This window comes from Marinobacter sp. 3-2, from assembly GCF_003751355.1.
Classification (GTDB): Bacteria; Pseudomonadota; Gammaproteobacteria; order Pseudomonadales; family Oleiphilaceae; genus Marinobacter; species Marinobacter adhaerens.
The window spans coordinates 170,403-228,073 of sequence record NZ_RJUQ01000016.1; the positions used below are offsets into that span (position 1 = coordinate 170,403).

At 58.2% G+C, this 57,671-nt stretch carries 53 protein-coding genes, 2 tRNA genes and 1 pseudogene (2 of these 56 cut by a window edge); 21 read left to right on the forward strand and 35 right to left on the reverse strand.

The features are described from left to right. The 3 genes from pth to EDB94_RS16250 all read left to right on the forward strand — a co-directional run. Positions 1-137, forward strand: partial view of an aminoacyl-tRNA hydrolase gene (gene pth, locus EDB94_RS16240; protein ID WP_014576222.1) — the final stretch only. 451 nt of this gene lie to the left of the window's left edge; the window shows 137 of its 588 coding nt (coding positions 452-588); its start codon lies beyond the left edge, outside the window; it ends in the stop codon at positions 135-137. A gap of 37 nt (positions 138-174) precedes the next feature. After that, complete coding sequence (gene ychF / locus EDB94_RS16245; protein WP_108018778.1) at positions 175-1,266, forward strand: redox-regulated ATPase YchF; 1,092 nt, start codon at positions 175-177, stop codon at positions 1,264-1,266. Between the two features lie 92 nt (positions 1,267-1,358). Further along, positions 1,359-1,435, forward strand: a tRNA-Met gene (locus tag EDB94_RS16250). Between the two features lie 87 nt (positions 1,436-1,522). On the opposite strand, the gene EDB94_RS16255 is transcribed toward EDB94_RS16250, so the two are convergent. Beyond that, positions 1,523-2,251, reverse strand: a complete 729-nt coding sequence (locus tag EDB94_RS16255; RefSeq protein ID WP_108018777.1) for a transporter substrate-binding domain-containing protein — start codon at positions 2,249-2,251, stop codon at positions 1,523-1,525. Between the two features lie 258 nt (positions 2,252-2,509). Between EDB94_RS16255 and EDB94_RS20630 the strand changes: the two genes are divergently transcribed. Beyond that, entirely contained in the window at positions 2,510-2,698 is a 189-nt protein-coding gene (locus EDB94_RS20630; protein WP_146162211.1) for a hypothetical protein, read from the forward strand. Between the two features lie 31 nt (positions 2,699-2,729). Here EDB94_RS20630 and EDB94_RS16260 read toward each other — a convergent pair. The 3 genes and pseudogenes from EDB94_RS16260 to EDB94_RS16270 all read right to left on the reverse strand — a co-directional run. After that, a pseudogene (locus EDB94_RS16260) lies at positions 2,730-2,873 on the reverse strand (tyrosine-type recombinase/integrase); the annotation flags it as partial. Between the two features lie 117 nt (positions 2,874-2,990). Beyond that, complete coding sequence (locus EDB94_RS16265; RefSeq protein WP_146162210.1) at positions 2,991-3,722, reverse strand: ABC transporter substrate-binding protein; 732 nt, start codon at positions 3,720-3,722, stop codon at positions 2,991-2,993. Positions 3,723-4,039: 317 nt separating this feature from the next. Next, positions 4,040-4,783, reverse strand: a complete 744-nt coding sequence (locus EDB94_RS16270; protein ID WP_108018847.1) for an ABC transporter substrate-binding protein — start codon at positions 4,781-4,783, stop codon at positions 4,040-4,042. Between the two features lie 304 nt (positions 4,784-5,087). Between EDB94_RS16270 and EDB94_RS16275 the strand changes: the two genes are divergently transcribed. From EDB94_RS16275 to EDB94_RS16300, 5 genes are all read left to right on the forward strand, one after another. Next, entirely contained in the window at positions 5,088-5,522 is a 435-nt protein-coding gene (locus EDB94_RS16275) for a PACE efflux transporter (RefSeq protein WP_108018775.1), read from the forward strand. Between the two features lie 342 nt (positions 5,523-5,864). After that, the gene (locus tag EDB94_RS16285) at positions 5,865-7,142 is read left to right on the forward strand and encodes an O-acetylhomoserine aminocarboxypropyltransferase/cysteine synthase family protein (protein WP_008176355.1); all 1,278 of its coding nucleotides are present in this window, start codon (positions 5,865-5,867) and stop codon (positions 7,140-7,142) included. 129 nt (positions 7,143-7,271) lie between these two features. Further along, entirely contained in the window at positions 7,272-8,324 is a 1,053-nt protein-coding gene (gene lipA / locus EDB94_RS16290) for a lipoyl synthase (protein WP_014576159.1), read from the forward strand. A gap of 8 nt (positions 8,325-8,332) precedes the next feature. Further along, entirely contained in the window at positions 8,333-9,553 is a 1,221-nt protein-coding gene (locus EDB94_RS20980; protein WP_108018773.1) for a methyl-accepting chemotaxis protein, read from the forward strand. Positions 9,554-9,601: 48 nt separating this feature from the next. After that, complete coding sequence (locus EDB94_RS16300) at positions 9,602-12,106, forward strand: RND family transporter (protein ID WP_108018772.1); 2,505 nt, start codon at positions 9,602-9,604, stop codon at positions 12,104-12,106. 412 nt (positions 12,107-12,518) lie between these two features. On the opposite strand, the gene EDB94_RS16310 is transcribed toward EDB94_RS16300, so the two are convergent. Next, positions 12,519-12,983: a Spy/CpxP family protein refolding chaperone gene (locus EDB94_RS16310; protein ID WP_227499692.1), complete on the reverse strand. Its 465-nt coding sequence runs from the start codon at positions 12,981-12,983 to the stop codon at positions 12,519-12,521. 242 nt (positions 12,984-13,225) lie between these two features. Between EDB94_RS16310 and ylqF the strand changes: the two genes are divergently transcribed. From ylqF to fnr, 3 genes are all read left to right on the forward strand, one after another. Further along, positions 13,226-14,164, forward strand: coding sequence for a ribosome biogenesis GTPase YlqF (gene ylqF, locus EDB94_RS16315; RefSeq protein WP_108018770.1), 939 nt, complete (start codon positions 13,226-13,228; stop codon positions 14,162-14,164). A gap of 136 nt (positions 14,165-14,300) precedes the next feature. Continuing rightward, entirely contained in the window at positions 14,301-15,509 is a 1,209-nt protein-coding gene (gene fabB / locus EDB94_RS16320; protein WP_041644978.1) for a beta-ketoacyl-ACP synthase I, read from the forward strand. A 139-nt stretch (positions 15,510-15,648) separates the two neighbouring features. Then, positions 15,649-16,398, forward strand: a complete 750-nt coding sequence (fnr, locus tag EDB94_RS16325) for a fumarate/nitrate reduction transcriptional regulator Fnr (protein WP_014576153.1) — start codon at positions 15,649-15,651, stop codon at positions 16,396-16,398. A gap of 27 nt (positions 16,399-16,425) precedes the next feature. On the opposite strand, the gene EDB94_RS16330 is transcribed toward fnr, so the two are convergent. Continuing rightward, complete coding sequence (locus EDB94_RS16330; RefSeq protein WP_008176370.1) at positions 16,426-17,304, reverse strand: sugar nucleotide-binding protein; 879 nt, start codon at positions 17,302-17,304, stop codon at positions 16,426-16,428. Between the two features lie 149 nt (positions 17,305-17,453). Here EDB94_RS16330 and EDB94_RS16335 point away from each other — a divergent pair, with 149 nt between their 5' ends. After that, positions 17,454-17,810 (forward strand): hypothetical protein, encoded by a 357-nt coding sequence (locus EDB94_RS16335; protein ID WP_053114594.1) that lies wholly within the window; start codon positions 17,454-17,456, stop codon positions 17,808-17,810. Positions 17,811-17,827: 17 nt separating this feature from the next. On the opposite strand, the gene alr is transcribed toward EDB94_RS16335, so the two are convergent. From alr to rnr, 8 genes are all read right to left on the reverse strand, one after another. Next, positions 17,828-18,904: an alanine racemase gene (alr, locus tag EDB94_RS16340; protein ID WP_108018769.1), complete on the reverse strand. Its 1,077-nt coding sequence runs from the start codon at positions 18,902-18,904 to the stop codon at positions 17,828-17,830. Then, positions 18,904-20,310 carry a replicative DNA helicase gene (gene dnaB / locus EDB94_RS16345; protein WP_041644976.1) on the reverse strand — a complete coding sequence of 469 codons (1,407 nt, stop codon included), beginning with the start codon at positions 20,308-20,310 and terminating at the stop codon, positions 18,904-18,906. Before dnaB ends, alr begins: the two co-directional genes overlap by 1 nt. A 231-nt stretch (positions 20,311-20,541) precedes the next feature. Beyond that, positions 20,542-20,988: a 50S ribosomal protein L9 gene (gene rplI, locus EDB94_RS16350; protein WP_008176379.1), complete on the reverse strand. Its 447-nt coding sequence runs from the start codon at positions 20,986-20,988 to the stop codon at positions 20,542-20,544. Positions 20,989-21,008: 20 nt separating this feature from the next. Next, complete coding sequence (locus EDB94_RS16355) at positions 21,009-21,875, reverse strand: hypothetical protein (RefSeq protein WP_108018768.1); 867 nt, start codon at positions 21,873-21,875, stop codon at positions 21,009-21,011. A 26-nt stretch (positions 21,876-21,901) separates the two neighbouring features. Continuing rightward, the gene (gene rpsR / locus EDB94_RS16360; RefSeq protein WP_007154918.1) at positions 21,902-22,132 is read right to left on the reverse strand and encodes a 30S ribosomal protein S18; all 231 of its coding nucleotides are present in this window, start codon (positions 22,130-22,132) and stop codon (positions 21,902-21,904) included. A 25-nt stretch (positions 22,133-22,157) separates the two neighbouring features. Further along, a complete protein-coding gene (rpsF, locus tag EDB94_RS16365; RefSeq protein ID WP_008176389.1) occupies positions 22,158-22,574 on the reverse strand; it encodes a 30S ribosomal protein S6 in 417 nt (138 codons plus the stop codon). 245 nt (positions 22,575-22,819) lie between these two features. Next, the gene (gene rlmB / locus EDB94_RS16370; protein ID WP_108018767.1) at positions 22,820-23,557 is read right to left on the reverse strand and encodes a 23S rRNA (guanosine(2251)-2'-O)-methyltransferase RlmB; all 738 of its coding nucleotides are present in this window, start codon (positions 23,555-23,557) and stop codon (positions 22,820-22,822) included. 15 nt (positions 23,558-23,572) lie between these two features. After that, the gene (gene rnr, locus EDB94_RS16375; RefSeq protein WP_108018766.1) at positions 23,573-26,149 is read right to left on the reverse strand and encodes a ribonuclease R; all 2,577 of its coding nucleotides are present in this window, start codon (positions 26,147-26,149) and stop codon (positions 23,573-23,575) included. A gap of 251 nt (positions 26,150-26,400) precedes the next feature. Here rnr and EDB94_RS16380 point away from each other — a divergent pair. After that, positions 26,401-26,487 (forward strand) — tRNA-Leu (locus EDB94_RS16380). 128 nt (positions 26,488-26,615) lie between these two features. Here EDB94_RS16380 and EDB94_RS16385 read toward each other — a convergent pair. The 5 genes from EDB94_RS16385 to mpl all read right to left on the reverse strand — a co-directional run bounded on the left by EDB94_RS16385 (position 26,616) and on the right by mpl (position 33,790). Continuing rightward, on the reverse strand, positions 26,616-28,499 hold the full coding sequence (locus tag EDB94_RS16385; RefSeq protein WP_108018765.1) for a hypothetical protein: 1,884 nt from the start codon (positions 28,497-28,499) through the stop codon (positions 26,616-26,618). 115 nt (positions 28,500-28,614) lie between these two features. Beyond that, positions 28,615-30,357, reverse strand: a complete 1,743-nt coding sequence (locus tag EDB94_RS16390; protein ID WP_108018764.1) for a YdiU family protein — start codon at positions 30,355-30,357, stop codon at positions 28,615-28,617. Positions 30,358-30,439: 82 nt separating this feature from the next. After that, complete coding sequence (locus EDB94_RS16395; protein WP_008176400.1) at positions 30,440-31,579, reverse strand: acyl-CoA dehydrogenase family protein; 1,140 nt, start codon at positions 31,577-31,579, stop codon at positions 30,440-30,442. 122 nt (positions 31,580-31,701) lie between these two features. Continuing rightward, complete coding sequence (locus tag EDB94_RS16400) at positions 31,702-32,349, reverse strand: flavin prenyltransferase UbiX (RefSeq protein WP_014576138.1); 648 nt, start codon at positions 32,347-32,349, stop codon at positions 31,702-31,704. 46 nt (positions 32,350-32,395) lie between these two features. Then, a complete protein-coding gene (gene mpl, locus EDB94_RS16405) occupies positions 32,396-33,790 on the reverse strand; it encodes a UDP-N-acetylmuramate:L-alanyl-gamma-D-glutamyl-meso-diaminopimelate ligase (protein WP_108018763.1) in 1,395 nt (464 codons plus the stop codon). Between the two features lie 155 nt (positions 33,791-33,945). On the opposite strand from mpl, the gene EDB94_RS16410 reads away from it, so the two are divergent. Then, on the forward strand, positions 33,946-35,208 hold the full coding sequence (locus EDB94_RS16410) for a 6-phosphofructokinase (RefSeq protein ID WP_053114586.1): 1,263 nt from the start codon (positions 33,946-33,948) through the stop codon (positions 35,206-35,208). Positions 35,209-35,297: 89 nt separating this feature from the next. On the opposite strand, the gene EDB94_RS16415 is transcribed toward EDB94_RS16410, so the two are convergent. Continuing rightward, the gene (locus EDB94_RS16415; protein WP_108018762.1) at positions 35,298-35,552 is read right to left on the reverse strand and encodes a GrxA family glutaredoxin; all 255 of its coding nucleotides are present in this window, start codon (positions 35,550-35,552) and stop codon (positions 35,298-35,300) included. Between the two features lie 120 nt (positions 35,553-35,672). Continuing rightward, positions 35,673-37,799 (reverse strand): methyl-accepting chemotaxis protein, encoded by a 2,127-nt coding sequence (locus EDB94_RS16420; RefSeq protein WP_108018761.1) that lies wholly within the window; start codon positions 37,797-37,799, stop codon positions 35,673-35,675. 60 nt (positions 37,800-37,859) lie between these two features. On the opposite strand from EDB94_RS16420, the gene EDB94_RS16425 reads away from it, so the two are divergent. Continuing rightward, positions 37,860-38,303, forward strand: coding sequence for a YqaA family protein (locus EDB94_RS16425; RefSeq protein ID WP_041644973.1), 444 nt, complete (start codon positions 37,860-37,862; stop codon positions 38,301-38,303). Here EDB94_RS16425 and EDB94_RS16430 read toward each other — a convergent pair. Continuing rightward, the gene (locus EDB94_RS16430) at positions 38,243-39,688 is read right to left on the reverse strand and encodes an AarF/ABC1/UbiB kinase family protein (protein WP_108018760.1); all 1,446 of its coding nucleotides are present in this window, start codon (positions 39,686-39,688) and stop codon (positions 38,243-38,245) included. The two genes, EDB94_RS16425 and EDB94_RS16430, sit on opposite strands and share 61 nt — an antisense overlap. Positions 39,689-39,940: 252 nt before the next feature. On the opposite strand from EDB94_RS16430, the gene EDB94_RS16435 reads away from it, so the two are divergent. Further along, positions 39,941-41,032 carry a GGDEF domain-containing protein gene (locus EDB94_RS16435; RefSeq protein ID WP_108018759.1) on the forward strand — a complete coding sequence of 364 codons (1,092 nt, stop codon included), beginning with the start codon at positions 39,941-39,943 and terminating at the stop codon, positions 41,030-41,032. 1 nt (position 41,033) lies between these two features. Here EDB94_RS16435 and lipB read toward each other — a convergent pair whose 3' ends face one another. The 10 genes from lipB to EDB94_RS16485 all read right to left on the reverse strand — a co-directional run bounded on the left by lipB (position 41,034) and on the right by EDB94_RS16485 (position 50,065). Further along, positions 41,034-41,672 (reverse strand): lipoyl(octanoyl) transferase LipB, encoded by a 639-nt coding sequence (gene lipB / locus EDB94_RS16440; RefSeq protein WP_014576131.1) that lies wholly within the window; start codon positions 41,670-41,672, stop codon positions 41,034-41,036. A 5-nt stretch (positions 41,673-41,677) separates the two neighbouring features. Next, positions 41,678-41,947 carry a YbeD family protein gene (locus EDB94_RS16445; protein WP_008176421.1) on the reverse strand — a complete coding sequence of 90 codons (270 nt, stop codon included), beginning with the start codon at positions 41,945-41,947 and terminating at the stop codon, positions 41,678-41,680. 30 nt (positions 41,948-41,977) lie between these two features. Next, complete coding sequence (locus tag EDB94_RS16450) at positions 41,978-43,144, reverse strand: D-alanyl-D-alanine carboxypeptidase family protein (protein WP_041644971.1); 1,167 nt, start codon at positions 43,142-43,144, stop codon at positions 41,978-41,980. A gap of 56 nt (positions 43,145-43,200) precedes the next feature. Next, entirely contained in the window at positions 43,201-44,094 is an 894-nt protein-coding gene (locus tag EDB94_RS16455; RefSeq protein WP_062785635.1) for a septal ring lytic transglycosylase RlpA family protein, read from the reverse strand. A 123-nt stretch (positions 44,095-44,217) separates the two neighbouring features. Next, positions 44,218-45,360, reverse strand: a complete 1,143-nt coding sequence (gene rodA, locus EDB94_RS16460) for a rod shape-determining protein RodA (RefSeq protein WP_008176427.1) — start codon at positions 45,358-45,360, stop codon at positions 44,218-44,220. Further along, positions 45,360-47,249, reverse strand: a complete 1,890-nt coding sequence (mrdA, locus tag EDB94_RS16465) for a penicillin-binding protein 2 (RefSeq protein WP_014576128.1) — start codon at positions 47,247-47,249, stop codon at positions 45,360-45,362. Before mrdA ends, rodA begins: the two co-directional genes overlap by 1 nt. Positions 47,250-47,258: 9 nt before the next feature. After that, positions 47,259-47,729: a 23S rRNA (pseudouridine(1915)-N(3))-methyltransferase RlmH gene (gene rlmH, locus EDB94_RS16470; RefSeq protein ID WP_008176432.1), complete on the reverse strand. Its 471-nt coding sequence runs from the start codon at positions 47,727-47,729 to the stop codon at positions 47,259-47,261. A 2-nt stretch (positions 47,730-47,731) separates the two neighbouring features. Further along, entirely contained in the window at positions 47,732-48,082 is a 351-nt protein-coding gene (gene rsfS, locus EDB94_RS16475; RefSeq protein ID WP_008176434.1) for a ribosome silencing factor, read from the reverse strand. 70 nt (positions 48,083-48,152) lie between these two features. Beyond that, a complete protein-coding gene (nadD, locus tag EDB94_RS16480; RefSeq protein WP_108018758.1) occupies positions 48,153-48,803 on the reverse strand; it encodes a nicotinate-nucleotide adenylyltransferase in 651 nt (216 codons plus the stop codon). A gap of 5 nt (positions 48,804-48,808) precedes the next feature. Then, a complete protein-coding gene (locus EDB94_RS16485) occupies positions 48,809-50,065 on the reverse strand; it encodes a glutamate-5-semialdehyde dehydrogenase (RefSeq protein ID WP_008176439.1) in 1,257 nt (418 codons plus the stop codon). Positions 50,066-50,238: 173 nt separating this feature from the next. On the opposite strand from EDB94_RS16485, the gene EDB94_RS16490 reads away from it, so the two are divergent. From EDB94_RS16490 to EDB94_RS16500, 3 genes are read left to right on the forward strand one after another with little or no spacing between them, the layout of a single operon-like run. Beyond that, entirely contained in the window at positions 50,239-51,255 is a 1,017-nt protein-coding gene (locus EDB94_RS16490; protein WP_108018757.1) for a GGDEF domain-containing protein, read from the forward strand. Then, the gene (locus tag EDB94_RS16495) at positions 51,252-52,250 is read left to right on the forward strand and encodes a GGDEF domain-containing protein (protein ID WP_108018756.1); all 999 of its coding nucleotides are present in this window, start codon (positions 51,252-51,254) and stop codon (positions 52,248-52,250) included. Before EDB94_RS16490 ends, EDB94_RS16495 begins: the two co-directional genes overlap by 4 nt. Beyond that, positions 52,247-53,704 carry a bifunctional DedA family/phosphatase PAP2 family protein gene (locus EDB94_RS16500; RefSeq protein WP_108018755.1) on the forward strand — a complete coding sequence of 486 codons (1,458 nt, stop codon included), beginning with the start codon at positions 52,247-52,249 and terminating at the stop codon, positions 53,702-53,704. Before EDB94_RS16495 ends, EDB94_RS16500 begins: the two co-directional genes overlap by 4 nt. Here EDB94_RS16500 and EDB94_RS16505 read toward each other — a convergent pair. Together EDB94_RS16505 and EDB94_RS16510 are read right to left on the reverse strand one after the other, a co-directional pair. After that, positions 53,701-54,279 carry an LON peptidase substrate-binding domain-containing protein gene (locus tag EDB94_RS16505; protein WP_039882136.1) on the reverse strand — a complete coding sequence of 193 codons (579 nt, stop codon included), beginning with the start codon at positions 54,277-54,279 and terminating at the stop codon, positions 53,701-53,703. The genes EDB94_RS16500 and EDB94_RS16505 overlap by 4 nt on opposite strands. A gap of 52 nt (positions 54,280-54,331) precedes the next feature. Next, on the reverse strand, positions 54,332-55,588 hold the full coding sequence (locus EDB94_RS16510; protein WP_008176449.1) for an HDOD domain-containing protein: 1,257 nt from the start codon (positions 55,586-55,588) through the stop codon (positions 54,332-54,334). A 160-nt stretch (positions 55,589-55,748) separates the two neighbouring features. Between EDB94_RS16510 and ilvD the strand changes: the two genes are divergently transcribed. Further along, positions 55,749-57,584 carry a dihydroxy-acid dehydratase gene (gene ilvD, locus EDB94_RS16515; protein WP_008176452.1) on the forward strand — a complete coding sequence of 612 codons (1,836 nt, stop codon included), beginning with the start codon at positions 55,749-55,751 and terminating at the stop codon, positions 57,582-57,584. A gap of 73 nt (positions 57,585-57,657) precedes the next feature. Here the strand turns inward: ilvD and EDB94_RS16520 are convergent, their stop codons facing one another. Further along, on the reverse strand, positions 57,658-57,671 hold the 3' end of the coding sequence (locus EDB94_RS16520; RefSeq protein WP_008176454.1) for a peptidoglycan-binding domain-containing protein. It continues 406 nt past the right edge of the window; 14 of the gene's 420 nt are visible here — the last part of the coding sequence; its start codon lies off the right edge, out of view; it ends in the stop codon at positions 57,658-57,660.

Below are 57,671 nucleotides of genomic sequence, written 5' to 3' on the forward strand. Positions count from 1 at the left end.
TCCTCGGCCGCCTGGGCAAACAGGAAACCGAGGAACTGAACGCAGTGATCGACGAAATCATGCGGGTATTACCGGATGCAGCCAGCGGCAAACTCCCAGCCGCCATGAATCGCCTGCACAGTTTCAAACCGGTATAATCCGCTCAAATTTTTCCAGTACCAGCAGAGGCATTCCATGGGATTTAACTGCGGCATCGTCGGCCTTCCCAACGTCGGCAAATCCACCCTGTTCAACGCACTGACCAAATCCGGCATTGGCGCGGAAAACTTCCCGTTTTGCACCATCGAGCCTAACGCCGGTGTAGTCGCCATGCCGGACCCGCGCCTCAATAAGCTGGCAGAGATCGTAAAGCCGGAACGCGTCGTCCCCACCACCATGGAATTCGTCGACATCGCCGGCCTGGTGGCGGGCGCATCCAAGGGCGAAGGCCTGGGCAACCAGTTCCTGGCCAATATCCGCCAGACCGATGCCATCGCCCACGTGGTGCGCTGCTTTGAAGACGGCAATGTCATTCATGTCGCCAACAAGGTAGACCCGGCCTCCGACATCGAAGTCATCAACACCGAGCTGGCCCTCGCCGATCTGGAAACCGTTGAAAAAGCCATCAAGCGGGTTCAGCGCGTGGCCAAGAGCGGTGACAAGGAAGCCAAGGCCCAGCTGGAGATGTTCGAGAAACTGCTGCCCGTGCTGAACGAGGGCAAACCGGTGCGCAGCATGAACCTCGACAAGGACCAGATGGCCCTGATCCGGGAGCTCTGCCTGCTGACCGTGAAGCCGACCATGTACATTGCCAACGTCAGCGAAGACGGGTTCGAGAACAACCCGCATCTGGACACGGTGCGCGAGATGGCCGAATCGGAAAATGCCGTGGTGGTGCCCATCTGCAACAAGATAGAGGCCGAAATCTCCGAACTCGAAGACGATGAAAAATCCATGTTCCTGGAAGAAATGGGCATGGACGAACCAGGCCTGGATCGCGTCATTCGCGGCGGCTACGGCCTGCTGGGCCTGCAGACCTACTTTACCGCCGGGGTGAAGGAAGTGCGCGCCTGGACCGTCAAAATCGGTGCCACAGCGCCCCAGGCGGCCGGCGTGATCCACACCGACTTCGAACGCGGGTTCATCCGGGCCGAAGTGGTGAGCTACGACGATTACGTGAAGTACAACGGCGAAGCCGGAGCCAAGGATGCCGGCAAATGGCGCCTGGAAGGCAAGGAATACATCGTGAAAGACGGCGACGTTATTCACTTCCGCTTCAACGTGTAATTTTTCAGGAAAAACTGGGCCCCAAGCCTTGACAGAGTGGGCCCAAATACTGAAAATACGCGCCTCGTTTGGGGCGATGCCCAAAGCGAAATGGCAAGGTAGCTCAGTTGGTTAGAGCACAGCACTCATAATGCTGGGGTCGGCGGTTCGACTCCGCCCCTTGCTACCAAGATTCAAAGGGTTGCGACGCAAGTCGTGACCCTTTTTTATTGTTTGACTAAAAGTTGCCTACAGGGGGGTGTCAGCTCCGCAACGGCTATGGTCTCGTAGGAGTATCCCAAGAAACTTGGTTCTGGTGCGCAATGGAACGACACTCTCTGATTGCCTTCCGGAGATCCTCAGTAAAGCGACTGTCATTCACTTTGTGAGAAATGTACATCGAGAGATCTACCCAGGCCGCTGTCCGATTATAATAGGGCTTATCGTATTTGTTCATGTAAGTGTCGATCAGCACCCAAGGCAGAACAACCACATCGACGCGATTATTTTTGAGCAGTTCAACTGCCTGCCCCCAATCAGACACGTCAGTCACTTGTGGATCCTCTCCTCTCAAAAGCTTGCCACCAACAAACTTCCGGACGAACGCGAACCGAAGACCAGTCAGACTATCCAACGGTGGGAGATCTCGCAGGAGCAGATAGACATACTCGGTCTGGAACAATAAGCCGCCAAAGTCCGCGTATTCATCCCTTTCCGGCGTCTGCACCAGGGGCAAGCCGGCAGATATGCCACCTTTCCTCAAGCGGTAAAGCATTTGAGCCAAGGGCATTTCAACGAATTTAAAATCTCCCTCCACGCGATTAAAAACGCATCGATAGTAGGGCGCGAAACGGCCCACAAGCTTTCCGTTCTCAACCGCAATTTCCCGATCGATACCATCAAAGACGCCGATTACGTGGGTGCGTTTGGAATCAGCAAGCAGGGATACTGAGAACAGAGACAACCAAAAGATTTGGAGAAGCCTGAGCAAAAATGCCCGTTCCATGATCCACCTCCAAGGCACGCGGATCCAGTGCGTGTTTTTTACTGCATTTCGCGATTTTCGCTGCCGATAATGTAGGCATATCCGACTGAACCTCGACAGAATGTACTTCTAATAGTAGTAACAAGATCTCCTAATTGCTCAAAAAACGGTCATTGTCACACTGCAGGCAGGTTAAACAATCTTTGACAGTTGCCTACGAGGTATTCGGATAGGCTGGTTGGCTTGTCTCTATGCGCGATTCCGAGGTTGTATCCGACAGTGAGCACAAGAAAGATCATTCCGGTATTCGTGGCGTTGGTTTTGGTACCAGTCGCACTTGCGTTCGCAGGACAGACAGGAAAAACCGCTGCCGCTTCGATCGGGATCTTCTGGTTAGCCCTTGGCATTTTCTTTTTCAATGACATCAAACGTTACATCACGAAGAACGAGGAACGTGACCAGGACTAAGTGAAGCTGCGGAAGACAGCCGAACAGCAGACTATAGGTGATCTGGTGACAGATGGGCATACTTCATGATCATGGTCACGTTGCCGTGCCCAAGAATCCGCTGAAGCGTATGGATGCCACCCCAATTCATCATGTAGTGACTGGCGAAGGTGTGCCGAAGAATCTGGGTGAGCTGTTAAGAAACGGCCCTAAGGGTCAGGGCCGCAGGCTCGAGTACTCCGCCCCTTGCCACCAAGATTTAAAGGGTTGCGACGCAAGTCGCGACCCTTTTTATTGGCTGAATACAAGTTGTCTACATCGAGGACGGGGAGTGCGAGTCAACGCCAACAAACTCCGTATTGATAGCCTCTTCTATTTTGCAGCGCTGGATCGCCAGCATCAGAGCGCGCTGAACGTCGGTGTCCCGCAACTTTTTCGACATGTATAAGGAAACAGGAATCACGCCGACCTCCCAGGCAGAAAGTACCTCCCGCTCGCTGTCGAGAAAACGCTTCGCCATACCTGATGGCATTACAGCAACATCGATTCGCTGCAGTTTGAGCATCTCCACTAACTGCGACCAATCTGATACTTCTTCGACTCTACCCGCAGACTCTGGAATAAACTGTTTGCCGACAAAGCCCAAAACGATCCCATATCGTAGCCTGGGCGTCTCAGCAAACGCCGCATCAAGCTGCAACGATCGTAAGCTTACGATCGAAAACCCGGCGCTGTACATAGGACCAGCGAAATCGGCTTTCTCGTCCCTTTGTGATGTTCTAGCTATCGGTAGCACGATATCGAGCCTGCCTAGCTCAAGCTCAACCAGGCCACGATTCAATGAGACAGAAATCGCTTCGATCTCCAACCCGGAGTGGTCAAATACGCAATGGTAAGGTTTAGATAAATCGCCAGTGAGCTGCCCCTCCTCAACGCCGATCCATCCGACAGTATCATCAATGACACCAACAGACAGACGTTCTGAAGAGTGTGCGTAGGTCATAGAAAAAACATGCAGCACACACGTTAAAATGACGAATCTCACCCTAAAGACCTCCCAATACCTGCACTGGCAACTTTTTCAGGCTGATTCTCCCGGCTTTCACACCAGAACTGAAAACATGCCACGCACCAACAAAGTGCAAGATACATCACATCCGCAATCAATAGGAAGGGTTACTCAATCGATTACACTGTATTTTACGAATGCCTCTAAAGTGTGATTGAGCGGACAACTGGCGAAGGTGTGACTAAGAATGTGGATCAATTGTTGCGGGGGGGGGGCGGAGAAACCACATCGTTTGTAAGCTGCCCCAGAGCGCCGTACTTTTATCGATAGGCGGCGAATTCACTGACGCCAGGTCAGTCTTCTGGATCTCGCTGTCTCCCGGGGATATCCCAGGCCTCATGATTTTTCTCGCCAATCAAGCGGCAGGTTCTGATGGCATCCCTGAAGTCTTCCTTGAGACCGTTATCCTCTACACTGTGAGAAATGTACATGGACAAATCTATCCAGGCTGCGGTTCGGTCATAATAAGCCCCTTGATAGTCCTTGAGATACAGGTCCATCATGATCTTGGGTAGAACCACGACATCTACCCGACCGAGCCTGAGCATTCGGACAGCCTGCTCCCAATCAGAGACATGCGTTACTTGAGGGCTATCACCTTTTAAAAGCTCTAAACCCGCAAACTTCCGGACAAATCCAAACCTGAGCCCCGTCATGCTGTCCAACGGCGGCAAATCCTGAACCATGAGATACACATATTCCAATTGAAACAACGTACCGCCAAAGTCCGCATACTGATCCCTTTCTACCGTTTGAATTAACGGCAACCCAATTGAAATACCGCCTTTTTCCAGTTGGCGAAGTATCTGGGCCAGCGGCATGTTAACAAACCTGAAATCGCCGTCTACGCGGCTAAAGACGCAGTGATAATAGGGCGCAAAACGACCCACGAGTTTTCCGTTTTCTACAGAAATTTCGCGTTCTATATCTGCAAAGACCCCAACAACATGGTGACGATTCGAATCAGCGGACAGGGACAGAGAAAAAAACAGGAACAAAAAGAAAGGAAAAAGCTTCAGCCATACGAGCCTTTGCATGTCCCACCTCCCAAGCATGCGAATACAGTGCATACCTTTTAAGGCATTTAAGCGAAAAAACGTGACATTGACTAACACACAACACCAAGCGCTTTTTTTATAGTAGTTGTCATATCGGCACCGTGCTCATCTTTTCCAGCCCTTTGCTTAGTGGTCTTTATCGGGCGGCGGTTAGACTCCGCCCCTTGCTGCCAGTATTCTGGCAAGCCCGTCGCGAAAGCGCCGGGCTCTTGAGCTTCTGGGGACGACCCCACCCTTCCCGGGCAGTGAACGCGGGACGACCCGCCTCCGTACAAAACGTTCTATGAGATCAACAAGAGACAGAGTTCGACAGGCGATTTCCTTTGAGGTTATCGGCCTCCTGCTTTCCGTTCCCCTCGCTGCCGTAACCTTCGGATTCGATATGGGAAGAACCGGAGTTCTTGGTGTGGTTGGCGCCACCATCGCGACCATCTGGAACTACCTGTTCAACCTGGGATTCGATCACGGCCTGAAGCACTTCAATGGCTCAACCCGAAAATCCCTGCGGATCCGTTTCCTGCATGCGGTGAGTTTCGAGTTGGGCCTGATGCTCATCTTCCTGCCGATCATTGCCTGGTGGATGGGCATTGGCCTGTTGCAAGCGCTGATCGTAGATGTGGCGTTCGTGGTGTTCTATCTGGTGTATGCGTTCGTATTCACCTGGTGTTACGACACAATATTTCCTGACACGGACGCCAAGAAATCCAACGCCACCTAAACAAACTTTGACAGTTCCGTAGGGGAGAGTCGGATAGGATAGAAGCTCCGCCCGAATGCGTTTTAAGGTTGTATCGCATTATGAAATCCCGCCACGCGCTCACAGTGTTCCTGGCCGTTGTTCTGGTCCCCATTGCCCTTGGGTTCGCCGGCGCGAGCGTGAAGGCGGCCATCCTGTCGATCAGTGTTTTCTGGGTCTGCCTGGGGATATTCTTCTACCCATCCATCAGTGACTATCTCAGGTCTGCAAGGAGGGAGCGGGACGATCCTCTAAAGACAAACTCTGTGGCATACTCACGAGCTAAAACCCATACACAACAACTTAGCAGCAAGGACCGTTGACATGAAACCGGAAACCCTCGCCCTGCACGCAGGCTTCAAAAGCGATCCCACTACCCGGGCCGCTACCACCCCGATTTACCAGACCACGTCCTACACCTTCGATGACACCCAGCACGGTGCCGATCTGTTTGACCTGAAGGTTCAGGGCAACATCTACACCCGCATCATGAACCCGACCAACGCGGTTCTCGAAGAGCGGATGGCAGAACTGGAAGGCGGTGTTGGCGCCCTGGCCGTGGCCTCTGGCATGGCGGCCATCACCTATGCGCTGCAGACCATCTGCAAGGTGGGCAACAACATCGTGAGCACCAGCCAGCTGTACGGCGGCACCTACAACCTTTTCGCGCACTCGCTGCCGAACCAGGGCATTGAGTGCAAAATGGTTCGCCATGACGATTTCGATGCCGTGGAAAAGGCTATTGATGAGAACACCCGCGCCCTGTTCTGCGAGTCCATCGGCAACCCGGCGGGCAACGTGGTCGATATCCAGCGCTGGGCCGAAATTGCGCACAAACACGGCATCCCGCTGATGGTGGACAACACGGTTGCCACGCCGTTCCTGTGCCGCCCGATCGAGCACGGCGCCGATATCGTGATTCACTCGCTCACCAAGTACATCGGTGGCCATGGCACCACCGTCGCAGGCGTTGTCGTGGATTCCGGAAAGTTCGACTGGAAAGCCAGTGCTGACAAGTTCCCGATGCTGAACGAACCGGATCCGTCCTACCACGGCGTGGTCTACACAGACGCCCTGGGCCCTGCTGCCTTCATCGGCCGCTGCCGAGTGGTTCCGCTGCGCAACACCGGTGCTGCCCTGGCTCCCTTCAATGCGTTCCTGATTATGCAGGGTCTGGAAACCCTGGCGCTGCGCATGGAACGTCATTGCGAGAACGCCGAGAAAGTCGCGAACTTCCTGCAGGAGCACCCGTCTGTTGAGTGGGTCAACTACGCGACCCTGGCCAACAGCCCGTACAAGGCGACCTGCGAGAAGATTTCCGGCGGGAAAGCGTCCGGCATCCTGAGCTTCGGCATCAAGGGTGGCCGGGAAGCCGGGGCAAAGTTCATCGATGCCCTGGAATTGATCCTGCGTCTGGTGAACATCGGTGACGCCAAGTCCCTGGCCTGCCACCCGGCGACCACCACCCACCGCCAGCTCAACCCGGAAGAGCTGAAGAGCGCCGGTGTGAGCGAGGATCTGGTGCGGCTGTCCATCGGTATCGAGCATGTCGACGACATCATTGCCGACATTACCCAGGCCCTGGACAAAGCCCAGGCCTGATAGCGGTCAACCGGGTACGACCAATGTCGTGCCCGGCACCCTCGTGATTGCCCCTATCTGTCTTGTAACTCCCCCGCCAGGCCATTACTCTTTAGTGTTCCCCATGCCCGAATCGAGAGTCCGGTTGCAATGAGCGAAAGCGCAAAAACCCGCATTACCAGTGGTTCCAAATTCCGCAACGAGCATGGCTTCTCGGCCATCAAGGATGGCGTCAAGCGGTCATCGAAGCAGGAAGCCACAACAGCGGAAAAGCGAGAGCCGAAGCCCAAATGGCTCCGGGCACGCATGCCCGGGGGCGAGCGCTATGAGGCGGTGCGCAAGAACGTCAGTGAGCACCGGTTGAGCACCGTTTGCCAGGAATCTCATTGCCCCAATATCGGTGAGTGCTGGACCGCCGGCACGGCCACCATCATGGTGATGGGGTCTGTGTGTACCCGGGCCTGCAAATTCTGCGCGGTGGACACCGGCAACCCGAAAGGCTGGCTCGATCATGAAGAGCCGGAGAACACGGCCAAGTCCGTAGAGCTGATGGGCCTTCGTTATATCGTGCTTACCTCGGTAGACCGTGATGACCTGGACGACGGCGGCGCTGCCCACTATGCCGCTTGTGTCTCTGCCATCAAACAGCGCACGCCGGAAGTCGCCGTTGAGGCGCTGACGCCGGATTTTGATGCGGTGATGGCGGACGTTGAGAAGGTGGTGGATTCCGGGCTGGATGTCTTTGCCCAGAACGTGGAAACCGTCAAGCGGCTGACCAGTCGGGTTCGTGATCCGCGTGCCGGGTATGAAAAAACCCTCCGGGTCTTGGAGCACGCCAAGAAGCACCGTCCGGACGTGCTTACCAAGACCAGCCTGATGCTGGGGCTCGGCGAAACCGAAGAGGAAATCCTGGAAACCATGGACGATCTGCGCGCCATCGGTGTGGATATCCTGACTCTGGGCCAGTACCTGCGCCCTACTCCGAACCACTTGCCGGTAGAACGCTACGTCACCCCCGAAGAGTTCAACCGTTACCGGGAAATCGGCCTGGAGAAGGGCTTCATGGAAGTGCCATCCGGCCCCATGGTCCGCTCCAGCTACCGGGCTGACAAAGTCTTCGATAAAAACAATCTGGGTCTTGCCGTGCCCGAGGTTCCCCAAGCCTCCAATGCCATGCAGATTCCGGTGAAGGCCATCGACTGAGAACATACATGCTGACACTGCTGCGAAATGCCCGGCTGAAGTACAAATTCTGGTTGCTGAACATTGTCGTTTTTGCAGTTCTCTGCTTGCTCGTTCTCTATGCCATGAACACGATTGCCGGGCAGACCGGCCGGTCGTTCAACGAGGTCTTCGCTGATACAGCACCCGGCTTCGCGCTGGTTGTGGCAATACTCATGGTGCTAGAGATGGCCGGGTCCCAGCTGCTGATCTCGTTTATCGAACGCCACGTGAACCGCCTGAAAAACACCATGGTCGACGTTCAGGCTTCGGGCAATCTTAGCCAGCGGGCGGTGGTGGATTCCACCGACGAAATCGGCGAGATGGCCAGCGCCTTCAATGCCATGCAGGACCGCACCATGGGCGTGGTCCGAAGCATGAAGGAAGCCATCGAACGGCTGCACCAGGAGGTCGAGGAGCTGACCGCGGCCGCCGAAGCCCGTCGGGATGACCTCGGTCGCCAACAACAGGGCGCCGACCGGTCCGCGGAAGTCATCGAAACCATGCTGCAGAGTTTCACCGGCATCGCCGAACAGGCCGGGATTGCCAAGACTCTCTCCCACGAGGCGAGCGATGCCGCTCGCGACGGCAGCAGCCGTGTCGGACAGAGTGCCGACAGCATCCGCAAGCTTGCCGATGTGGTGCGCAATTCCGCCAGCAGCGTCGAAGCCCTGGCCGAAAACAGCCATGAAATCAGCCACGCCATCACCGAAATCCGGGGCATTGCCGAGCAGACCAATTTGCTGGCCCTGAACGCGGCCATCGAGGCGGCCCGAGCTGGCGAACAGGGCAGAGGGTTTGCCGTCGTGGCTGATGAAGTCCGTAAACTGGCCCAACGGGTCCAGGACTCCACCGATCAGATTCAGGGCACGATCGATCGGCTTCTAAGCGCCATCAACACCGCCGTAAATCAGATGACCGGAAGTTCCGAGGATGCCACCCGCTGCGTCGAGGAATCCGAGGAAGGCCGCCGCGCCCTGGAAGCCATCAACGAGGTGGTCAGCCGGATCGATCATACCAACCAGGAAATCGCCAACGTCTCGGCAGACCAGACCGCCGGCACCGACGATGTGCTGGCTAACGTTCAGGGCATTCGCGAGACCACCCAGAACATGGTGACCCAGCTTGCCGAGAGCGCGGATATGAGCCGCCGCCTGAAAAAGCTGATCGATTCCCTGGAAGAAGCCTCGTCAAAGGTCACGGTTCACTAAGGTTTATGGCACACTCTGCACTCGTTTGAACTGGCAGAGTAGTTGTTCATGAATCGTCTTCGCGCCCTGTATGACCGCCTGATTTTTCCGCATCCCGTTATTATCCTTGCGGCTTTTGGCCTCCTTCTAGCCATCGCCGCTATCAAATTCGGCGAATTCCGCCTCGATGCTTCCGCCGAATCCCTGGTACTGGAAAACGACCGTTCCCTCGAACAATACCGCCAGGTAAACCGCCGCTTCACCACCTCGGACGATTTCCTGATCGTCACCTATACCCCCGAAGGTGAACTGTTCTCCGAAGATGGGCTGGCCAGACTGGGCGCGTTGCGGGATGAACTGCAAGGCCTGGAAGCCGTAGGCTCCACCAACAGCATCCTGAACGTACCCCTGCTCCACAGCCCGGATCTGACGCTGGATACCGTGGACAGCGAGATCAAGACCCTGGACGACCACGATGTAACGCCGGACACAGCCCGCCAGGCGCTTCTGAACAATCCGCTCTACCCCAACCTGCTGATCAGCGAAGACGGGCGAACCACTGCCATACAGGTCAACCTGCCCACGCCGGATCGCTATTTTGAGCTACTGAGAAAGCGCAACGATCTTAGAGACAAGGCCGATGCCGGCAAAGCCTCCGAGGCCGAGTTGGCCGAACTGGAACAGGTAAAACAGGATTTCATCGACTTTACCGAAACCCTTGGGGTCGAGCGCGATGCCACCATCCGCACGGTTCGCTCCATTCTCGACACCTACCGCGACGGCGCAGACATCCACTTGGGTGGGGTGCCCATGATTGTGGCGGACATGATCCGCTTCATCGAGAACGACCTGTCTACCTTCGGGCTCGGCGTCCTGGCTTTTCTGCTGCTCACTTTGGCCATCATTTTCCGTCAGTGGCGCTGGGTTCTGGTGCCGCTGTTGTGCTGCAGCTTTACCGTTTGGCTGATGGTCGGCTTTCTGGGCTGGGCCCAGTGGCCGGTGACGGTCATCTCCTCCAACTTTATTTCCCTGCTGCTGATCATGACCCTGTCGCTCACCATCCACCTGATCGTGCGCTACCGGGAATTCCAGCATGACGAGCCCGAGGCAAGCGCCAGAGACACCCTGCGCAACACCGTAATGGCGATGATCAAGCCCTGCTTCTACATGGCCATCACTACCATTGTCGCCTTCGGCTCGCTCACCTTCAGCGGCATTCGCCCGGTCATCGATTTCGGCTGGATGATGACCCTGGGCCTGACCGTGGCTTTTCTCATCACCTTTATTGTTTTCCCGGCCCTGCTCACCCTGCTGCCACCACCACTGGACAGCCGGGTCAGCTCTGACAGGGTTCCCTTCACCGATGCCTTTGCGCGGTTCACGGAACACTTCGGCAAGACAGTGTTGGTCGGCTCCGGCCTGATTGCGGCGCTCTGCGTGGTCGGCCTGAACAAGCTGACGGTGGAAAACAGCTTTATCGACTATTTCAAATCGTCCACCGAAATCCATCAGGGCATGATCACCATCGACAACCGCCTGGGCGGTACCACGCCCCTGGACGTGGTTATCACCGACGATCCGCCACCGGAAGGCGCGAGCGGCGGCGACCCGTTTGCCAGTGACTGCGACCCGTTCGTGGAGGACTGCGGTGCCGGAGAGGAATACCGGGATACCTGGTACACCTACCAGAAAATGGAACAACTGGAGGCGGTTCACGACTACCTGGACGGACTACCGGAGACCGGCAAGGTGCTCTCAATCAACACCACGCTGGATATCCTCGCCCAAATCAACCAGGGCGAGCCTCTGGACGCCCTGGAACTGGCGTTTGTACCCGCTGCGGTTCCGGATGACCTGCAGGATACCCTGCTGACACCCTACATCTCGGAGGAGCACGACCAGGCCCGATTCAGCATCCGGATCCTGGAAACCATGCCGGAACTGCGTCGACAGGAGCTCTTGAACCGCATCCATGAACATCTGACAACGGAACTGGGGTACTCGAAAGATCAGGTACTCTTTGCCGGCATGACGGTGATGTACAACAACATGCTGCAAAGCCTGTTCGATTCCCAGATCAAGACCATCGGCGTAGTCTTCGCCGCCATCATGTTGATGTTCCTGATCCTGTTCCGCTCACTGAAACTGGCCCTGATCGGCATCGCCCCGAACCTCATCGCCGCCGGCTCAGTACTCGGCCTGATGGGCTGGCTGGGCATTCCCCTGGATATGATGACCATCACCGTGGCGGCCATCACCGTCGGCATCGCCGTGGACGACACCATCCACTACATCCACCGCTTCAAAACCGAGTTCCAGAAAGACGGCGACTATATCGCCACCATGCACCGCTGCCACCGAAGCATCGGCCAGGCCATGTTTTTCACCTCGCTGACCATCATCTCCGGGTTCTCGATACTGGTGCTGTCCAACTTCATCCCGACCATCTACTTCGGGTTGTTTACGGGGTTCGCCATGTTCATGGCTCTGGTGGGGGCGCTTACGCTGCTTCCTCGGCTCATTGTTCTCGTCAAACCCTTTGGCTCTGACGGGGCTTCTGGCTTGGGCTCCTAGCCTTCCGGTTTCAGAGAAGGAACAGGGGTGTTGCCCCCTCCCAAAAAACGCTACGAGCACATCCATGTGCGCTTGGCTGTGGCCATCCTTGGCCACAGACATTTTTGGGAGGGGGCAACACCCCTGTTCTTCAAACAGTTCAGTAATCGCAAACCGTCAAAAGGCACGCTGAGATTCGAATCCAAGGTGACTTCCAATAGCTCCGATTTCTGAAGCTTGGCGGGTGTGGGCCTTTGCCAGAATGTCGGCGGCCAAGGATGGCCGACGCCAAGCGCACATGGATGTGCTCGTAGCGGTTCTGGCAAAGACCCACACCCGCCGAGCCCCACCAAAACTCGCAGGCTAGGGGCACAAAAAAGGGCCACATCCAAGGATGCGGCCCTTCTCTAACAAAGTCAGAGGGAAAGCAGAATCACTGCATGCCCTGACCTTGCCCCTGCTGCATCTGTTGTTGCATCTGACGACGCTGCTGCATTTGCTGTTGCATCTGCTGCATACGCTTGTCCAACTCGTCGCGCTGCTCCTGGGTAAACACGCTATCTACCTTCGCCTGCATCAGAGTGGACAGAGCCGCGATCTCGCCGGTCACATCGCCCAGCTCTTTGGCCTGCTCGCGAATAGCGGCTTCATCAAAGTCTGATTTGATCTCACCCTGCATCTGCTGCTGCAGCGCACGGGCTTCCTGACGGAGTTCTCCGATCTCGCCCTGCATCTCGTCGATGATGGCACGGATTTCAGTTTGCTGATCTTCGGTCAGCCCCACCATCTGTGCCAGTTGATCTACCTGATCCGGCTGGCCACCGGATTGCTGGGCCATGGCCGGGACCGACAGGCTGAGGGCTACCAGGGCAGTACCAAACAGTTTTACGAGCTTCATAAATGTCTCCGTTAACAGGGTGGCCACAATCTGAATACCACCGACATACATTGGTTTCATCGTTCAGGGACTACACCCTAAAACATACGGATACGGTTTTTCACCCCGATCAGCCCTCTTTTTGTACATACTTCTCAGTATCCCGCGCCAAAAGCCGCCACACACGGGGATTCAAACAAATGTGAAAGTTTGGTCATTCCCCTTCATAATGGCGCCGTTTAACCACATCCGGAGCAGACAAGATGGCCATTAACTGGTTTCCAGGGCATATGCACAAGGCCCGCAAGGAGATCAAAAAAGTCATGCCGCAGATGGATCTCATCATCGAAGTGGTTGACGCGCGTATTCCTTTCAGTAGCGAAAACCCGCTCGTGCCGGCCCTTCGTGGTGATACGCCACTGATCAAGGTATTGAACAAGCGCGACCTGGCGGATCCAGAAATTACCGAGCAGTGGTTAGCCTGGCTCGAGAAAGAACGTGGGGTACGCGCCATCACGCTTACCCACAACCAGCGCAATGAGGCACTGTCCATCCTCAAGCTGGCGGAAGAGATGACGCCCGGTCACGATCGCCAGAAGAGCGCATTGCGAGTGATGATCCTGGGCATTCCGAACGTCGGCAAGTCCACCCTGATCAACACACTGGCGGGACGACCTGCGGCCAAAACCGGGAACGAACCGGCCGTGACCAGGGCCCAGCAGGCCATCAAGCTGCCTAATAACATTCTGCTCTACGACACCCCCGGCTTTCTCTGGCCTAAGCTGTCCCCCGAAGCCTGCGGTTACCGTCTGGCGGTTACCGGGGCGATTCGAAGCGCGGTTCTGGACTTTGAGGATGTGGCCATGTTCGAGGCCGAGTACCTGCTGGAAGCCTACCCGGACTTGGTCAGGACCCGCTACGGCTTCGCGGAACTACCGAAAGATGCCCTGGCGCTGATGGACGGCATGGCCGAGAAGCGAAGATTCTTCGGCCGCGGTGGCATCCCGGATCTGCACAAGGTGTCGGAGGTGTTGCTCAACGAATTCCGGGCCGGAACTCTGGGACGCATCTCGCTGGAAACCCCTGAGATGGTCGAGCGCGAAGCCCGGGAAGCCGAGGCAGCCGCGGCTGAGAAAGCCGCTCGCGAGGAGGCCAGCGGATCAAAGAAGGGGGCCAGAAAGGGTCGAAGCGGCAAGCGCTAAACACTCTATGGCGCCATATCCGGCCTTCTCCCCTTACCAAGGTCAAATATCGTATCCGGGCCAAAGCGCCTAGACTGTTAAATAACGTTATTGATCGCAAGGTCGGCCATTTCGGCCGGTCGGTAAGGAGGAACTTATGAGACGCGTCGTCGTCACCGGCATGGGCATTGTGTCCTGCCTCGGAAACTCACTGGACGAGGTCACCCAGAGCCTGAAGAATGGAAAATCAGGCATCCGCTTCAACGAAACCTATAAGGAAATGGGCTTCCGGAGCCAGATTGCAGGCTCGGTGGATGTGGACACATCCGTTATCGACCGCAAAATCCGCCGGTTCATGGGCCCATCCGCCATGTACAGTTTTCTGTCCATGGAGCAGGCCATCGCCCAGGCGGGGCTGACCGAAGACCTGATCTCCAACGACCGCACCGGCCTGATCGCCGGCTCCGGCGGCGCTTCCTGCTCGAGCCAAGTAGAAGCCACCGACATCATGCGCGAGAAAGGCGTGAAGCGCATCGGGCCCTATATGGTTCCCCGCATCATGACCAGCACAGTGTCTGCCTGCCTGGCCACCGCCTACAAGATCCGTGGCGTGAACTACTCCATGTCTTCGGCCTGTGCCACCAGCGCCCACTGCATCGGCCACGCCATGGAGCAGATCCAGGCTGGCAAGCAGGACATCGTGTTCGCCGGCGGCGGTGAGGAAGAGGACTGGAGCCTGACCATGATGTTCGATGCCATGGGAGCGCTGTCCACCAAATACAACGACGCCCCTGAAACGGCTTCCCGCCCCTTCGATGCCGGCCGTGACGGTTTCGTGATTGCCGGCGGTGGCGGCATGATGGTGCTGGAAGAACTGGAACACGCGAAGAAACGCGGCGCCAACATCATTGCCGAGCTGACCGGCTACGGCGCCACCTCGGACGGCTATGACATGGTCGCGCCTTCCGGCGAAGGTGCCCAGCGCTGTATGAAGCAGGCGATGGCTACCATCCGGGGCAAGATTGACTACATCAATGCCCACGGCACCAGCACACCGGTTGGCGACGTTGCCGAGATGGGCGCGGTGCGGGCCACCTTCGGTTCCGACATCCCGGCCATTTCCTCAACCAAATCACTCTCTGGTCATTCGCTCGGCGCTGCCGGTGTTCAGGAGGCCATCTACTCGCTGCTGATGCTGCAGAACGGGTTCATTGCCGGCACCAAGAACCTGAACAATCCGGACGAGAAAATCAGCGATATTCCTATTGTAGGCCCTGAAGGTCGGGAAGCCTCGCTGAACACCGTGATGTCCAACAGTTTCGGATTCGGCGGAACCAACGCGTCCCTGGTATTCGAGAAGCTCTGAAACCGCGATGCATAAGGGCCTGCGGGCCCTTATTTTTAAAAAATATATTCTAAGATCATCCAGCTTGATTATTGGCAAAGACGGCCATCCGTATTAAGGTACATAGTTGACATGGATCAAATCGGACGGATTATCACGTATGGCTCAAGCAATTCCGTTTCGTCAGGCATCTCCCCTCAAGGCGTCCTGCCACCAGTGCAGTCTGAGCAACCTGTGCCTGCCCCTGGCAATTGAAGAGAATGACCTCGACCGGTTGGAAGACATTGTCCAGCAGGGGCGGATCTTCAACCGTGGTGAACACATCTTCGACCAGAGCACGCCCTACCGCTCCTGTTTTGCGGTAAAAAGCGGCTCCATAAAGACGTCGATCATTACCGAGAATGGCGAGGAACAGGTGACGGGCTTTTTCATGCCCGGAGAGCTGGTAGGCCTGGACAGTATTGGAAGTGAACATTATGCGTGCACCGCCAAGGCTCTGGAACGGACCAGCGTGTGTGAGTTCCCGATGGAGAAACTGGAGGAGCTGACCGGCAAACTGCCCGAGTTGCAGCACCACATGTATCACCTGATGAGCCAGGAGATCCAGAACAGCCATCAACTGGCCATGCTGCTGAGCAAGAACACCGCTGAAGAGCGCATTGCTGCACTGCTCTTGTCGCTGTCCAGCCGATTCCAGCGCCGCCGTATGTCGCCGACCAACTTCAGTCTGCCCATGGCACGGAACGACATCGCAAACTTCCTGGGCCTCGCCGTTGAAACGGTAAGCCGGGTATTCACGCGCTTTCAGAATCAGGGCATCATCAAGGCCCGGGGCCGGGAAGTCGAACTTCTGGATATCGAAGCCCTGCAAATGGTCAGCCGGGAATTCTCCCGCCAGTGCAATAACTGAGAAACTGCGTTTTGCCCGCCGTTGCCACTAGCCGGCGGGCTCACTCTCCACTTCCCTGCCGTTATTCTTTTTCAGCATCGTCAGCTCATCCACCAGGCCGGAGCGCCAGGGCATCTGCTTGATGCCGAAGGTATTGCGGATCTTGGTGCAGATCAGCGTGGTATTGACCGGCTCAAGATGGCCCCACTCGGGAACCTCGTCCACCACCCGGATCCCTTCGGGAATGCCGGGCAGCCCGGCAATCGCAAGGCCCAGCTCGTACAGATTGATTTCCTCGGCACCGGCGTACTGATAGGTGCCCCAGACCTCGGCCCCGCAATCAAGTTGCAGAACCACCGCCTCGATTACCCGGGCCAGATCACGGACCGACACGGGTTGCCCCCGGCATCGTCCGGGCAGTGACAGTATTTCACCGGCAGCCGTACTGGCCTGCACTTTCCGGATGAACCGTGCCAGGCTCCAGCCGGTCCGCAGGATAATATGCCGAGGCAACAGGGTCCGCAGGGCCTGCTCGCACTCCCATTGCCAGTTACCCAGCTCATTCACCGGCTGCCCCGGATTGGAAGTGATGTAACCGCTTTGCTTCCGGCCATCGAACACGTAGCAGGAGGACAGCTGGAGCAGCGCCATACCACGATCACGTGCAAACTCGGCCATGGCCACGGGTAGCGAGAATGCCGCCATATGGACCCCCTCAGGATCATTCTCGGCGACCTCCGGATCGGCCATCCAGAGTGCATTTACGATCAGGTCGGTATCTTCGGGAATCCAGTTCTCCAGTGCATCAAGATCGGCGTTGGAGGGATCGCTGACAAGCAAAGGGCTGACGTGCAGGTGCGTTGCCCGCAAGCGCTCCAGCAAAACCTTCCCCAAAGGGCCGTAATCGTGAACAACAAGTACATGCACGAGGATTCAATGCCTCCCGATATCACTGATGTGACGTTATTTCGGAACCGGTCTGGCCAATGGCTTCTGGATTCCGGCGCCTAAACTAATGCAGTCTGAATTTAATGCTTTGCTATTTCTTTCAAGAGCATACAACAACAGGAACTGTCATGCTGAAACAACAGAGCCACATTGTGGCGCCGATCCCTGATGAGTTGCGAACCCGGGCCCTGTATACCGTCGGCGAACTGCGCGAACGCGGCAAGGCCGACAAGGAAGCCATCGACAAACTCTTCAACCTGATCGTGGACATGACCGAAGAAGGTCTGGACTTCTTTTTCCTGGAGCCGCTTCGCCGCCTGCATGCCAGCAGCATGATGATGGGCATGGCCAAAATGGGCATCAGCAGCATGCTCAAGGGCAGCAAGATGGTCGTGCACAAGGTGCTCAAAAAGCTGGACGACCGCAGCCTCGCTGCCATTCTCGACTTTATCGAGGAAATCATTCACGAACCGGAACCGGGCTGAAAAAGCGCTCCAAAACGCTACCGGTATTGCCGCGGTACCCGCCCGGTGATGCCGGTCATCAACTCGTAGGAGATGGTGCCGGCACAGGCGGCTACCTCATCGACCCCCACGGTGCGACCCCAGAGTTCAACGCTGTCACCCTCCTTCGCATCGGGTGCATCGGTGAGGTCCACCGCCAGCATGTCCATGGATACCCGGCCAATCAGCCTGATCCGCTGGCCGTTGATCGCCGCAGGCGTATTGGTGCCGGCATGCCTGGGGTAGCCATCACCGTAACCGATCGCGACCATGCCCATCCGGGTGTCCCGATCGGCAACCCAGCTGGCCCCATAGCCAACAGACTCGCCCGCCGGCACCAAGCGGGTGCTGATCAAGGGGGCCTCAAGCGACATTACCGGCTCCAGGCCAAGCTCGGGACCGGTCGTGCCCACCATTGGTGAGCCGCCATACAACATGATTCCGGGGCGGCTCCAGTCAAACATCGGCTGGCCCGGTCGAAAATGGGCGGCCGAATTGGCAACGCTCTTCATTAAATCCGGGAACGAAGACGTGGCCTTTTCGAACACCGCAGTCTGCTGCGCCGTCATTGCGCTGTCGGGATCGTCGGCGCACGCAAAATGCGTGACGAACCCCAGGAGTTCTGTATCAGCGCTCATGGCCTGTAACCGGCTCATCACCCCGGCCAGTTCGTCCGGATGAAAGCCGAGACGATTCATACCGCTGTTCACTTTCAGCCAGAAAGCGGGCCATGTATCCAGACGCTCCAGCCACGCCAGTTGCTGGAAACTATGGAACACCGGCTCAAAGCCACTCAGGGCGCATTCAGCGATATCCGCTTCAGCATGGACGCCCTGAAGCAGGACGACCGGCTGTATCAGACCTGTTTCCCGAATAGCACGCGCTTCTTCCAGGCAAGCCACTGCGTATTTCGGCGCCAGGCTATCCAGCGCCGAAGCCACCGGCCCGATACCGTGGCCATAGCCATCGGCTTTCACCACGGCCATCACCCTGGCCCCGCCTGCCCGCCGCTGGGCAGTCTGGAAGTTCCGGCGCAAGGCGTCCAGATCAATCCGGGCAATCGTACTGCGGGGCATCAATACTCCCCGCCGTAGTCGCTGTAATCGCCGTGGGCCAGATCTTCGAATTTCGTGTACTTGCCGATAAACGCAAGTCGGATAGTGCCGATGGGGCCGTTCCGCTGCTTACCAATAATGATCTCGGCAATGCCCTTGTCCGGGGTGTCCTCGTTGTAGACTTCATCCCGATACACAAACATGATGACGTCGGCGTCCTGCTCGATGGCGCCGGATTCCCGCAAATCCGAGTTCACCGGGCGCTTGTTCGGCCGCTGCTCAAGACTCCGGTTAAGCTGGGACAGGGCCACCACCGGGCAACTCAACTCTTTGGCGATACCCTTCAGTGACCGGGAAATTTCCGAGATCTCAGCGGTCCGACCCTCGGTGTTGCCGGGCACCCGCATAAGCTGCAGGTAGTCGACCATGATCAGGCCAATCTTGCCGTCGTTTTCCCGGGCAATACGGCGCGCCCGGGAACGCATCTCGGTGGGGCTCAGGCCCGGCGTATCGTCGATATAAAGCGGCTTGTCTTTCAGAAGGCTCACCGCCGACGTCAGCCGGGGCCAGTCGTCTTCTTCCAGCTTGCCGCCGCGAACCTTGGTCTGGTCAATGCGACCGAGTGACGAGAGCATACGCATGGCAAGGGCATCCGCCGGCATCTCCATACTGAACACCAGAACCGGCGTGCCGGTGCTGATCAGGGCATTCTCGACAATATTCATCGCAAAGGTCGTCTTACCCATGGAGGGGCGACCCGCCACGATGATCAGGTCCGAGGGCTGCATGCCCGAGGTCTGCTCATCCAGATCCTTGAAACCGGTGGTCAGGCCGGTGGTCTGCTCACCCGACTCAAACAGTTCCTCAATCCGGCTCAGGGTCTTGGCCAGAATGGGGTTGATGGCCTGCGGCCCGGAACCCTCCTTGACCCGCGCTTCGGCAATCTGGAAAACGCTGCGCTCAGCCTCATCCAGAATCTCATTGCTGTTTCGCCCGAGCGGATTAAAGGCCGAATCGGAAATCTTGCCGGACACCTCCACCAGCTGGCGCAGAATGGAGCGTTCCCGGACGATATCGGCGTAAGCACGGATGTTGGCTGCACCCGGGGTTTTCTCGGCCAGCTCGGCCAGATAGGACAAACCACCGGCATCTTCGATATCACCGGCCCGCTCCAGGAATTCGGCGAGGGTGACCACATCCAGAGGCTCACTCTCACTGGCAAGGCGCTCCACAGCGCCAAAGATCAGCCGGTGGTCCTGTCGGTAAAAATCGGCGGCCGAAATCACCTCGGAGATCTCGTCAAACCGGCGATTGTCCAGCATCAGGCCGCCCAGGACTGCCTGCTCTGCTTCGACAGAATGAGGGGGAACCTTGATCCGGCTGGTTTCGAGATCGGTACTCGCGGGCTTCAGATTGGGCTTGGCCATGAACACATCTTCAGTTGCACATCATAACCACGACAGTTTAAGCGACCTGCCGAAGCAATGGGAGGGGGTTACAGGGACTTAACAGCATACCAGAAAGCAACAGGCCCGAAAGCCGCAAGATGCGGTTCGGGCCTGTCAGGTTGGCCGGCACCCGCCTCCAAAGAGGCAGTGAGGCCACCAGCGTATTACCAGAGCCGGGGCAACCCCAGCACCGTTTCCAGAGAAAACGGCTTACTCGGCAACAACCGCCAGCTTGACGCTTACTTCAACGTCGGAGTGCAGCTGAAGCTCGATCTCGTACTCGCCAGTCACCCGGATCGGGCCTTCCGGCAGACGAACTTCGCTCTTCTCTACTTCGGTACCACCGGCAGTGATCGCGTCAGCGATGTCGCGCACACCGATAGAACCGAACAGCTTGCCTTCTTCACCGGCCTTGGAGCTGATGGTGAAAGCGGCACCCTCGAGGGCCTCGGCGCGGGCCTGGGCAGCAGACAGCTTCTCAGCAGCTGCTTTCTCAAGCTCGGCACGACGCTCTTCGAACGCCTTCAGGTTTGCTTCAGTGGCAGGTACAGCCTTGCCATAAGGAAGCAGGAAATTACGACCGTAACCGGCCTTAACCTTTACCTTGTCACCCAGGGAGCCAAGGTTTGCAACTTTCTCGAGCAGAATAACTTCCATCTCGTTAACCTCTTCGTGCTTTATTCAGCCGGCCCGGCAGGGCTTATACGCCTCCGGATATCCAGCCAGCTATCCACAAAAGCCAGAACCACTAACAGAATCATCAGGCTTGGGCCCAAAAGGATCAGCGCTACATAAAACATCGCCAACCAGTTCCCACTGAGCTTTTTCAAACCAACAACGCCGTGCACCAGTGCCAGGCTGGCCAGGAACAACGGTGTTCCCGCAGCCCAGGCAAGCAACATGGAATTCAGCCCGAGGATCGGACCAACCACCATGGTCACTGCACACAACACCGCAATCGGCGCCGACAGCCGCAGGCTATGGAATTCCTTGCGGAACCCACCGGGGTTATAAAGCCCCGCCTGCCAGGACCGCGCCAGCATGGTCATGCCCACACCCGTTGCCAGGTAGGTGCCGGCCATACTCGCGTTCATCGTGTCGCGGATAACCCTGTCGAGGTCATCGCCGAGACTCTGCGCGATTTCGGCATTGTACTGTTGGTAAAAGCTCACCCCGGCCTGGACCAGATCATCCAGCAAGCCCGGGTAGACCACAGGCAACATCAGGCCTGTGACGATTGCGAGAAAACTTCCCGCAAGCAGGGCTTTTTCCCAGGACTGCGTGGTTCTGATCAGCGACGCCATGAGCATCACCTGGAGCAATAGAGCCAGAGCGGTCGGGTCCTGCCCGAAAATGCTCCAGCCAAGCGCCGGAAGTAATGCCCAGAGCCCGATATTGACCCCCTGGCTGATGCCAAGCCTGAGAATAACCAGGCCGACAACGGCTGCGCCAATCCAGAACAACAAGGGCACTGCAGTCGTGACTGCTGCTACCCCGCCGGCCTGGAAGGGACCGCGCATTACATACTGTGCAAGTGCACGCATGGTCCCAAGTCCTGTGTTTCTGTTACTTAGTTATCGTGGCTGTCCGAGTACGGCAGCAGTGCCAGGTAGCGGGCACGCTTGATAGCGGTAGCCAGCTGACGCTGATAACGTGCTTTGGTGCCGGTGATGCGGCTGGGCACGATTTTGCCGGTTTCAGTGATGTAGCCTTTCAGGGTGTCCAGATCTTTGTAATCGATCTCCTTAACACCCTCTGCCGTGAAGCGGCAGAACTTACGACGTCTGAAAAAACGAGCCATAACTTAACTCCTCAACTCCGGTTAATTACTCTTCTTCGTCCTGGGTTTCAGCACGCTGACGTGGCTCGTCAGATTCGGCTGAACGACGCGGGCGATCATCGCCGCCACGACGGTCTTCACGGGACTCGGAAGCTTTCATCGGGGACAGGTCTGTATCCGCACCATCACGGCGCAGGATCATGTCGCGGATGATTGCATCGTTGAAACGGAAGTTGTGAGTCAGCTCGTCCATCGCGGCCTGTGAACATTCAACGTTCATCAGTACGTAGTGAGCCTTGTGAATCTTGTTGATCGGGTATGCCAGGTGACGACGGCCCCAATCTTCCAGGCGATGTACCTTGCCGCCATCTTCAGTGATGACGCCGGTATAACGCTCGATCATCGCGGGCACCTGCTCGCTCTGATCCGGATGTACCATAAAAACGATTTCGTAGTGACGCATGAGTTCTCCCTACGGTTTAAACAGCTTCCTTTTTACCGGTACGGCGTTGAACCCGCGACCGACAAACATGAAAGCAAGGAGTTGACAGCTGCTGCTGCCGGTTTCTTTTTGCTTTATCAATAAGGCTTTACAAGAAAGGCTTGATCAAAAGCTTGGCCCGGTATTGCCTGCAATCAGGCAATACAAAACCACCCCTTAAAAAAGGGGTCACGTATTCTAGGCGGGGAAGGCCCTGTGTGCAAGGGTTAACCAAGCCGCTGGCGCAGTGCTTCGTATAGGCAAACACCCGTAGCCACAGAGACGTTGAGGCTGTCTACGTGGCCGAGCATGGGGATATTGATCAGCTGATCGCAGTGCTCGCGGGTGAGCCGGCGCATACCCTTGCCTTCGGCGCCCATCACCAGCGCTACCGGCCCTTTGAAATCGGCTTGGTAAAGGGTGGCGTCCGCCTCACCGGCGGTGCCAATCAGCCAGACACCCTGATCCTGCAAACTGCGCAGAAAGCGGGCAAGGTTGGTGACTCGCACAAAGGGCACCGTTTCGGCAGCCCCACAGGCGACCTTTCGGGCAACCGGCGTCAGTGACGCAGACTTGTCCTTGGGCACGATAACCGCCTGAACACCAACCGCATCGGCGGTGCGCATGCAGGCACCAAGATTGTGAGGATCGGTTACGCCATCAAGTACTAGGAGGAACGGCGGTTTGTCACTGGCGGCCAACTGGGCCAGCAGATCATCTTCGGTCCATTCCCGGCTTTCACTGACAGCCGCCACAACACCCTGATGGACACCGGACACCCGCTCATCAAGCTCCTTCCGGTGCACGACCCTCCATTTCACCCCAAGGCCGTCCAGGGTATCGGTAATGCTCTTGACCCGCTTATCCTGCCGGCCGGTCTGGATCCAGACCTGCTGAAGACGCTCAGGCTCGCGCTTGAGGACAGCCTCAACCGCGTGCCAGCCAAACACAAACTCTCCGGACACTGGTTCTGATTCCTGTTACTTGCCTGATTTTCGCGGCTTGGCTTTCTTGTCGTCTTTGCCAGCGCCACTGCCCTTCTTGCCTTTTTTCAGGGCAAGTTTCGCAGCCTTTGCAACCAGCTCATCTCTGGCAGATGGCGTTTCATTATCATCGAAGGCCTCAGGCCCCTTTTTCTTCGATGACGCCGACGCCGGGCGTTTCCTCGGGCGCTTCAGGCCAGGCTCGCCGGGTGACGCACTCTTCTGGCCAGGCTTGGTTCTGCCGGGCGGCTTGCCACCTTTGCCGGGGCCGCGCTTGCCCTTTCCTCGCTCGCCTTTATCTGGAACCTTGAGCGCGTCGCGATCTGCCTGTCGATGCACGGGCTCGCTGATCAGCTCCAGGTCGATCTTGCGATCTTCCATCCCAACCCGAACGACCTTCACACGAACCTCATCACCAAGCCGGAAGCTCATTGCCGTGCGCTCACCGATGAGGCGATGCTTGGCTGAATCGTGATGGAAGAAGTCACCGCTGAGCGTCGACACGTGCACCAGCCCCTCTATGTAGACGCCAGAAAGCTCCACAAAGAAACCGAAGGGCACAACGGACGCAATGACACCGTCGTACTCCTCACCGACATGATCACTGAGGTACTCGCACTTCAGCCAGGCCATGACGTCACGGGTGGCATCATCGGCACGGCGCTCTGCCATCGAGGTGTGCTCACCCAACTGCTCCATCCGGGCCATATCGTAAGGATATTCGGCAAGCTCGGGATCCGGCTTCGGTGGCGGAACCACATCCTTGGAAGGCTGCCCGCCGTGAATAACCGACTTGATGGCCCGATGATTAATGAGGTCCGGATAACGCCGGATCGGCGACGTAAAGTGGGCGTAACCCGCGTAGCCAAGGCCAAAATGGCCACCCTCTTCCGGACTGTAGACGGCCTGGCTGAGCGAACGCAGCATAACCGTCTGTATCACATTGGCATCCGAGCGGTCCTTGATACTGCTCAGCAGCTCCTGATAGTCCGCAGACGTGGGGCTATCGCCACCACCCAATTGCAGACCCAGCTCACCCAGGAACAGCCGCACAGCATTAAGTCGCTCTTCTGACGGGCCATCATGGACCCGGTAGAGTGCCGGCAGTTTGTGTTTTTTCAGGAATCGCGCTGTGGCAACGTTCGCACACAGCATGCATTCCTCGATGATCTTGTGGGCGTCGTTGCGCTGCACCGGAACGATCTCTTCTATCTTCCGGTCGGCGTCAAACACAATCTTGGTTTCGGTGGTTTCGAAGTCAATTGCACCACGCTCGGTTCGGGCCTTGCGCAACAACTGGTAGAGGCCATAAAGATTGTGCAACTGCGGGAGCACGTTGGCGTATTGCTCACAAAGCTTGTAGCCCTGTTCGGTGTCCGGGTGCTCCAGCATGGTGCTTACCTTGTTATAGGTAAGCCGGGCATGACTGAACATGACCGCTTGATAGAAACTGTAGCTGCTGATATTGCCCGCGGCGCTGATGGTCATATCGGCCACCATGCAGAGGCGGTCGACCCCCGGGTTCAACGAACACAGGCCGTTGGACAGCTTTTCCGGCAGCATTGGCACAACGTGATCCGGGAAATAAACCGACGTACTGCGATTTACCGCCTCTTCGTCCAGTGGTGTACCAGGCCGGACGTAGTGGGAAACATCGGCAATCGCGACCAGCAGACGATAGCCACCACGGGGCCTTGGCTCGCAATACACGGCATCGTCAAAATCACGTGCCGTCTCGTCGTCGATCGTTACCAGCCTGAGATTGCGGATATCCTTCCGGTTGACCTTGTCTTTTTCAGTGACTTCTTCCGGAATTGCGGCTGTTTGCTCACCCACGGCGGGTGGCCAGCTATGGGGAATGTCGTAGGAACGAATGGCAACGTCAATCTCCATTCCCGGCGCCATATGCTCTCCCAGTACCTCAACAACCTTGCCCAATGGCTGGGTGCGCACGGTAGGCTGACGAACAATATCCACCACCACGTACTGGCCATGACGGGCGTTGCCGCAATTTTCTTGGGGAATGAGCACCTCATGGTTGATCCGCGCATTTTCCGGAACCACGAAGCTGATACCGCTCTCCTGGAAAAAACGCCCTACTGTCTGGCTGGTCCGGTATTCAAGAACCTCGACAATCACACCCTCACGTCGACCGCGGTCATCCACCCGATCTACCCGGGCAGCCACGCGGTCACCGTGAAACACCTGACGCATCTGGCGGGCTGTAAGAAACAGGTCGGAGCCGCCATCGTCCGGCACCAGAAACCCGAAGCCATCCTTGTGTCCGATCACGCGACCGGTAACCAGATCCGCTTCTTCAATGGGCAGGTAGGCGCCACGGCGATTGCAGATCAGCTGTCCATCCCGGCACATGGCGATCAAACGCCGCCGAAGGGCTTCAATACCCTCTTCCGAAGACTGACCAAGCTCGGAACACAATGTTTCATGTGTTGCGGGAGCCCCGCGATCCTTGAGATGCGAGAGGATAAATTCCCGGCTTTGAATAGGATTATCGTATTTTTGGGCCTCACGGCTGGCGTGAGGATCCCGGTCGTTTTTCTTCCTGGAAACCATTCGGATCCTTGTCCTGAGGCTGCACCAACGCGGCACAGTATAGATTCGTTTGCAACGAGTATAACGTTGGGATGGAGGTCCTGCCTATCAACCTGCCCGGAATAGGCATAAATACCTGCCATTCTTTTTGCGAAAAAATGTTTGACAGCCCAGGCCGGAATTATTAAAGTACGCGCCATCGGTTGAGGCACACACCTCAGCGTTGGCAGAAACGTTTAGTTTTCAACAAGCTAAGGTTCTGCAAATCACCTGCCGAGGTGGTGAAATTGGTAGACACGCTAGCTTCAGGTGCTAGTGGGGGCAACCCCGTGGAGGTTCAAGTCCTCTCCTCGGCACCATTTCCTCCCTCAGGAAGTGGTAAATTGGCCAACCGGCCACATGTTGACTCCCTTTGAAGCACAGCCAACTCCTGTAACTCCCGTGCACGCGCTCCCTGCAGCCAGAAAAGAATCCGGTTCAATAGTACCTATTCCAGCAGTTCAACCAGATACTCAGACAAACGCTGGTAGCTATACTCCACCCGCGCATACGCGGAGCTGGGAATGCCCTCGAACTCGCGGCCACAGTCACCGCCCGCACTATATCGCGTCATGTAGGCATCACGAATAAGATTCGGTTGTTCAGCAACGAAGCCCGGCCCGCCTGCTGTCGGGTAATTCATCACCCACTCGAAACTGCCATCCCCGGTTACCCTGTCTAGCCCAAGACGATCGGGATCAAGGAATCCGTATCGCAGCAGTCGAAGATCCGGTTGCTCCGGGCCGGAAAACTCCCTGCGGTCGAATTCCAGGACGGTATCGGTAAAACCCCCGGGCTGAGGGTCGTAGCCCGAAAACTGGTAAGGCTGAACGCCAGTGACAACCTGATTCGCGTCCACGGCATCCTCTTGCGGGGTACAGTTACTGATGCCGACCGCAAACGTCACGGCCTCCACCTCACTGCCCTGCTCTGAAAGCCGATAACCCGGAAATACAGAAGACGAATTCACCATGTCCGGAACCAGCGTGCGTGTCTTGCCGGCGCCATACTCTGCAACCAGCTCGGCCAGCTCACCACTGTCCTTTGTCCAGCTGTAGGTTACCTCGGGGTTACCGCCGAGCTCAGTCGAGCCTGCTGAAATCCCGCGATACTGATGGCAGGTGGTACTGGTTTCGAAATAGGCACGGCGGTTGTCCCAGTCGAAAATCAGACGCTCATCCGTTCCGTCTTCATCGAAATTCAAGCGGCTCTGCTCCGACAGTGCGGCAGAGGGTAGCCACTGGGTGTGCAGGTTCGCCATATAACCATTTACACCAATCAGGCGCGCCAACTCCGGCATGGACGGTGACAGACAGCCATTCGCCGAGACGGATAGCAGACGCCCGCTCTCACTGTAATCGAAGGCCAGCTCGGCGGAGATCTGCAGGCCTGAACGATTGGCAGGCAGGGTGTCCTGGTTGGAAGGCTCGGCGTATACCTTCTGGCCGGTGAGCAGCACGGGATCGCTCAATTCCACATCCACTTCGGGCAGGGCCAGGGCGTCGGCATCGACATTGGCAAAGTCACCCTGAGCAGCAGTATCGACCACCGCAATAACGTCCGCGGCATTCTGAATCAGAGAGACGCCCAGCAGAAACGCCGCTTCCCTGCTCAGGAATCGCTCCGTGCCGTCACTGTTCTCTGCTGCCAGCAGGTCGTTGTAGGCCTCGGGGATCTGACTGGCCATGAATCTTGCCAATGCCCTGGCGTAGGCGTGTGAGCGGTCGTCCTGGGCGAGAATGTAATCCCGCACCAGATTCAGGTCCGCCAGGCTGGCAGCAACGCCAGATGGCGTTTCCAGGAACGAACCCAGCCCGACAACGCCCCGGTAACGGGCCAGTGTTGTCAGTGGCGTGATATTGCGAACACCGGGAGGCGCCGACATCAGATAGGCGCTGGCCACCGGCACCTCGCCGTTGCGTGTTTCCTCGAGGGTTTTACCCGGCAGGGCGACTGCATGTAACGGATAGTCCCTGGGATCCAGGTCCCGGCCCACGGAAGGGGGTAGAACCAACTCCGAGATGTCGATTGTGAAACGGCCACCGGTACCGCTCATTGCCGTGGGCTCACCCGAGGCAAGGGTGACTTCTGCCCCGTTATCCAGTTCGATGACCAGGGGCCCCGGCGTAAACTGGCTGTCGCCATCCATATCCAGCCAGACCCGGGCGTTATTCAGGTATCCGTCGATAACCTTGCCGGTATAGGGCGCCGGCTCACTGTACTCCACACCATCAAAATCCCGCCCGTCCACGGGCAGTTCATCGGATTCCTCGCCGCAACCGGCCAGAGCGAGGGAGAGAACAGACACAGAGAAACCTATCAGGCGTTTCATCGCGGCAACCGTTTATCCTTGTTAGAGGTTGTGCCGCTACTTTAGGGGATGTGGTGATCGGAGACCTTGATAGGTTTGGCAATTTGTAAAGTTTGGTAACCAGACGGGACACTCTTCACGACGAACAGCTGTAATGGGAAAACCCGCCGAGATCGAACAGCTCGAAAGGCTTCAGACGGTTGTAGCGATGCTCAACCCCATCCGATTGCTCGTCATAGGGTTGATTCAATACTTTTTGCAGTTCCCTCAGTGGCAGATAATCACCGTCGGCAGCTTGCTGATAAGCCGGAACCACGAACCACTCGCGCATGGTGTATTTCGGGTTCACGAGTTTCATGTCCCGGGAGAGCTCCTCGCGGAGCCGGGAACCGTTGCCCGCTCCGTCGATTCCAATCTGGCATTTCCACTTGGCAAGCCATTCGGACCACCGCTTGAGCAGCCCTTCCGAATCAGCTCCTCCCGCTTCATCCAGTGACCTGTAAAAGCTCTGCTTTAGTGGCTCAATATCGTCGGGTACCGAGGACAGCTCACGAAAGAAAATGGTGTAATCCACCGGGGTGCGGGTCATCAGCATCATCAGCTCCCGGAAGAGTTCGGCGTCAAAACCTTTCAGCCCCAGTTTCGCTGACCACATCCGTTCCATTTCCGCCTGCATCACCTCCGAAAAACCCTTCTGAATCTCATCGAGCTGAGCCAGTTCCTCTTCATGGCCATTGAGCAGTGGACGGAGGGCCGAGCAGAAACTCTTGAAGTTCTGCTCAGCGGCCGCCGGTTGATTAAGGAAAGCAAAGTGTTGTCCGCCACCGGTCCACGGTTGATAAAACGGCTCAAACACTTCGCAGAAGCCGAAAGGCCCGTAGTCCAGTGTGAAGCCGCCAGCGGCGCAGTTGTCGCTGTTGAAATTGCCCTGGCAATAGCCAACTCGGATCCAGTTTGCGACCAGCGAGGCAAGGCGGCCCCGGAACGCCTGTGCAAGCATGACGACTTTCGTGGGAGTTGCGACCGTCTGGTCAATGACCCCGCTGTACTCCCGATCAATCAGGTGCAGCACCAGCTGTTCGAGCTCTTCGATCGCTCGAGGGTGCTCCTGTTTTCTGGCCCTGCGACCAAAGAGTTCAAGCTGACCAACCCGGATGAAGGAAGGCGCAACGCGGGTGGAAATGGCAACCGGCTCCGAAACGAGCTGGTCGGGATCCCGGGAATGGGAGCCCTCGGAGTACCAGGGACGTCGCACCCGCTCCGTTTTCGAGACATAGAGGCTCAGTGATCGCGAGGTTGGCACACCCAGGGCGTGCATGTGCTCTTGCGCCAGGAATTCACGAACGCTGGAACGCAGAACGGCGCGGCCATCGCCACCGCGACAATACGGAGTCTGCCCGCCACCCTTAAGCTGCATCTCCCAGCGCTGACCATTCAGAACAGCTTCCAGCACCGAAATAGCACGGCCGTCGCCATAGCCGTTGCCGGTCTGGAACGGGCACTGCTGGGTGTATTCGGTGCCGTAGATGGAAAGCGCGTAGCCAGAGGCCCAGCCCAGTTTTCGCATCGGCTCCGGTACAAGCGAGAGGTCGCCGGAGAACATCCGGATAAAGTCGTCGGACTGGGCCAGGCTGTCGGCGAAGCCCAGTTCGCGGAACAAATCCTCACTGTGGGCAACGTATTCAGGGGTTTCGATGGCCGTGGGCCTGACCGGCACATAATGCCCCGAAAAGACCTGCCTTGGCCGATGGTCAACACCATCAGACGTGGCGTCAGGATCAGGGGTAAGATGATCCATCAGGGAATAATCGGCCATCGGTGCAAGTTCCTCGAGGTTGGTCACCTCGAAACCGGTTTCTCGCGACAACGGCTGTTTCATCTGTGCCTCTCCTGATCAAAGGAAACGGGCAGTGCCAGCACTGCCCTCACTTGCCCTTATGACCAGCTCCCGTAGCGAGGGTTCAGAATGAACGGGCAACGATTTCCTTCATGATTTCATTGGTGCCGGCGTAGATCCGCTGCACCCTTGAGTCCGCCCAGGCCCGTGCGATCGGGTATTCCCACATGTAGCCGTAGCCGCCGTGAAGTTGAACACACTCATCCATCACTTTGCACTGCAGGTCTGTGGTGAGCTGCTTCAGCATCGCCGCGGTGGGGATGTCGAGCTTCTTGTCCAGATGCAGCTCCAGGCACCGATCGGTGAACACCCGGGCAGCGGTAATTTCCGCCTTCATTTCCGCCATTTTGAAGCGGGTATTCTGAAACGCAATCACCGGCTTGCCGAAGGCGTTGCGCTCCTTGACGTAATCCAGGGTCCACTGCCAGGCGGCTTCGGCTGCGGCAACAGCACCGAGGGCCACCTGAAGGCGCTCGGCTGCCAGCTCCTGCATCAGCTGGAAAAAGCCCTGGCCTTCGCCCGGGCCGATCAGATTCTTCTCAGGTACTTTCACATCCTGGAAGAACAGCTCGGAGGTGTCCTGGGCCTTCATGCCCACCTTGTTCAGGTTCTGGCCTTTCTCGAAACCTTCCCACGCGGTTTCCACCATGAACAGGCTGATGCCTTTGGCGCCTTCCTTGGGATCGGTCTTGGCAACAACAATAACCACGTCAGCAAGCTGGCCGTTAGTGATGAAGGTCTTGGAACCGTTCAGCACGTAATGATCGCCGTTTTTCACCGCCGTCGTTTTCACGCCCTGCAGGTCCGAGCCGGCACCCGGCTCCGTCATGGCAATGGCGCCAATCATTTCGCCGCTGGCCAGTTTGGGCAGATAATGATTTTTCAGCTCGTCGGAGCCGTAGTTGAGAACGTAAGGTGCAACAATGTCAGAGTGCAGGCCCCAGCCTATGCCCGTCAAGCCGGCCCTGGCTACCTCTTCGATCAACACCGCGCTATACCGGAAATCCGCGCCAACACCGCCAAACTCTTCCGGCAGGCATGGGCAAAGGAAACCCAGCTCACCAGCTTTCTGCCAGAGCTCGCGGCTAACCTGGCCGTCCTTCTCCCACTGATCATGGTAAGGCGTTGCCTCCTGCTCCAGGAACTTGCGGACAGAATCGCGAAAGCCTTCAAGGTCGGCGTCGAAGAGAGTGCGTGGAATCATGGTGAACCTCGGTGAATAACCTGTGTTGTGATTGTCGTTCACCAAGTCTCTGCCCGGAGCCCGGTTTGCTCAATGATGAAAAGCATCAATCGGGCTGGCCAAAACCATCGCTTGGAGCAGCCTCAGCCCTTGCGCTTGTCCTCAGCCCGGGCTTCGCCCCATCGGGGCATCAGGTCCTGCGGCAGGTTCAGATGATCAAGGATCCGGGCAACAATAAAATCCACCAGATCCTCAAGCGACTGGGGCTTGTGGTAGAAGCCGGGACTCGCCGGCATGATGACAGCACCCATCCGGGTCAGTTTCAGCATATTCTCCAGATGCACCTCGGAGAAAGGTGCCTCCCTGGGGACCAGAATGAGCGTACGACGCTCTTTCAGCGCAACATCTCCGGCCCGCTCAATCAGGTTGTTACTGGCACCGGTCGCCAGGGCCGAGAGCGTTCCGGTACTACAGGGGCAGACCACCAGTGGCGCTTTCTCCCCGGATCCGGAAGCCGGCGGTGCAAACCAGTCTTCCCGACCAAACACCAGAACCTGCCCCGGTTCAGCGCCCGAGTAGGCAGACAATGTTTCCTGCATCGCCGGCGGCGTTCCCGGCAGTTTCAGATCGGTTTCCGTGGCGATCACCACCTGCGCAGCCCGGCTGACCATCACATTCACCCGGCAGCCTGCTGAGACCAGGCACTGCAACAGGCGCAGGCCATACTGGGCACCGGACGCGCCAGTGAAGGCCAGGTTAACGGTCGTTGGCCGGTTATGGTCGTTGGTCATGAATATCGCCACTTGTCAGTCAGGGGGAGTCGCCGGTTGCGCCGGATCAGCCACGGATACGCTCAAGCTCGGCAATAAGTTTACCGTGAATACCACCAAAGCCGCCGTTGCTCATGATCACAATGTGGCAGGGGCTGGGAAGATCTTCCAGGGTGCGCGCCAGCAAATCTTCCACTGTAGCCTCCACCCGGTGTCGATTGGAGCCGGCATTAAGCGCCTGCCAACCGGCAATCAGTTCGGGCAGCCACTCCATGTCATTCAGGTTCCCCCACAGAACCCGGTCCGCGATTTCCGCGCTGGGCAGCAGTGTCTGCTGGTGGACGCCCTGCTTCATGGTGTTCGAACGAGGCTCGATCAATGCCAGGATAGGTTCATCACCCACCTGGTTGCGCAAGCCCTCAAGTGTGGTGGCAATAGCCGTGGGATGGTGGGCAAAGTCGTCGTATACGCGCACCCCGTCTATGTCCGCCAGCAACTCCATCCGCCGTTTGACGCCGGAGAACCGGCACAGGGCGGCCACCGCATGGTCTGGGGTGACCCCCACGTGACGGGCGGCAGCAATGGCAGAAAGAGCATTGCGGACATTATGAAGACCGGTCTGATCCCACTTTAGCGTGGCCACCGGCTGTTCGTGGTGAATCACCAGAAACCGGCTGCCATCCTCCGATAGCAGCTCGGCCCGCCAGTCCGACATGCGCGGGGTCTCGCTGCCAATGGCGGTGTCCTGGATCGGGCTCCAACAACCCAGTGCCAGGGCATTGTCCAGGTGGCCATCCACCGCGGGACGGATAATCAGGCCCTGGGAAGGGACGGTCCGGACCAGATGATGAAACTGCCGCTCGATGGCCTCGACGTTTTCGAAGATATCGGCGTGATCAAATTCCAGATTATTCAGGATCAGGGTATGGGGGCGGTAATGGACGAACTTGGAGCGCTTGTCGAAAAAGGCGCTGTCGTACTCGTCTGCTTCGATTACAAAAAAGTCGCTGTTGCCCAGACGCGCCGACACGGGAAAGTCCCGGGGAACACCGCCCACCAGGTAGCCCGGTCCAAACCCGGCCTGATCCAGGATCCAGAGCAGCATGGACGTGGTTGTGGTCTTGCCGTGGGTACCGGCTACCGCCATGACCCAACGGTGCCTGAGCACCTCGCGGCTCAGCCACTCGGGCCCGGACATGTAGTCGATATTGCGGTTGAGCACTGCTTCGACTTCCGGATTGCCGCGGGACATGGCGTTACCGATGAGCACCAGGTCCGGTTTCGGCTCCAGGTGATCCGGGCTATACCCTTCCATCAGACTGATACCCTGAGCCTCCAGCTGGGTGCTCATGGGTGGATAAACACCCTGATCGGAGCCTGTCACCGTATGGCCGAGTTCCCGGGCCAGAACGGCCAGGCTGCCCATGAAAGTGCCACAGATTCCGAGGATATGAATGTGCATTCGGCAACTGCCCTCTGAGTTGAAACCCGACAAGCCTCCCGTATCCGCCCCACCCCGTCAAGAGCCACGCTATCCGCAATCCTGCTCATGAAAATTGCCGTCGATTGGCGTATCATCTGCGCCATTGTCGAACCAGCAGGAGGCTCCAGCCCGAGATGGCCATCAAGAATGCATTCTACGCTCAGTCCGGCGGTGTCACCGCCGTCATCAATGCCAGTGCCTGTGGCGTCATCCAGACCGCCCGCAAGCATCCGGACAAAATCGGCAAAGTGTTTGCCGGACGCAACGGCATTATCGGGGCGCTGAAGGAAGAACTGATTGATACCAGCCTCGAGAGCGACGATGCCATCCAGGCGCTGATTCACACCCCGGGCGGCGCCTTCGGCTCCTGCCGTCACAAGCTCAAGAACATTTCCGAGAACCGGCGCGAGTACGAACGCCTGATTGAGGTGTTCCGGGCCCACGACATTGGCTACTTCTTCTACAACGGCGGTGGGGATTCACAGGACACCGCCTACAAGGTTTCCCAGATCGCCGACAAGATGGGCTACCCAATTACCTGCATCGGCGTGCCCAAGACCGTGGACAACGATCTGCCGTTCACCGACTGCTGCCCCGGCTTTGGCTCTGTAGCCAAGTACATCGCCACATCCACCCTGGAAGCCAGCCTGGACATCAAGTCCATGTGCGAAACGTCCACCAAGGTGTTCATCCTGGAAGTCATGGGGCGCCATGCCGGCTGGATTGCCGCATCCGGCGGCCTGGCAGGACAGGGCGAGGGCGAACCGCCCCACGTCATCCTGTTCCCGGAAATCCCTTTTAATCGCGACGCCTTCCTTGAGCGCGTGGATCATTGTGTGAAGGAATATGGCTACTGTGTAGTGGTGGCCTCCGAAGGTGCCCAGTACGAAGATGGTCGCTTCCTGGCGGACGCCGGAGCCAAGGACGCGTTTGGCCACACCCAGCTGGGCGGTGTTGCTCCGGCCCTGGCCAATATGGTCAAGCAGGCCCTGGGCCACAAATACCACTGGGCCGTTGCCGACTACCTCCAGCGCAGTGCCCGCCACATTGCCTCCGCCACCGACGTGGAGCAGGCCTATGCGGTTGGCAAGGCCGCCGTGGAAATGGCACTTGAGGGAAAGCAGGCTCTGATGCCCACGATCGTCCGCGAACAGGGCAAACCTTACGTCTGGAAGATCGGTGAGGCCCCGCTGAGCGAAGTGGCAAACCAGGAGAAAAAGATGCCGATCCACTTCATCACCGACGATGGCTTTGGTATCACCCAGGACTGCCGGGATTACCTGGAACCTCTGATTGCCGGTGAGAGTTTCCCGCCATTCGATAACGGCCTGCCGCGTGTTGCCAAACTCCAGAATACGCTGACCGAGAAGAAACTGAAGACCGAGTTCCAGCTGTAACCGAACGAACAGCGTACCGGAAAGCAAAAAAAGCCTGACAGAGTAGCTCTGTCAGGCTTTTTCATTGTTCAGACACTACACGCAGATGGTTAGCGGGCCAGCTCTGATTGCTGGTCGCGCATGTAGGCGTAGAACTGATCAAACCCACCCACGTACTGGTTGCCCACCAGAATCTGCGGCACGGTATAAACCGGCCGGCCAATTTTGTCCGCGATATCCTGCTTGCTCATGCCCTTCTCAATCATATCGACCCAGACGTAGGGAATGTTCTTGGCCTCACACAGGCGCTTTGCCTGCACGCAGAAACCACAACTCGAGCGGCCATAAATCGTGACCTGCTCCATAAACACCTCCCTAAAGTCTCTGGCTGTATGTTTCGGGACTCAAATCCTATGGCTGAATGATGGCACGGCGCACGCTAATTTAAAATTGATGCTTTGAATCGCCACCATAGTAGCCGCCCATCATGTCCTCAGGCGACCGAGCTCCCGCTCCAGAACCTGCACTTCATTGTCCAGGGCCTGACCACTGCCTTTGACGCGACCAGCAAGTTCCCGGAGATCGTTGGCGGCGTCACCGATATGAGTGAGGTTGCGATTGATTTCCTCGCTCACCGAGCTTTGCTCTTCCGCTGCGGTCGCCACCTGGGTCACGTGTTCGACAATGGTTCCGATCCGCTCGACAACCGTGGCCAGAGAATGGGCCGCCTCCTGGGTGCCATCCACCGCCGAGGTGGCGCGATCAACACCGCTCTGGATCACCGAAACCGCCCCGTTCACATCCTGCTTGAGACCGTCGATCATGGTGCTGATTTCATCGGTGGATTCCCGCGTCCGGGAGGCAAGGGTTCGGACCTCATCGGCGACAACGGCAAAGCCGCGCCCCTGCTCACCGGCCCTTGCCGCCTCGATGGCGGCGTTAAGCGCCAGCAGGTTGGTCTGTTCTGCGACGCCACGGATGACATCCAGGATCCGGTTGATGTCCTCACTGCGATTGGCCACCTGGCCGATCGCAGTGCTGGCCTCGCCCATATCATTGGCCACCGCGCTCACGCCGTTGACTGCGGACGACAAGGTGTCCTGGGTAAAGCGGATGCCGTCCTGGGCCATCCGGGCGTTGTCCGCCGCCTCGCCGGCAAATCCCGCGACCTCACCGGCAGCGACAGACATTTCGTTCATGGCGGTCACCACGCTGTCGATGTCCTGATGTTGCCTGCCGGTCTGCTCATCGGTCTCAACCGCAATACTTCCGACATCCCCGGCCTGTTCGCGGACCTTGGCGTTTACATCCTTCAGGTCGTTGATCATCTCTCTCAGCCTCGCCAGGAAGGCATTGAATCCGCCAGCCAGCTCGATCAGCTCGGCGTGGGTGTCGATTTCCAGCTCACGGGTGAGGTCCCCCTCGGCACTGGCCAGGTTCTTCATGCGATCCCGGATCTCATCCAGCGGGCGGGTCACCGAGCGGACCAGGAGAACAAGGGCGACAACAGCGAGAACCACGACACCGATGCCTACCAGGGTCTGGCGGGTCGCGGTCGCGGCCACTTCTTCTGACAGCAGGCCCGTGATTTCGGAAACGCTGGCAAGCGCGGCATCTCTTGGCAGTTCAATCAACAACGACCACTCGGCATCGGGCAGGCTGATTTCGACGGGATAGGCCACGGCCAGGGTCTGGCCGTCATCGAAGGTCCCCTCACCCTTATGCAGTCCTGAGAAAGTATCGCCATGCTCCGGCAAAGCTTCCGGGAGGGGCCGACCAAGATGAGCCTCATAATGACTGGATGCCGCGATAAGACCCTGCTCGCTGATCAGCGTGACCCGGGACTTGCCGTCAAACAGTTCCTTGCTGACACCGGAAATGGTTCTTTGCAGTGTCGAGAGATTGATATCGACGCCCACCACGCCGGCGAATGCTCCATCATCCAGAATCGGAACCACCAGGCTGGTCATCAGCTCGGAATAGCCCTCACTGATTTCGTAATCATAGGGCTCCATGATGCAGGGTGCCTTGGTGTCCCGCGAGCACAGATACCACTCGGCTTCCCGAATCCCGAATTCGTTCAGACTATCCAGATACTTCGTAGCCGGGTCCTCGGTGCGGCTGAAGTGAACCCTGCCCTCCGGATCCCGGTAGTAATAGATTTCCAGGGTACCCTCGTCACTGCTGTGCTCCTCAACACCACCGGTGAAATAGCGATCCTGCCCGTCATAGCCATCCGGCTCGAACTGGGCGTATATCGAGCTCAGACTTTTCTGCTCCTCAAGCACGGCGCCAACAGTCTCCTGCAGGGCCGTCCTGCTGATTCGACCGGAACTGTCGGACTGAATATTGCGGGTAATGACATTGCGGACGACTTCCGGGGTCCGAAAGGCAGTTGCAAACTGACCACTGACCAGCTCGCCGAACTTGCCAGCGGTTGCGCTGAGCTGATCCATTACAATGCCCTGCACCGTATCCCGGGTCTCGACACTCAACCTCTTCTCCATGGCTCCGAGAGACAGCTGGGCAGTCACCACGATACTGATACCCATTATCAGAAGCAGGGACACAACGAGGGCGTAGAGCTTGAAGCGGAGCGATAACTGTTTCATGGTGAAGGCGGACCTGCGGGGAGTTGGAGGTTCATTCTATTTTAGAGCACGGAGGGGCCGGTGGCCTACCTGACGCTATTTCTGACCGCGTTCGCCGCTGCCACGCTGCTGCCCGCTTACTCGGAAGTTCTGCTGGGCACGCTGATAACACAGGGTTACTCCTGGTGGTGGCTGTGGTTCTGGGCAACACTGGGTAACACGCTGGGCTCGGTCGTTAATGGAGTTATCGGCCGGCAGGTAGATCGCTTTAAGCATAAACGCTGGTTTCCGATCAGCGAGATGCAATTGCACAAGGCGAGGAACCGCTTTAACCGATATGGCCAATGGTCTCTGCTGATGGGCTGGCTGCCTCTGGGCGGCGACGCGCTGACCCTGGTTGGCGGGATCATGCGCGTGCCGTGGCTCAATTTTGTGATACTGGTAGGAATTGGCAAGGGGGCCCGCTACGCCTTTGTGCTCTGGCTCGTCGCGGAGGCGTCCGGTGCATCGTCACCTTCACCGTAGAGGTATTTCCGAAGCAGCGGCTCGCCGTTAAATTCGGAATTCAGAACCGCAACGAAGGTGTAGACCCCGATCAGTTTACGGTTAAGGAACACGAACTCCTTCGGGGGCACCCGGAAATAGCGACTGATCGCCGACCGGGCCGCCTGACGCGCCACCCGGGACGGCAGTTCACTCTGCTTCCAACGATACTGGCCATGGCTGTTTACTGCATAGTCTGGCCAGGAATCCTTGTCGCTGGAGAGCGGTTCAAGCACCGACATGCAGACCTGGCCAAACTTCTCCAGTACCTCCTCCGGCCACTCGGTGCTCATGAAACGCAGCTTCACGCCACCATCGATTACCGCATCGAGATCGTTCTCGTAGGATGCCTTGATCATCTGGATGACCGGTTTGAGAAACTCGCCCGAGTAGGACTGCACGGCGCCGAAATCGAGGAGGACGATACGGTCGTACCCCGGGTCATCCCCTTCCTCCCCGGCAATCCGGATGCGATAGTTGCCGAAGTTAGGATCGGTCTGTATTTCGCCCCAGATGAACAACTCCCGGAAAAACAGCTCCAGGGCGGCCTTGCCAAGGGCGCTGCGACGCTCCAGCGGGAGGTCCCTGACCGACTGGGAACTGACCGAATGCCCGTGTTCGTAGGTTGAACAAATAACGTGCTCGGTTGAAAACTCCGGCAGGACCCTGGGCACAATGAACCTCGGATCCGATGCCAGCATGTTGCGGAATTTCTCGGTGGTCTTCGCCTCAAGGCGATAGTCCACCTCGCGATGCATCATCTGCCGGACTTCCTCCAGCCAGTCATTGAACTCGGGGCCAAAACTGACCAGCCTGGCCACTCGCAGCAACTGGGCGACAGCATTCAGGTCGCTGTCTACCGCGTCGGCAACGCCCGGGTATTGCACCTTCAACACCAGCTCCAGGCCGTCACTGCGGCGCCAGGCCCGGTGGACCTGCCCCAGCGACGCAGCGCCAATAGGCTCGGGCTCTACATCCAGTTGCGCCAGACGCTCCGCGCCCAGCTCGTCTTTCAGCACACGCTCGATAGCCGGCCATTCCAGAGAAGTGGTCTGATCTTCCAGGGTGTGGAGCGCTTCGGTGACTTCCTCGGGCAAAAAATGCTCGCCGTACAGAGCCATAACCTGGCCGATCTTGACCACGCTGCCCTTTAACTTGCCCAGTTCATCCACCAGGAACCGGGCCTGGCTCGAAAGCATGGCGCGGTGACGCTTTTCCCGATTTTCCCGAGTGCTGAACCAGTTGGTTGCCATGTGTGAGGCCATACGGGTACCGGCAAACAACCCGGCACGGGTCAGACTCAGCCTGCGCTCGAAACTGCCTGTCTTGATGCGGGAAACCGAATTTCCTGAACGTCTGGAAGACATAGTGACCTGTTCGGATCAGAGAATTTCACCACGTTTGGCGGCTTACACCATTATACGGATAGTCAGGGGAGCTGACCTAACCGAGTCGACCGGCCTGCCGCGGCCACGGGGCCAATGCGCCAGCCCCGTTGCCGGTTTACACCTGCACAACCGGATCGTTTACGTTTCGACACAGTTTCCGCCGGGAAACCGGTCTAGTATTTCTAGATACGTAAGGTCCAACAACGACTATCACAACAACAAGATCTGAAAATGCCGCAATCCGCAAGAAAAACGCCGGATACGGAGCTGTCGCAGTTCCGGGTCAAGGGCGAGATTCCTGTCCCGATCCTGATCAACTGGCTGACCGCTGTTGCCGTGCCCCTGCTCTGTTTCTTTGCCTGGCGCTCCAGCCTGCAGAACGACCCGATCACGCCGCCACTACTGGTTGGCTTCGCCGTTCTTCTTGCCGTCAACTCTGTGAGCTACCTGCTCTTCGGTAACAAGACCTTACAGCGTCGCGGCTTCATAACCCTGATTACGGTGCTGTTCACCTACCTGGCTATCAACGCGGTAGAGGACGGTTCCGCCATTATCTGGTTGTTTGCCTACCCGCCCATCATTTTTTACATCAGCGAATCCCGGGTTGGGTTGCTCGCCTGCTGTGGCGGGTTCGCCGCCGTCATCTTCCTGTTCAGCCCACTGGGGGATTTCCTGTTCGAGCCGCCGCACAGCACCAGTTTCAGAATCACCATGATAGCGGTGCTGGGTTTTGAAATGGTCACCTGTTACATCCTTGACCAGAGCCGTCGGCGCAGCAAGCTGGGGTTGCTGAAGCTGGCCGCGGAATTCGAGTATGCCGCCAAGCACGATGCCCTGACCGGCCTGGCCAATCGCCGCGAAGCGCTTGAGCAACTGGACATCGAGTATCAGCGCTATCTTCGCAACGCCCGGCCCTTTTCGGTGCTGCTGATGGACATTGACCTGTTCAAGAGCGTTAACGACAACTACGGGCACCATGTGGGTGACGAGTTGATCATTCTGGTGGCCAGGACCCTTCGGGAACAATGCCGCAAAGTTGATACGCTGGCCCGATGGGGCGGTGAGGAGTACCTGGTTCTGCTGCCCGAAACCAATACCGGGGAGGCGCTGGCATCCGCAAACCGGATCCGTGAAGCTTTTGCCGTCAGATCCGTGAGCACGGAGCAGGGCCCGATTCAGGCAACCATCAGTGTGGGGGTGGCGTCGATCCGTGGCTCGGAATCCATTGATCGCCTGCTGCAGCGGTCAGACGAAGCCCTGTATCGGGCGAAATCCGAGGGACGTAACCGCGCATGCGGTTACGAGAATGAAGCCGCGGCCTGAGCTACCAGCCCTCGCGGAAATCGACATCGTGGTGAGCCAGGCCACTGACCAGCTGCTGCGACAACCGCTGCTGCACGTCAGCCAGTGTCACACCGGGAACAAAGTCGCGAACCTGACACATGGCCATTCCGGCGTAGCCGCAGGGGTTTATGCGCTGAAAAGGCTCCATGTCCATATCCACATTCAGCGCCAGGCCATGAAAGGAACAACCCCGGCGAACCCTCAGTCCGAGCGAGGCAATCTTGGCGTCGCCCACGTAAACGCCCGGGGCGTCCGGTCTCGGAGCGGCCTCAACGCCCAATTCTGCAAGCGTGCGGACGATGGCCTGTTCGATCTCGTCCACCAGAGAACGTACACCAAGTTTTTTGCGAGTCAGATTGATCATCAGGTAAATCACGAGCTGGCCGGGACCGTGGTAGGTCACCTGCCCGCCCCGATCCACCGGGATCACCGGGATGTCGCCCGGGGCAAGAATATGTTCGGCCTTCCCCGCCTGGCCCTGGGTATAAACCCGCGGATGCTGCAAACACCAGAGTTCATCCGCCACACTGTCATCGCGGTCAGCGGTGAAGGCCTTCATGGCCTCCCAGGTTTCCAGATAGGGCTGCTCACCCAGGGATCGGACAATCAGGTCAGGCATCGGGCTCAGAGCACCATGTGTACGCGGCCACTGGCCTTGAGATCCTCGAACAAGGCCTTCAGTTGCGCTTCACCCGTGGCCACAATCTTCAGTTGAACCGAGGAAAAACGGCCTTTGCTGCTGTCGTTAACGGTGATGTCGGTCTCGCTGATTCCGGGGGCATGCTGCTCCACAACCTCGACCACGAACTCGGTGAAATCCGGGGCCGCATTGCCAATCACCTTGATCACATAGTCGCAAGGAAACTCAATTTTTGGTGCTTTCGGCTCACTCATGCCGTTTTACTCCCCGGGATCAACATCACCTTACTGAAATAACTGAACGAAAAAGAGCTTGATGGCGTCCCAGATGCGTTTGAAAAAGCCACCTTCGGGAACCTCGGTCAGGGCCAACACCGGCTGATCAACCAGTACCTCGCCGTTATAGGACACTTTGACCCGTCCCAGCTCGTCCCCGACTTTAATGGGTGCCTTGATCACAGAATCAAGGTCGACCGTCGATTCAAGATCGTTTCGGGAACCCCGTGGAATGGTCACGTAGACATCCTCAGTCATGCCAACGGAGAGCTGATCAGCCTGACCGCCCCAGACACGGGCTTCGATGAGCTCCTGGCCCGACCGGAACAGGCGTTCGCTCTCATAGTAGCGGAAGCCGTAGTTCAGCATTTTCTGGATTTCCTGGGCCCGTGCTTCTGAACTGTTGGTGCCCATAACCACGGCAATAAAACGGGTGTCGTTGCGTTTGGCAGAGGCAACAAGGCAATAACCCGCCTCCTCGGTATGGCCTGTTTTCAGGCCGTCGACACTGTCATCGCGCCAGAGCAGACTGTTCCGGTTCGGCTGGCGAATGTTGTTGTAGGTGAAATGTTTTTCAGCGTAGAGCGGATAGTTCTCCGGGTAATCGTTGATGATCGCGCGGGCCAGCATCGCCAGGTCATACGCTGTTGAGAAATGCTCCGGCGAGGGCAGGCCGGTCGCGTTCACAAAATTGGTGTCTTTCATTCCCAGCAGCTGGGCCTGCTGGTTCATGATGTCAACGAAGGCTCCTTCACTGCCTGCAACAAATTCCGCCAGGGCAACAGAGGCGTCGTTGCCCGACTGAATGATGACTCCCCTGAGCAGATCTTCGACCGAAACCTGGGTGCCTTCCCGAACAAAGGTGCGCGAACCTTCGGTCTTCCAGGCATTGACGCTGATGGGAACCATGTCGGACATGGCAATGCGGCCCTCATCAAGCTCACGCTCGACAATATAGGCCGTCATCATTTTGGTCAGACTGGCCGGAGGCAAACGCTCGTGGCTGTTCTCCTCCATGATGATCCGTCCGCTCTTGGGATCCATCAACACGTAGGAGCTGCCGGCAATCTGCGGCGGCGACGGAATCAGCACCGACTGGGACATTGCCTTGCCTGTCAGGGCAAGCATCAGCACAAGGACAACGGAGAGAGTTCGAAAAGCAGAGTTTAAGGCCATGGGTCCATTCATTCGTCGTTAAGTGTATTTTTTTAAATATGTCGTGTTCGGTTTATTCAGTGCGTATCGGTCAGCAGGATGGACTGATCGAAACCACGGGCTTCCAGCAGGCTTTGGGTACGCCTGGCGCTGTCTTCGTCATTGAAGGGGCCCACCTGAACCCGATGGAAGCGCCCCGCGGAGGTATCCACTGCCCGAACGCGCATCGGGTTCTCCAGCACCGCCCTCACCTGGCTGAGCAGTTTTTCAGCCGGATCCCGGCTGCTGAAGGACCCCAGCTGCACAAACAATGACCGGTTGGTCATGGCCATGTCACCGCTTGCCTCCACCCGGCTTTCAGCGTATCCGGCCGGATCTCCCGGGGAATAAGGCTCGCCGGCAATGAACATGGCGCCATCCGGCCTGACGGTGATGGCAGCCACCTCCACACGGGCCGTGCCCCTGGCCTGGTACCCCAGCTTCTTGGCAGCGGCGTATGACAGGTCGATGATCCTGTCGCTGTGAAAGGGACCGCGGTCGTTGACGCGGACAATCACCGAGCGACCGTTATCAAGGTTCGTTACACGTGCATAGCCGGGGATTCGCAGGGATTTGTGCGCGGCGGACATGGTGTACATGTTAAAGGTTTCGCCGTTGGAGGTCTTGTGGCCATGAAATTTCTCGCCGTACCAGCTCGCCGTACCCCGGGCGACATAACCGTCGTTGCTGTCGAGCACATGGTACTGCTTGCCCCAGACCTGGTAGGGCGATTTGTTGCCCGCCCTCCTGGGGGCCTCATAAACCGGAACCGCATCGTCAAGACCGGACACATCGAAGTTACCCGAAGGGGCCCTGTCAGTTGCCAGGGTATAGCGGGACGAATGGTCCGTTTCCGGGGCCGACGCGCAGCCGCCGAGTATCAGCGACACAACCACCGACAGCAGGAGGGAGAATGAGGGCTTGCAGTTCACTGTCCGGAATTCCTCTTGACTACACTGGCCACCGGTATCAGGTTCCCGGTGGTCCAGCCTTCATTGTAACGGGTTCTCCGACGGAATCACCATTACCCTGTGGCCATGGTTTGATTGACCAAATCAGGCGCCAATCATTCGCCGATGGGTATGAATCGACATCAAAACACCAAAGGCTGCCATCAGGGTGACCCCCGATGTCCCACCGTAGCTGATCAGGGGCAATGGCACACCAACGATTGGCAAAAGTCCACTTACCATCCCGACATTTACGAAGATGTAGATGAAGAACGTCATGGTGAGCGCACCCGCGAGAAGGCGGCTGAATGAATCCTGGGCCGTCGCGGCAATATACAGACACCGCAATATGATCAGGAAATACACCGTCATCAGGATCAGCATGCCCACGAACCCGAACTCTTCAGCCAGCACTGCGACGATGAAGTCGGTATGGCTCTCTGGCAGAAACTCCAGGTGCGACTGGGTTCCCTGAAGCCAGCCCTTGCCATCCACGCCACCGGAACCGATGGCGGTCTTGGACTGGATGATGTTCCAGCCGGCGCCAAGGGGGTCACTCTGAGGGTCCAGAAGCGTCAATACACGCTGTTTCTGGTATTCCCTCATGACGAAGAACCACATCAGCGGGGCCGAAACGGACACCATGGCCACGAACGCCGTGATCAGTTTCCAGCTGATGCCCGCAAAAAACACCACGAAGATACCGGCCATGCCGACCAGCAGCGAGGTCCCCAGGTCCGGCTGCTGCATGATCATGACCATGGGCACCAGAACGATCGCCAGCCCGACGGTCACATGCCGGAATCTGGGCGGCAGGAAATGCCTGGACAGATACCAGGCCGCCATCATGGGAACCACCAGCTTCATCAATTCCGATGGCTGGAAACGCGGCAGTCCCGGAATAGCCAGCCATCGTTGCGCACCCTTGGCACCAACGCCCACCAGCAGAACCGCAATCAGGGCCACAATACCGGCGCCGTAGAGCCACGGCGCCCAACGGCGAAACACCGAAGGATCCAGCTGGGCAAATACCAGCATCACGACAAACGCCACGCCCAGCCGGATGCCTTGGGCCTTGACGACCTCAAGGTTCCGGTCGGCACCGCTGTAGAGTACGAACAGCCCGCCGGAAACCAGCAGGAGTAACAGCAGCAACAGGATTGGATCCAGATGCAGCGCTGTCCAGATGCTCCGGTGCCGGCCAAGAGGGTTGCTTGCGGTTGAATCCAGTAACGCCTTGAACGCCATCAGTCAGCCACCTCGCCGACACCACTGACCAATGCGCTATCCCCCTGGCCATAATCCAGCAACCAGGAGTCAAACAGCGCCCGCGCGACCGGTGCCGCGGTGCCACTGCCGCTGCCGCCGTTCTCGACAATAACGGCGACGGCAATTTTCGGGTTATCTACCGGCGCAAAACCCACGAAAAGCGCATGATCCCGAAGCCGCTCGCGGATTTCTTCCTCATCGTATTCTTCATCCTCGGCCAGACTGAAGACCTGGGCAGTTCCTGTCTTGCCTGCCATCTTGTAGGGGGCACCACGGCCAGCACCCCGGGCAGTACCCTTCGCTCCGTGCATGACTTCAACCATGGTTTCCACCACATACTCCCAGTCGTCCGGGTTCTTCAACTTGAGCGGCTCGTGGGTTTCGGCGGGTAAGAACTCCTCGACCGGGCGATCCCCCTTGATATCTTTCAGTAGCCTCGGCTCGACCCACTCGCCTCGATTGGCGATTAGGGCGGTCGCTGTCGCCAGTTGCAACGGTGTTGCCAACATGAAGCCCTGGCCGATACCCAGGTTCACGGAATCTCCCGGATACCAGGGTTCATTGCGCACTGCCCTTTTCCAGTCTCTGGAAGGAAGCAAGCCGCTCAGGGCCCCGGAGACATCAAGCGTCGCGTCTTCCCCGAAGCCAAAATGAGACAGGTAGCTGTGCATGGTATCCACGCCCATTTCGACCGCCGCCTCGTAGAAGTAGACGTCACAGGATTCGGCCACAGCGTCCTTGAGATCAACCCAGCCGTGCCCCGTCCGCTTCCAGTCGCGCCAGACCCGGCCACCCTGATTCAGCCGGAAATGCCCCGGATCCCAGATGGTGTAATCCCGGGTGGTCGCGCCACTGTCGAGGGCCGCGACCGCAAGCATGGGCTTGAGCGTTGAGCCTGGCGGGTACTGACCGCGCAAGGCACGGTTGAACAGGGGCTTGTCTTTGCTGTCGCTCAATTCCCGATAATCGTTGACGCTGATACCGGTGACGAATTTGTTGGCGTCAAACCCCGGCACGCTGGCCAGCGCGAGAATGCCGCCGGTATCCGGTTCTATGGCAATGATGGCGCCCCGACGACCATCAAGAAGCTCGTGGGCACGCTGTTGCAGCCTGAGATCCAGATGCAGCTGCAGATCCTCCCCGGGAACCGGGTTCTCACGTTCCAGAACCCTGAGAGTCCGGCCACGGGCATTGGTTTCTACATGCTGGTAGCCGACCTGGCCGTGGAGGATTTCCTCGTAGAACCGCTCAATGCCCGACTTGCCGATGTAGTTGGTGCCTGCGTAGTTGACCGGATCGATCCTCTGCAACTCATCCCGATTGATACGCCCGACAAATCCTAGGGCATGGGCCGTCAGCTCACTGTGGGGGTAATACCGTACCAGCTCAGCCTTGACCTCGACGCCCGGAAGCTCGTGGCGATGCACGGCGAGGCGTGCCATCTCCTGCTCATTCAGGTCATAGCGAAGGGGGATTTCCTGGAAGGGTCGGCGGGGCTCCTGAAGCCGACGCTGAAACCGTTCGCGGTCTTCCTCGGAGATCTCCAGGATCGCGTCAAGCTGCGCCAGGGTATCGTCCATGCCCTGTACCCGCTCGGGCACAAGCGTCACACTGAAAACGGGGCGGTTCTCCGCCAGCAGGGTGTTATTGCGGTCGTATACCAGCCCCCGGGGAGGAGGCACGGACTGGACCTGGACGCGATTCTTGTCTGAGAGCGTGGTGTATATCTCATGTTCCACGACCTGAAGCTGATACATCCGGGCAATCAGGCCACCGATAGCGAGCATGACAAGCACCAGCATGACCAGGCTCCGCCGCTGGAAAAGCCGGCGTTCCGCTGCCGTATCCTTGAACTCACCCCATGGCATAACGTCCCCCTAGGCCCGGTGATACGGGTGATTGCGGGTGATCGACCAAGCCCGGTAGAGCTGCTCTGCCAGAACAATACGCACCAGGGGATGAGGCAGGGTCAGGGGCGACAGCGACCATTGCTGGTCGGCCCGTTTGCGGCAATCGTCGGCGAGGCCATCCGGGCCGCCCACCAGAAAGCTGACGTCCCGGCCATCCTGTTGCCAGTTCTCCAGCTGCGCCGCAAGCTTTTCGGTCGACCACGGCCGCCCACCAACCTCCAGCGCGATGACCCGGTCTTTCGCGCCGGTGGCCGCCAGAATGGCGTCACTTTCTCGCTGCATCAGCCTGGGGATATCGGGATTCTTGCCCCGATGGGCGACGGGGATTTCAACCAGTTCCACGGGTAGCTCCGGCGGCATGCGGCGGGCGTAATCTCCGAATCCGGTACTGACCCAGTCGGGCATTTTCTGCCCCACACAGATCAGGCGTAACCGCATGATTATTCGCTGCCCGCAACACCAAGATCCGGAGCATCACGCCAGAAGCGCTCCAGATCGTAAAATTCTCGTGTGGCAGGCATCATAACGTGAACAACCACATCGCCCAGATCCACGAGAATCCAGTCGCTGACGCCGGCACCTTCAACATTGCTCGCGCGCACGCCCTTCTCCTTCGCTTCGACCACGACGGAGTCTGCCAGGGATTTTACATGTCGGTTGGACGTTCCGGATGCCAGAACCATGAAGTCGGTGACACTGGTGCGGTCACGGACATCGATCACGCTGATGTCCTGTGCTTTCACATCTTCAAGCGCATTAATTACCAGATCTTTCAGTTGCTCTGCCTGCATAATCACCCTGTTGGACGGGCGTTTGCCGGTATGGCCGCCCGAAATGTCATATTCAGACGCGATTGTAGCACTAAAAGTTCCCGTCAGGGCATGCTCCATAGAGCCCCTGGCGGCGAATTTCTGTCCAGACCGAGTCAGGCACCAGATAGCGTGGCGAACGGCCGTCACCGATACGCTCCCGAATACCGGTCGCGGAAACATCCAGCAAGGGTGGATCCAGCTCGAGAACGCAGCCGCAGGGGCTGTCATGCAGGGCCTCCGGACTTTCCACACCACGCTCTGCCAGTAATCGGGCCGGTTCGGAGGATGGGTCCAATGCCGGGCCTGGCCGACGGACCACAACCACATGCGCCAGACCCGGAATCTGCTGCCATTCCCGCCAGCGATCGAAGCCAGCAAATGCGTCCGTGCCAACCACCATCACCAGGGGTTCATCCGGACCAAGCTCGGCCCGGAGTTGGCGAAGGGTATCGGCGGTGTAGGACGCTCCTTCCCGTGAGAGCTCACGGTCGTCAATCCGCAACTGGGGCTCACCGGCCACTGCCAGCCTCAACAACTCCAGGCGCTGACTGGAAGACGCCCCGGTTTGCCCCCGGTGCGGCGGAATATGACAGGGCACCAGGCTGACGCAATCCACGCCAAGACGATCGCTGATTTCCAGTGCAAGCCTGAGATGGCCATGATGCACCGGGTCGAAGGTCCCTCCATAAATGACATGCATGGGCATCAGGTCCGGATGTGCCCGTCACCGAAAACCACGTATTTCTGGGACGTGAGGCCTTCCAGCCCCACCGGCCCCCGGGCGTGGATCTTGTCAGTGGAGATGCCGATTTCGGCCCCCAGACCATACTCGAACCCATCGGCGAAGCGCGTGGAGGCATTGACCATCACCGAACTGGAATCCACCTCCGTGATGAAGCGCCGTGCCCGCGTGTAGTTCTCAGTAATGATGCTGTCGGTATGCTGGGAGCTGTAGCGGTTGATATGGGCAATGGCGCCTTCCAGGCCGTCAACCACACGCACTGCCAGGACCGGAGCCAGATATTCGGCTTCCCAGTCTGCCTCGGTAGCTTCGACCACGCCTTCGACGATGGCCCGTGTCCGCTCGCAGCCCCGCAATTCCACGCCTTTTTCAACAAAAGCCTGGGCCAGCAGAGGCAGGATATCCTCGGCGATTTCTGCATCCACCAACAGGGTTTCCATGGTGTTGCAGGTTCCGTACCGGTGGGTTTTGGCGTTGATCGCCACCTTCAGCGCCTTTTCCGGATCGGCATGGCTATCGATGTAGACATGGCAGACGCCATCAAGGTGTTTGATAACAGGCACCCGGGCATCGCGGCTGATGCGCTCGATCAGACCCTTGCCGCCCCTGGGCACAATCACATCAACGTAGTCCGGCATGGTGATCAACTCTCCGACTGCAGCGCGGTCCGTTGTCTTGATCACCTGCACCGCATTCTCGGGCAGTCCCGCTTTGGCGAGCCCGGCGGAAAGACAGCGGGCAATGGCCTGGTTGGAATGAATGGACTCTGAGCCGCCCCGGAGAATGGTCGCATTGCCCGACTTGAGGCACAGACTCGCAGCCTCGACCGTCACGTTGGGACGGGACTCGTAAATAATACCGATGACGCCTAACGGAACACGCATCTTGCCCACCTGGATACCGGAGGGCCGGTAGTTCATGTCGGTGATGGCACCTATCGGGTCTGGCAGGGAGGCCACCTGGCGCAGGCCCTCAATCATGGTATCGATTCGCTGGGGTGTCAGCTCCAGCCGGTCAAGCATCGCCGCATCCAGGCCATTTTCCCGGCCCATCTGCAGATCCTTGCCATTGGCGAGGGCCAGCTCTTCCCGGGCTGCATCCAGCGCCTCGGCCGTCGCCAGGAGCGCCTGATTACGCACGGCGGTGGTCGAACGAGCCACTCCGGTTGCCGCTGCACGGGCCTGCTGCCCAACCTCAGCCATGTACGCTGCAATATCCATTCAAATACCTTTCTGTTTTCAAGCGGAATCGGGAATCAGGGCCTAACTTTACCTTTCCCGTTTCAAGTACGCATCCCAAACAGATATTATACCGCTGCGATATGCCATACTCGGACCGATGAAGGTTCCCCGGGGACGGTTTTTCAAGGGAGTTCGGGAAAAGGAAGGACACCATGGCCCAGATGGCCGAAAAATTCCTGTTGAGCAAGTTGTCGCGAGCGGGCTTCGTGGCCCTGATCGCCATTGCGACCCTTTGCGCCGTGCTGGGCGAACCCATGGTTGCCGCAGCCGCGGCTGCCGCGGCAGGTATTGTCATTGCCGGAAAGACGTTCCACCCCAACCGGGTCCACCAGCCCTGGCCGAGAATCCAGCAGGCTTTCTTTGTCGTCCTTCTGCTGATACTGCTGGCCAGTTTCTGGACCGGCCCATGGATCCTGAGTCACTGGCTTTACGCGCTGCCTCTGGTTGCTTTCGCCCTGGTTCCGCCAGCGGCCGCAGCCGTGGTAACACTGATCATCGCTGTACTGGCAATGATCGCGGCACAATGGGCGGTAGGCCTTGCCGACCGCCACCAGATGATCAGCGCCTTTCTTCTTACCCTGCTGCTTTCGGCGTTACTGGTCTTCCTGCGGGATTACAAGACCCGTCAACTCGCGCCGTTGCGCCGTACCGACGAGCTGACCCAGGCAGCCAGCCGGGAATACCTGTCTGCCGACCTGCACAAGGAAATCCAGCGCAGTGAGCGGGAGGGCACCGATATGTCGATTATCATGATCGGGCTGGACACCCATTTGAGCGATGACGAACCGGATGAGGACATCCGCTCGATTCTTCCCCGCATTGGTCGCTACCTGCATTCCCAGATCCGTGATTTCGACACCTACTACCGGGTCGCGGACCTGCAGTTTCTGGTGATCCTGCCGGGCATTTCCACCAGCGACGCAATCGCCCGCGCCGAGACGATCCGCAAGGGCCTGGCAACGCTTCTGGAATCCCATGGCATGAACCTGACCGTCAGCACCGGGATCGCCGGCCTGAATATCGGTGACGATGCCAACAGTCTGCAGCAGAGTGCCGCGAATGCCCTGCGCCGGGCCCAGCAGCAGGGAGGCAACCGAAGCCAGGCCTACAGTTCATGGTCGCAGCCGGCACAACCAAGCCAGCCTCGGGCAGAGGGGCCAGTGGCATGACAGAGACCCGACTGAGAACCTGGACCCATGCCTTTGGCTACGGCATCGCCTGCCTGTTCATTTTCACCCTGGCGATGCAGAACCTCCGCTATGGTTTCTACGAACTCTTTTACCTGGCCTCAGGGATGGCGGTTCTGACCCTCGCGGGTGCCGTTTACACCATCATTTGCCGCCGGCACCAGCTGTCGGCCCCCGGGCACCTGGTCATCCTCTCCGGCCTGAACAGTGGCATGCTGGCAGCGCTGCTAACCATGGATGCCCCGGGCATCAGCCACTGGGCCATGCCCCTGCTTGTGCTGAATCTGCTTATACTGCCCCTGCGTCAGGGTGTCGGGCTATCGCTTCTGCTGCTGGTACCCATGTCGATCATCCTGTTCCTCGAAAAGGCACCGGCTGACGCCATTGCCATCACGGGGGGCCTGTTCATCCTTTTGGCGGTTGCAGCCCTGTACATCTGGCACTATGACCACATGGCCCAGTCGGCAGAGGACCTCGCCATTACCGATCCGGTGACTGGCGCCCATAATGCCCGCTTTCTGGATGAAACCCTTCATAAAGAGATCAGCCGTGCCATCGCCACGGGGCACTGCCTGTCCGTCATCGACCTGAGCATTGATTACGCCGACGAAGTGGCCGACCTTCACGGCAGGGACCAGGTTCAGGGCCTGTTCAGGGATATGACCGAGCACCTCTTCGGCGTGATTCGGGCCGGCGATACCCTGTACACACTGAAAGACTCGGAGTTTTTCCTGATCCTGCCGTTTACCCCGGAAGAAGGCGTGCGAGTGATTGCCGAGCGGATTCGCCGCACCATTGCCGAACACCACTGGCCGGTGGTTGGCAAAGCCACAGTAAGCCTCGGCTGCACCACCCGCGGCAGTGGCGACACCCGTACCGACACACTCAGGGACCGGGCCCACCAGGCCATGGAAGAAGCTCGCAGACGCGGTACGGATTCGGTCTGGTTCAGCCCGGGAGAAACCATCGAAACATGAGCAGTGCCTGGCTGAACGATCTGTCGGCATGGCTCAGCCTGCATCCCGGCTGGCTGGCAACAGCCCTGTTTACGACTGCCTTCATCGAATCACTCGCTATAGCCGGCATTATTGTCCCGGGTGTCGCCATCCTGTTTGCCGTCGCCGTATTGGCGGGGGAGACCGGCATGCCGCTTGCGGAAGCACTGCTGTGGGCGGGCCTTGGGGCCATCGCCGGCGACACGGCAAGTTTTGGCCTGGGGCGACTGCTGCAGGGGCGCCTGACAACCGCCTGGCCACTGAGCCGCTATCCAAAAATCATCGGTACCGGGGAGCGCTTCTTCAAGCGTCACGGCGGCAAGAGTGTGATCATCGGCCGCTTCGTCGGCCCGGTCAGACCGATCATCCCGCTCGTGGCCGGGGCCCTGATGATGTCCTGGCGGCGCTTTCTGGCTTTCAACATCGGCTCCGCTGTTGCCTGGGCGCCAGTCTACATCTTCCCGGGGTTTCTGGTGGGCAGTGCCCTGGCCAGTGATATCAGGCCTCCGGCGCATTTTTACGCGGTCATCGGCATCAGCCTCGCGGCCCTGACGGTGGTCTATTTCGTGCTATTGAGGTTTCAGCTGGGGCTCGGGGAGGACAGCCGTTTCTACCGCTGGCTGAAGCAGTGGATGGCGCAATACGAGGCTACGAACCGTTTCTGGCGCTTGTACACGAATCAACGACCGGCCCGGGAGGGCGAATTCCCGCTGGCCTCATTCATGCTGGCGCTGGGTGCCTCCTCACTACTTCTGATCTGGGGGCAGTTGGCTACCGCCACCAGCCTCCTGGATGGGTTCGATCAGGCCACCCTTCTCTGGTTTGAGCAACTCCGGCAACCTCTGTTGGACGGCCCCTTCATTGCCATTACCCTGCTGGGTGACGCGCCGGTGTTAATGACCGCCGGTGTACTTGCCTGCGCGGCACTGCTATTCCGGGGCTATTACGCCGCGGCCATCCATGTTCTGGCGGCTATCGCAGTGACGGTGGTTCTGGTCTGGGGCCTGAAGGCGCTGCTGGGCGTGCCCCGGCCGGATGAAGTCATGGGCCCGCCGAATTCCGGCGCTTTTCCCAGTGGTCACACGGCGGGCATCACCCTGCTGGTGACGCTGCTGGCAAGTTTCGTCGCCGGCGAAAGCAGGCATCGGAGACGTTGGCAATACTACGTGCTGCTCTCGCTGCCACTGGTGCCCGTGGCTTTGAGCCGGCTCTACCTTGGGGTGCACTGGTTCACCGATGTGATTGGAGGACTGCTGCTTGCCCTGGCCGTTACCGGTGCGGTGCGGGCCAGTTACAGCCGCTATGACAAGGTTCCGTTGGCGCCGGATATCACCATCGTTGGTGCAGCGGTGGTGTGGTTAATCCTTACGGGAGCCTACATCCTGCTGTCCTGGGATCAGGCGGTTCTGAACTTCAGGCCGGTTGCTGGAACCTAGCCTTCTTCCAGCGCTTCCAGGAGCCCCTGAAGCCGGGTGAGCCGCTCCAGAGGGTCCTGCAATTCCACCAGCTTCTGTTTCTCCTGCTTGTCCAATGGCAGAAGTTCGGTGAGCCGCCAGCCAACATCCCGGGCATCACCATAGTCAATGTCCATGTTCAGGTCCCGGATGACCGGATGACGAAACAACGCCTTCAGAACCGAGGGCAACTCGCTGAAACGCTCCGGCACCTCACTCTCTGCCTCTTCAATCAGGCACTCGACGTCCCCCACATTCAGGCCGTCTTCCTGCTGCCAGCTGCGGACCACGGAGACCTTGGATTCGCCTTCAACGGTAATCCCCAGAAGGCCGTTTTCCAGCTGCTGGAAATCAATAATACGTACATAGGTGCCGATATCGTAGAAGGCGGCGGTGCGCCCGGCCTCTCCGCCTTCCTGCAACAGCACCACAACGAACCCACGATCCTCCTTGAGACAACGGGTCAGCATGTCGATGTAGCGCGGCTCGAACAGCTGCAAGGGAATCCTCCCCCTGGGCAGGACGATGGAATTCAGGGGGAATAAAGGTACATTCATAAGTGCAACAGTCACCGGAAAGCAGACTCCACAGTTTACACAGCCCGGACAATCACCGGATGGACAGCAATTGCTGAACTTCGTCGACCCGGGCCCTGGCCTCCGTCAGAAGCTGCAAACTGCGAGAAGCATTGAGTTCAAGCTCGCCCAGACGCCGATACGCCGGCACCTGGTCGAACGGGGGAAGCTCGGCATTCTGGCTGGAACCGATCATCGAATGCAATTGCGCCACGATAACCACATCCACCAATTGGGGTGATGTCTCTCGGCATTCATAGCCCCAGTCCTCGGCATGACGGACCGCCTCAACGAACGCCGGCGGGAACGACCAGTTCTCCAGAACCGCCGTACCCACATCCGCCCTGAGTTCGCGGATTGCATGGCTGAGGTTGGCCTCATCGGCAAAGAGATTCACATGATGTTCCGCCTGGACCAGGATCGGTACCACGCCGATATCATGGAGCAGTCCCGCCAGCAACGCCTCCTCCGGATTCAATTTGGTGGCGTGATCCGCCAGCACCCAGCAAAGGGCAGCCACTTCACGAGAGTGACGCCAAAGCTTTTCCATCTCTTTCTGAAGCGACGCCTGTCGGGTCTTGAACACCTCACGCATGGAAAACACCGTCACCAGCTGGCGGGTGGTGCGCATGCCCAAACGGACCACTGCTTCCCGGACATTCCGGACATCACTGAATCCGCGATATAGCGGGCTGTTACAGGCGCGAACGAGCTTGGCCGCCATCGCCGGGTCGGCCGATACGGCAAGGGCCACCTGATCCGCCGTCGACTCCTCGCGATCTACCGCCCGCCGGACCTTCCAGGCCACATCCGGCACACTGGGAAGCTTCACCTGGTTCGATCTCAGCTCCGACAGGAATTCCATCAGCAGGTGATGTTCCTCGCTCTCGAGCCCTCCATTGCCTTCACCTGAATCCATCTCAACCTGTTCGACAGGCGCCGATCGCAGCAACTGGTTAAGGATGTCCTGCTCGACGACCAGGAATTCCGAGGGTTTGACGGCTGTAACGTCGTACATCCGTGGCTGGAGTCTGGCAATCGGGTTCTGGGCTTTCTCGGTTTCGGCTTCGATGATCGTTTTTCGGCCATCCACGGACTCAAGCTCAATCTTTCCTGCCACCAGGAAAAAATCGAGACCGTCACGGACACCGCGTTCCAGAACCCTCTGCCCGGGCCCATGGGTACGACGCTCGGCCCGGCTGGCAAGCAAAACCAACTGGTCATCGGTCAGCCGGTTCAAAGGCTGGAACTCTTTAAGGCGACGAAGCGGCAGGCTTTCCTGGCCGGCCATAGGCATACTCCTTGTCGGATCAAACCGGAAAATAAGTTGGCAACTGTGTTAACTATTGTAAACAGAGGCTCTGAAAACAACCATGCGCCTGGAGTCTAATCTGGTATCCTCTGTTTTTTTGATCAACGTCATCAGGTAACAACAGAGAGAAAAGAACCCCATGCCTCAGTATCGTTCGCGGACCTCCACCGCAGGCCGCAACATGGCCGGCGCCCGTGCCCTCTGGCGCGCCACCGGCATGAAAGACGGCGACTTCGGCAAACCAATCATCGCGGTTGCCAACTCTTTCACCCAGTTCGTGCCCGGCCACGTGCACCTTAAGGACCTCGGGCAACTGGTGTGCCGCGAAATCGAGTCCGCCGGGGGTGTTGCCAAGGAATTCAACACCATCGCGGTCGACGACGGCATCGCCATGGGCCATGACGGCATGCTGTACTCCCTGCCATCCCGGGAGATCATTGCCGACTCCGTAGAGTACATGGTCAATGCCCACTGTGCCGATGCGCTTGTGTGTATTTCCAACTGCGACAAGATCACCCCGGGCATGCTGATGGCTGCCATGCGCCTAAACATCCCCACGATCTTCGTCTCCGGCGGCCCCATGGAAGCAGGCAAGACCAAACTGTCGGAGCACAAGCTCGACCTGGTGGACGCCATGGTCATTGCTGCAGATCCCAATGCCTCCGACGAACAGGTGGAAGAGTATGAGCGCAGCGCCTGTCCGACCTGTGGCTCCTGTTCCGGCATGTTCACCGCCAACTCCATGAACTGCCTCACCGAAGCCATCGGTCTGGCGCTGCCGGGCAACGGTTCACTCCTGGCAACGCACGCCGATCGGGAGCAGTTGTTCCTCAAAGCCGGTCGACAGATTGTGGAGAATGCGCGGCGCTATTACGAGGAGGATGACGCCAGCGTACTGCCGTTGAGCATTGCTTCAATGGCGGCTTTTGAAAACGCCATGGTCATGGACATCGCCATGGGCGGCTCAACGAACACCATCCTTCACTTGCTGGCGGCTGCCCAGGAAGGCGGCGTTCCGTTCACTCTGAACGAGATCGACCAGCTGTCACGTCGTGTTCCGCAACTCTGCAAGGTGGCTCCGAACTCACCCAAATATCACATGGAAGATGTGCACCGGGCCGGCGGTATCATGGGCATTCTCGGCGAGCTGGAACGGGGCGGCCTGATCAATACCGACCTTCCCACCGTGCACAGCAAGACCATGCGAGAAGCGCTCGAGACCTGGGATATCATGAGGTCGCCGCCCACCGAAGTGGTCGAGTTCTACAAGGCCGGTCCCGCCGGCATTCCCACGCAGACCGCCTTCTCCCAGAGCACCCGCTGGCCAACCCTGGACGGTGACCGGGAGACCGGCTGCATCCGTTCGGTTGAGAACGCCTACAGTTCCGAGGGCGGCCTGGCCGTACTCTATGGCAATATTGCCCTGGACGGCTGCGTGGTCAAGACTGCCGGCGTAGACGAGAGCATCTTCGTTTTCGAAGGCAAGGCAAGGGTATTCGAGAGCCAGGATTCCGCCGTTGCCGGAATTCTCTCTGACGAGGTCAAGCCGGGCGAGGTTGTCATCATCCGTTACGAAGGGCCCCGTGGCGGACCGGGCATGCAGGAAATGCTGTATCCGACCAGCTATCTGAAATCCAAGGGACTCGGCAAAGACTGCGCGCTACTGACGGACGGGCGTTTCTCTGGCGGCACTTCCGGCCTGTCCATCGGCCACGCGTCGCCGGAAGCGGCCGCCGGCGGAGCCATTGGCCTGATCGAAAATGGCGACACAATCCGCATCGACATTCCGAACCGGAGCATCAACGTGGAGCTGGATCAGCCCGAACTGGATCGTCGCCGGGAAGCCAGGGACGCCAAGGGCTGGAAACCGGAACTGCCACGGGACCGCAAGGTGTCTGCAGCCCTGAAAGCCTATGCGCTACTGGCCACGAGCGCCGATAAGGGCGCCGTTAGGGATCTCGAAAAGCTCGACTGAGCACTGAGATCCTGAACCAACAAAAAAGCCCGGCGGGACATCTCGCCGGGCTTTTTTGTTCAGGAAACTCCGATTACCAGAGCGACC

Bases quoted from the DNA above. Each gene is read 5' to 3' on its own strand.
- mpl (WP_108018763.1), bottom strand. From the start codon at position 33,790: ATGCACATTCATATCCTCGGAATCTGTGGCACTTTCATGGGCAGCCTG.
- fabB (WP_041644978.1), top strand. From the start codon at position 14,301: ATGAGACGCGTCGTCGTCACCGGCATGGGCATTGTGTCCTGCCTCGGA.
- EDB94_RS16505 (WP_039882136.1), bottom strand. From the start codon at position 54,279: ATGAATGTACCTTTATTCCCCCTGAATTCCATCGTCCTGCCCAGGGGG.
- EDB94_RS16410 (WP_053114586.1), top strand. From the start codon at position 33,946: ATGGCCATCAAGAATGCATTCTACGCTCAGTCCGGCGGTGTCACCGCC.
- EDB94_RS16415 (WP_108018762.1), bottom strand. From the start codon at position 35,552: ATGGAGCAGGTCACGATTTATGGCCGCTCGAGTTGTGGTTTCTGCGTG.
- EDB94_RS16430 (WP_108018760.1), bottom strand. From the start codon at position 39,688: ATGTCTTCCAGACGTTCAGGAAATTCGGTTTCCCGCATCAAGACAGGC.
- mrdA (WP_014576128.1), bottom strand. From the start codon at position 47,249: ATGCCATGGGGTGAGTTCAAGGATACGGCAGCGGAACGCCGGCTTTTC.
- EDB94_RS16450 (WP_041644971.1), bottom strand. From the start codon at position 43,144: ATGGCCTTAAACTCTGCTTTTCGAACTCTCTCCGTTGTCCTTGTGCTG.
- EDB94_RS16490 (WP_108018757.1), top strand. From the start codon at position 50,239: ATGGCCCAGATGGCCGAAAAATTCCTGTTGAGCAAGTTGTCGCGAGCG.
- EDB94_RS16275 (WP_108018775.1), top strand. From the start codon at position 5,088: ATGAGATCAACAAGAGACAGAGTTCGACAGGCGATTTCCTTTGAGGTT.
- EDB94_RS20980 (WP_108018773.1), top strand. From the start codon at position 8,333: ATGCTGACACTGCTGCGAAATGCCCGGCTGAAGTACAAATTCTGGTTG.
- EDB94_RS16510 (WP_008176449.1), bottom strand. From the start codon at position 55,588: ATGGCCGGCCAGGAAAGCCTGCCGCTTCGTCGCCTTAAAGAGTTCCAG.
- nadD (WP_108018758.1), bottom strand. From the start codon at position 48,803: ATGCATGTCATTTATGGAGGGACCTTCGACCCGGTGCATCATGGCCAT.
- fnr (WP_014576153.1), top strand. From the start codon at position 15,649: ATGGCTCAAGCAATTCCGTTTCGTCAGGCATCTCCCCTCAAGGCGTCC.
- rplI (WP_008176379.1), bottom strand. From the start codon at position 20,988: ATGGAAGTTATTCTGCTCGAGAAAGTTGCAAACCTTGGCTCCCTGGGT.
- EDB94_RS16300 (WP_108018772.1), top strand. From the start codon at position 9,602: ATGAATCGTCTTCGCGCCCTGTATGACCGCCTGATTTTTCCGCATCCC.
- EDB94_RS16435 (WP_108018759.1), top strand. From the start codon at position 39,941: ATGCCGCAATCCGCAAGAAAAACGCCGGATACGGAGCTGTCGCAGTTC.
- rpsF (WP_008176389.1), bottom strand. From the start codon at position 22,574: ATGCGTCACTACGAAATCGTTTTTATGGTACATCCGGATCAGAGCGAG.
- dnaB (WP_041644976.1), bottom strand. From the start codon at position 20,310: ATGGCCAAGCCCAATCTGAAGCCCGCGAGTACCGATCTCGAAACCAGC.
- EDB94_RS16385 (WP_108018765.1), bottom strand. From the start codon at position 28,499: ATGAAACGCCTGATAGGTTTCTCTGTGTCTGTTCTCTCCCTCGCTCTG.
- EDB94_RS16285 (WP_008176355.1), top strand. From the start codon at position 5,865: ATGAAACCGGAAACCCTCGCCCTGCACGCAGGCTTCAAAAGCGATCCC.
- rnr (WP_108018766.1), bottom strand. From the start codon at position 26,149: ATGGTTTCCAGGAAGAAAAACGACCGGGATCCTCACGCCAGCCGTGAG.
- EDB94_RS16355 (WP_108018768.1), bottom strand. From the start codon at position 21,875: ATGCGTGCACTTGCACAGTATGTAATGCGCGGTCCCTTCCAGGCCGGC.
- lipB (WP_014576131.1), bottom strand. From the start codon at position 41,672: ATGCCTGACCTGATTGTCCGATCCCTGGGTGAGCAGCCCTATCTGGAA.
- EDB94_RS16400 (WP_014576138.1), bottom strand. From the start codon at position 32,349: ATGACCAACGACCATAACCGGCCAACGACCGTTAACCTGGCCTTCACT.
- rlmH (WP_008176432.1), bottom strand. From the start codon at position 47,729: ATGCGGTTACGCCTGATCTGTGTGGGGCAGAAAATGCCCGACTGGGTC.
- ylqF (WP_108018770.1), top strand. From the start codon at position 13,226: ATGGCCATTAACTGGTTTCCAGGGCATATGCACAAGGCCCGCAAGGAG.
- EDB94_RS16390 (WP_108018764.1), bottom strand. From the start codon at position 30,357: ATGAAACAGCCGTTGTCGCGAGAAACCGGTTTCGAGGTGACCAACCTC.
- EDB94_RS16445 (WP_008176421.1), bottom strand. From the start codon at position 41,947: ATGAGTGAGCCGAAAGCACCAAAAATTGAGTTTCCTTGCGACTATGTG.
- EDB94_RS16420 (WP_108018761.1), bottom strand. From the start codon at position 37,799: ATGAAACAGTTATCGCTCCGCTTCAAGCTCTACGCCCTCGTTGTGTCC.
- EDB94_RS16485 (WP_008176439.1), bottom strand. From the start codon at position 50,065: ATGGATATTGCAGCGTACATGGCTGAGGTTGGGCAGCAGGCCCGTGCA.
- EDB94_RS16500 (WP_108018755.1), top strand. From the start codon at position 52,247: ATGAGCAGTGCCTGGCTGAACGATCTGTCGGCATGGCTCAGCCTGCAT.
- alr (WP_108018769.1), bottom strand. From the start codon at position 18,904: ATGCCCCGCAGTACGATTGCCCGGATTGATCTGGACGCCTTGCGCCGG.
- rodA (WP_008176427.1), bottom strand. From the start codon at position 45,360: ATGGCGTTCAAGGCGTTACTGGATTCAACCGCAAGCAACCCTCTTGGC.
- lipA (WP_014576159.1), top strand. From the start codon at position 7,272: ATGAGCGAAAGCGCAAAAACCCGCATTACCAGTGGTTCCAAATTCCGC.
- EDB94_RS16270 (WP_108018847.1), bottom strand. From the start codon at position 4,783: ATGCAAAGGCTCGTATGGCTGAAGCTTTTTCCTTTCTTTTTGTTCCTG.
- EDB94_RS16495 (WP_108018756.1), top strand. From the start codon at position 51,252: ATGACAGAGACCCGACTGAGAACCTGGACCCATGCCTTTGGCTACGGC.
- EDB94_RS16395 (WP_008176400.1), bottom strand. From the start codon at position 31,579: ATGATTCCACGCACTCTCTTCGACGCCGACCTTGAAGGCTTTCGCGAT.
- ilvD (WP_008176452.1), top strand. From the start codon at position 55,749: ATGCCTCAGTATCGTTCGCGGACCTCCACCGCAGGCCGCAACATGGCC.
- rsfS (WP_008176434.1), bottom strand. From the start codon at position 48,082: ATGCAGGCAGAGCAACTGAAAGATCTGGTAATTAATGCGCTTGAAGAT.
- rpsR (WP_007154918.1), bottom strand. From the start codon at position 22,132: ATGGCTCGTTTTTTCAGACGTCGTAAGTTCTGCCGCTTCACGGCAGAG.
- ychF (WP_108018778.1), top strand. From the start codon at position 175: ATGGGATTTAACTGCGGCATCGTCGGCCTTCCCAACGTCGGCAAATCC.
- EDB94_RS16255 (WP_108018777.1), bottom strand. From the start codon at position 2,251: ATGGAACGGGCATTTTTGCTCAGGCTTCTCCAAATCTTTTGGTTGTCT.
- EDB94_RS16335 (WP_053114594.1), top strand. From the start codon at position 17,454: ATGCTGAAACAACAGAGCCACATTGTGGCGCCGATCCCTGATGAGTTG.
- EDB94_RS16310 (WP_227499692.1), bottom strand. From the start codon at position 12,983: ATGAAGCTCGTAAAACTGTTTGGTACTGCCCTGGTAGCCCTCAGCCTG.